General features: G+C 66.6%; 51 protein-coding genes, 1 tRNA gene and 2 pseudogenes (1 of these 54 running past the window's edge). 31 read left to right on the top strand and 23 right to left on the bottom strand.

The features are described 5' to 3' along the window. Positions 1–994: the 5' portion of a cation:proton antiporter gene (locus ACMAUO_RS17565; RefSeq protein ID WP_420358173.1), read on the bottom strand. The gene continues 203 nt to the left of window position 1, outside the view; the window shows 994 of its 1197 coding nt (coding positions 1–994); its start codon is at positions 992–994; its stop codon lies beyond the left edge, outside the window. 227 nt (positions 995–1221) lie between these two features. Between ACMAUO_RS17565 and ACMAUO_RS17560 the strand changes: the two genes are divergently transcribed. Continuing rightward, positions 1222–1614 carry a hypothetical protein gene (locus ACMAUO_RS17560; RefSeq protein ID WP_420358172.1) on the top strand — a complete coding sequence of 131 codons (393 nt, stop codon included), beginning with the start codon at positions 1222–1224 and terminating at the stop codon, positions 1612–1614. Positions 1615–1807: 193 nt separating this feature from the next. Beyond that, on the top strand, positions 1808–3436 hold the full coding sequence (locus ACMAUO_RS17555) for a methyl-accepting chemotaxis protein (protein ID WP_420358171.1): 1629 nt from the start codon (positions 1808–1810) through the stop codon (positions 3434–3436). A 61-nt stretch (positions 3437–3497) separates the two neighbouring features. On the opposite strand, the gene ACMAUO_RS17550 is transcribed toward ACMAUO_RS17555, so the two are convergent. The 3 genes from ACMAUO_RS17550 to ACMAUO_RS17540 all read right to left on the bottom strand — a co-directional run bounded on the left by ACMAUO_RS17550 (position 3498) and on the right by ACMAUO_RS17540 (position 6680). Further along, on the bottom strand, positions 3498–5258 hold the full coding sequence (locus tag ACMAUO_RS17550) for a DEAD/DEAH box helicase (RefSeq protein ID WP_420358170.1): 1761 nt from the start codon (positions 5256–5258) through the stop codon (positions 3498–3500). Between the two features lie 154 nt (positions 5259–5412). Beyond that, a complete protein-coding gene (locus ACMAUO_RS17545) occupies positions 5413–6399 on the bottom strand; it encodes a zinc-dependent alcohol dehydrogenase family protein (RefSeq protein WP_420358169.1) in 987 nt (328 codons plus the stop codon). A 35-nt stretch (positions 6400–6434) separates the two neighbouring features. Beyond that, positions 6435–6680, bottom strand: coding sequence for a hypothetical protein (locus ACMAUO_RS17540; protein ID WP_420358168.1), 246 nt, complete (start codon positions 6678–6680; stop codon positions 6435–6437). A 263-nt stretch (positions 6681–6943) separates the two neighbouring features. On the opposite strand from ACMAUO_RS17540, the gene ACMAUO_RS17535 reads away from it, so the two are divergent. After that, entirely contained in the window at positions 6944–8161 is a 1218-nt protein-coding gene (locus ACMAUO_RS17535) for an NADP-dependent isocitrate dehydrogenase (protein WP_420358167.1), read from the top strand. Between the two features lie 39 nt (positions 8162–8200). Here ACMAUO_RS17535 and ACMAUO_RS17530 read toward each other — a convergent pair whose 3' ends face one another. The 7 genes and pseudogenes from ACMAUO_RS17530 to ACMAUO_RS17500 all read right to left on the bottom strand — a co-directional run bounded on the left by ACMAUO_RS17530 (position 8201) and on the right by ACMAUO_RS17500 (position 15669). Beyond that, complete coding sequence (locus ACMAUO_RS17530) at positions 8201–9469, bottom strand: D-mannose isomerase (protein ID WP_420358166.1); 1269 nt, start codon at positions 9467–9469, stop codon at positions 8201–8203. Continuing rightward, on the bottom strand, positions 9462–10322 hold the full coding sequence (locus ACMAUO_RS17525; protein ID WP_420358165.1) for a glucose 1-dehydrogenase: 861 nt from the start codon (positions 10320–10322) through the stop codon (positions 9462–9464). The genes ACMAUO_RS17530 and ACMAUO_RS17525 overlap by 8 nt, the downstream gene beginning before the upstream one ends. A gap of 976 nt (positions 10323–11298) precedes the next feature. Further along, positions 11299–11460: pseudogene (locus ACMAUO_RS17520) on the bottom strand (transposase); the annotation flags it as partial. A gap of 83 nt (positions 11461–11543) precedes the next feature. After that, positions 11544–12068 (bottom strand): hypothetical protein, encoded by a 525-nt coding sequence (locus tag ACMAUO_RS17515; RefSeq protein WP_420358164.1) that lies wholly within the window; start codon positions 12066–12068, stop codon positions 11544–11546. 358 nt (positions 12069–12426) lie between these two features. Further along, on the bottom strand, positions 12427–13584 hold the full coding sequence (locus ACMAUO_RS17510) for a GNAT family N-acetyltransferase (protein WP_420358163.1): 1158 nt from the start codon (positions 13582–13584) through the stop codon (positions 12427–12429). A 17-nt stretch (positions 13585–13601) separates the two neighbouring features. After that, positions 13602–14066 carry a RidA family protein gene (locus ACMAUO_RS17505; RefSeq protein WP_182973965.1) on the bottom strand — a complete coding sequence of 155 codons (465 nt, stop codon included), beginning with the start codon at positions 14064–14066 and terminating at the stop codon, positions 13602–13604. A 37-nt stretch (positions 14067–14103) separates the two neighbouring features. After that, positions 14104–15669: a TSCPD domain-containing protein gene (locus ACMAUO_RS17500; protein WP_420358162.1), complete on the bottom strand. Its 1566-nt coding sequence runs from the start codon at positions 15667–15669 to the stop codon at positions 14104–14106. Between the two features lie 187 nt (positions 15670–15856). On the opposite strand from ACMAUO_RS17500, the gene ACMAUO_RS17495 reads away from it, so the two are divergent. From ACMAUO_RS17495 to ACMAUO_RS17465, 7 genes are all read left to right on the top strand, one after another. Further along, complete coding sequence (locus ACMAUO_RS17495; protein ID WP_420358161.1) at positions 15857–16225, top strand: NADH-ubiquinone oxidoreductase subunit NDUFA12 family protein; 369 nt, start codon at positions 15857–15859, stop codon at positions 16223–16225. Positions 16226–16442: 217 nt separating this feature from the next. Then, positions 16443–17009: an outer membrane lipid asymmetry maintenance protein MlaD gene (mlaD, locus tag ACMAUO_RS17490; RefSeq protein ID WP_420358160.1), complete on the top strand. Its 567-nt coding sequence runs from the start codon at positions 16443–16445 to the stop codon at positions 17007–17009. After that, positions 17006–17230, top strand: coding sequence for a hypothetical protein (locus tag ACMAUO_RS17485; RefSeq protein ID WP_420358159.1), 225 nt, complete (start codon positions 17006–17008; stop codon positions 17228–17230). The genes mlaD and ACMAUO_RS17485 overlap by 4 nt, the downstream gene beginning before the upstream one ends. Before the next feature lie 50 nt (positions 17231–17280). After that, the gene (locus ACMAUO_RS17480) at positions 17281–18132 is read left to right on the top strand and encodes a DUF2155 domain-containing protein (RefSeq protein WP_420358158.1); all 852 of its coding nucleotides are present in this window, start codon (positions 17281–17283) and stop codon (positions 18130–18132) included. A gap of 82 nt (positions 18133–18214) precedes the next feature. Continuing rightward, on the top strand, positions 18215–18973 hold the full coding sequence (otsB, locus tag ACMAUO_RS17475; RefSeq protein ID WP_420358157.1) for a trehalose-phosphatase: 759 nt from the start codon (positions 18215–18217) through the stop codon (positions 18971–18973). After that, positions 18961–20325: an alpha,alpha-trehalose-phosphate synthase (UDP-forming) gene (locus ACMAUO_RS17470; RefSeq protein ID WP_420358156.1), complete on the top strand. Its 1365-nt coding sequence runs from the start codon at positions 18961–18963 to the stop codon at positions 20323–20325. Before otsB ends, ACMAUO_RS17470 begins: the two co-directional genes overlap by 13 nt. Next, positions 20322–20834 (top strand): disulfide bond formation protein B, encoded by a 513-nt coding sequence (locus ACMAUO_RS17465; RefSeq protein WP_420358155.1) that lies wholly within the window; start codon positions 20322–20324, stop codon positions 20832–20834. The genes ACMAUO_RS17470 and ACMAUO_RS17465 overlap by 4 nt, the downstream gene beginning before the upstream one ends. On the opposite strand, the gene ACMAUO_RS17460 is transcribed toward ACMAUO_RS17465, so the two are convergent. Then, a complete protein-coding gene (locus tag ACMAUO_RS17460) occupies positions 20788–20964 on the bottom strand; it encodes a DUF1328 domain-containing protein (protein ID WP_182950302.1) in 177 nt (58 codons plus the stop codon). The genes ACMAUO_RS17465 and ACMAUO_RS17460 overlap by 47 nt on opposite strands. 209 nt (positions 20965–21173) lie before the next feature. Between ACMAUO_RS17460 and ACMAUO_RS17455 the strand changes: the two genes are divergently transcribed. Together ACMAUO_RS17455 and ACMAUO_RS17450 are read left to right on the top strand one after the other, a co-directional pair. Continuing rightward, entirely contained in the window at positions 21174–23216 is a 2043-nt protein-coding gene (locus ACMAUO_RS17455; protein ID WP_420358154.1) for an NAD(+) synthase, read from the top strand. Between the two features lie 237 nt (positions 23217–23453). Then, entirely contained in the window at positions 23454–25343 is a 1890-nt protein-coding gene (locus tag ACMAUO_RS17450) for an N-acyl-D-amino-acid deacylase family protein (protein WP_420358153.1), read from the top strand. Positions 25344–25349: 6 nt separating this feature from the next. On the opposite strand, the gene ACMAUO_RS17445 is transcribed toward ACMAUO_RS17450, so the two are convergent. Together ACMAUO_RS17445 and ACMAUO_RS17440 are read right to left on the bottom strand one after the other, a co-directional pair. After that, positions 25350–26366 (bottom strand): sensor histidine kinase, encoded by a 1017-nt coding sequence (locus ACMAUO_RS17445; protein WP_420358152.1) that lies wholly within the window; start codon positions 26364–26366, stop codon positions 25350–25352. A gap of 189 nt (positions 26367–26555) precedes the next feature. Then, on the bottom strand, positions 26556–29387 hold the full coding sequence (locus ACMAUO_RS17440) for a glycosyltransferase (protein WP_420358151.1): 2832 nt from the start codon (positions 29385–29387) through the stop codon (positions 26556–26558). 199 nt (positions 29388–29586) lie between these two features. Between ACMAUO_RS17440 and ACMAUO_RS17435 the strand changes: the two genes are divergently transcribed. From ACMAUO_RS17435 to ACMAUO_RS17425, 3 genes are all read left to right on the top strand, one after another. Next, positions 29587–30936, top strand: coding sequence for a calcium-binding protein (locus ACMAUO_RS17435; protein ID WP_420358150.1), 1350 nt, complete (start codon positions 29587–29589; stop codon positions 30934–30936). 9 nt (positions 30937–30945) lie between these two features. Continuing rightward, complete coding sequence (locus tag ACMAUO_RS17430; RefSeq protein ID WP_420358149.1) at positions 30946–33666, top strand: glycosyltransferase; 2721 nt, start codon at positions 30946–30948, stop codon at positions 33664–33666. A gap of 456 nt (positions 33667–34122) precedes the next feature. Next, positions 34123–34392 carry an HU family DNA-binding protein gene (locus tag ACMAUO_RS17425; RefSeq protein ID WP_114729562.1) on the top strand — a complete coding sequence of 90 codons (270 nt, stop codon included), beginning with the start codon at positions 34123–34125 and terminating at the stop codon, positions 34390–34392. Between the two features lie 448 nt (positions 34393–34840). Here the strand turns inward: ACMAUO_RS17425 and ACMAUO_RS17420 are convergent. From ACMAUO_RS17420 to ACMAUO_RS17400, 5 genes are all read right to left on the bottom strand, one after another. Beyond that, positions 34841–34915: transfer RNA gene (locus ACMAUO_RS17420), tRNA-Gln, on the bottom strand. 76 nt (positions 34916–34991) lie between these two features. Next, on the bottom strand, positions 34992–35648 hold the full coding sequence (locus ACMAUO_RS17415) for a TetR family transcriptional regulator (protein ID WP_420358315.1): 657 nt from the start codon (positions 35646–35648) through the stop codon (positions 34992–34994). Positions 35649–35752: 104 nt separating this feature from the next. After that, positions 35753–36583, bottom strand: coding sequence for a pyrroline-5-carboxylate reductase (gene proC, locus ACMAUO_RS17410; protein ID WP_420358148.1), 831 nt, complete (start codon positions 36581–36583; stop codon positions 35753–35755). After that, on the bottom strand, positions 36580–37083 hold the full coding sequence (locus ACMAUO_RS17405; RefSeq protein ID WP_420358147.1) for a type III secretion system chaperone family protein: 504 nt from the start codon (positions 37081–37083) through the stop codon (positions 36580–36582). Before ACMAUO_RS17405 ends, proC begins: the two co-directional genes overlap by 4 nt. A 191-nt stretch (positions 37084–37274) precedes the next feature. Next, the gene (locus ACMAUO_RS17400; RefSeq protein ID WP_420358146.1) at positions 37275–37598 is read right to left on the bottom strand and encodes an accessory factor UbiK family protein; all 324 of its coding nucleotides are present in this window, start codon (positions 37596–37598) and stop codon (positions 37275–37277) included. A gap of 258 nt (positions 37599–37856) precedes the next feature. Between ACMAUO_RS17400 and rfaD the strand changes: the two genes are divergently transcribed. The 14 genes and pseudogenes from rfaD (at position 37857) to ACMAUO_RS17330 (ending at position 49987) form a co-directional block, all read left to right on the top strand. Continuing rightward, positions 37857–38837, top strand: coding sequence for an ADP-glyceromanno-heptose 6-epimerase (gene rfaD, locus ACMAUO_RS17395; RefSeq protein ID WP_420358145.1), 981 nt, complete (start codon positions 37857–37859; stop codon positions 38835–38837). Positions 38838–38883: 46 nt separating this feature from the next. Continuing rightward, the gene (lgt, locus tag ACMAUO_RS17390) at positions 38884–39732 is read left to right on the top strand and encodes a prolipoprotein diacylglyceryl transferase (protein WP_420358144.1); all 849 of its coding nucleotides are present in this window, start codon (positions 38884–38886) and stop codon (positions 39730–39732) included. Positions 39733–39764: 32 nt separating this feature from the next. After that, complete coding sequence (locus ACMAUO_RS17385; protein WP_420358314.1) at positions 39765–40787, top strand: class I SAM-dependent methyltransferase; 1023 nt, start codon at positions 39765–39767, stop codon at positions 40785–40787. Further along, on the top strand, positions 40777–41601 hold the full coding sequence (pgeF, locus tag ACMAUO_RS17380) for a peptidoglycan editing factor PgeF (protein WP_420358143.1): 825 nt from the start codon (positions 40777–40779) through the stop codon (positions 41599–41601). Before ACMAUO_RS17385 ends, pgeF begins: the two co-directional genes overlap by 11 nt. Further along, positions 41598–42572 carry a hypothetical protein gene (locus tag ACMAUO_RS17375; RefSeq protein ID WP_420358142.1) on the top strand — a complete coding sequence of 325 codons (975 nt, stop codon included), beginning with the start codon at positions 41598–41600 and terminating at the stop codon, positions 42570–42572. The genes pgeF and ACMAUO_RS17375 overlap by 4 nt, the downstream gene beginning before the upstream one ends. 119 nt (positions 42573–42691) lie before the next feature. Further along, entirely contained in the window at positions 42692–43672 is a 981-nt protein-coding gene (locus ACMAUO_RS17370) for a ribose-phosphate pyrophosphokinase (RefSeq protein WP_420358141.1), read from the top strand. A 76-nt stretch (positions 43673–43748) separates the two neighbouring features. After that, positions 43749–44345, top strand: a complete 597-nt coding sequence (locus ACMAUO_RS17365) for a histidine phosphatase family protein (protein WP_420358140.1) — start codon at positions 43749–43751, stop codon at positions 44343–44345. A gap of 111 nt (positions 44346–44456) precedes the next feature. Next, entirely contained in the window at positions 44457–45101 is a 645-nt protein-coding gene (locus ACMAUO_RS17360) for a 50S ribosomal protein L25/general stress protein Ctc (protein WP_420358139.1), read from the top strand. Positions 45102–45137: 36 nt separating this feature from the next. Further along, the gene (gene pth / locus ACMAUO_RS17355; RefSeq protein WP_420358138.1) at positions 45138–45716 is read left to right on the top strand and encodes an aminoacyl-tRNA hydrolase; all 579 of its coding nucleotides are present in this window, start codon (positions 45138–45140) and stop codon (positions 45714–45716) included. After that, positions 45716–46810 (top strand): redox-regulated ATPase YchF, encoded by a 1095-nt coding sequence (gene ychF / locus ACMAUO_RS17350; protein WP_420358137.1) that lies wholly within the window; start codon positions 45716–45718, stop codon positions 46808–46810. Before pth ends, ychF begins: the two co-directional genes overlap by 1 nt. A gap of 236 nt (positions 46811–47046) precedes the next feature. Further along, on the top strand, positions 47047–48306 hold the full coding sequence (locus ACMAUO_RS17345) for a glutamate-5-semialdehyde dehydrogenase (protein WP_420358313.1): 1260 nt from the start codon (positions 47047–47049) through the stop codon (positions 48304–48306). A gap of 2 nt (positions 48307–48308) precedes the next feature. After that, positions 48309–48911: pseudogene (locus ACMAUO_RS17340) on the top strand (nicotinate-nucleotide adenylyltransferase); the annotation flags it as partial. A gap of 144 nt (positions 48912–49055) precedes the next feature. Continuing rightward, positions 49056–49517, top strand: coding sequence for a ribosome silencing factor (gene rsfS, locus ACMAUO_RS17335; protein ID WP_420358312.1), 462 nt, complete (start codon positions 49056–49058; stop codon positions 49515–49517). Between the two features lie 14 nt (positions 49518–49531). Beyond that, a complete protein-coding gene (locus ACMAUO_RS17330) occupies positions 49532–49987 on the top strand; it encodes a 23S rRNA (pseudouridine(1915)-N(3))-methyltransferase RlmH (RefSeq protein WP_420358311.1) in 456 nt (151 codons plus the stop codon). Between the two features lie 343 nt (positions 49988–50330). Here the strand turns inward: ACMAUO_RS17330 and ACMAUO_RS17325 are convergent, their stop codons facing one another. The 4 genes from ACMAUO_RS17325 to ACMAUO_RS17310 form a co-directional block, all read right to left on the bottom strand. Further along, entirely contained in the window at positions 50331–51080 is a 750-nt protein-coding gene (locus ACMAUO_RS17325; protein WP_420358136.1) for a CHAP domain-containing protein, read from the bottom strand. 315 nt (positions 51081–51395) lie between these two features. After that, complete coding sequence (locus ACMAUO_RS17320) at positions 51396–51746, bottom strand: RidA family protein (protein ID WP_114729578.1); 351 nt, start codon at positions 51744–51746, stop codon at positions 51396–51398. A gap of 71 nt (positions 51747–51817) precedes the next feature. Next, a complete protein-coding gene (locus ACMAUO_RS17315; protein WP_420358135.1) occupies positions 51818–52456 on the bottom strand; it encodes a nucleotidyltransferase family protein in 639 nt (212 codons plus the stop codon). Further along, the gene (locus tag ACMAUO_RS17310; protein ID WP_420358310.1) at positions 52453–53526 is read right to left on the bottom strand and encodes an XdhC family protein; all 1074 of its coding nucleotides are present in this window, start codon (positions 53524–53526) and stop codon (positions 52453–52455) included. Before ACMAUO_RS17310 ends, ACMAUO_RS17315 begins: the two co-directional genes overlap by 4 nt. 179 nt (positions 53527–53705) lie before the next feature. Between ACMAUO_RS17310 and ACMAUO_RS17305 the strand changes: the two genes are divergently transcribed. Together ACMAUO_RS17305 and ACMAUO_RS17300 are read left to right on the top strand one after the other, a co-directional pair. Beyond that, positions 53706–54386, top strand: a complete 681-nt coding sequence (locus ACMAUO_RS17305) for an MBL fold metallo-hydrolase (RefSeq protein WP_420358134.1) — start codon at positions 53706–53708, stop codon at positions 54384–54386. A gap of 32 nt (positions 54387–54418) precedes the next feature. Then, positions 54419–54934 (top strand): DUF192 domain-containing protein, encoded by a 516-nt coding sequence (locus ACMAUO_RS17300; RefSeq protein WP_420358309.1) that lies wholly within the window; start codon positions 54419–54421, stop codon positions 54932–54934. Positions 54935–55448: the final 514 nt, after the last annotated feature.

Genomic DNA, 55448 nt, shown 5'->3' with positions numbered 1-55448 from the left:
GTGCCGGCGGATACAGCCATACCGCGCCCAGCTTGCTGGCGATCGACACCCCCACCAGCAGCAGCGATGCCAGGACGGATGGGAAGGTGAGTGCCCGGCCATCGATATGCATGCCGCTATGGCCGAAGAAGAGAGGGGCCAGCCAGATCAGCGCCAGGCTGCCCGCTCGCTCGACCGGCAGGCGACGGACCCAGCGCGGTGGCATCAGCGCGCCAGCGGCATAGGCGCCGATCAGTTCGTGCAGGCCCAGTTGCATGCTGGCCCATGATCCGGCCGCCAGCCAGACCGGCAGCACGGCCCAGATCAGCCACAGGGGCGGCGAAGGAAAGCGGCGGGCCGCCCAGCCGCCGACCGCCATCATCGCGCCCATCAGCAGCATCGCCAGGATCTGGACATGGCTCCATCCATGCAGGGCCGAGGCGCCCTTGGCCGCGAATTGCAGCGCGGCCAGCCCGGTCCACAGGGCCATGTCGTCCACCACCGCCAGCCGCAGCGCCAGTTGCCCGATTCCCCGTTGGGCGGGGGCCAGTTCGCGGACGATACCGATCAGCACCGGCAGGGCGCTGACGGCGATGCACAGGCCGATTGCCATCGCACCGATCCAGTTCTGGCCGTCCGGCGTCTGCCAGTCGGGCCGCGGCATCAGCACCGCGTGGACCAGCAGCGTGCCGATGCCGAATGGAACGGCCAGAGCGACGAAGGCGCTGCCAAGCAGGCGGGGCAGCGAGGTTTCGGGCATGGCTGCCGCGGGGTCTTCGCCGGGGTGCTGCCACATTTCCAACCCGGCGGTGAAGGCCAGGATCAGCACGGCTATCCAGCCGATCATGTCTCCGATGGCCGAGGGCACGCCCAGCCGGCCGATGGGCCAGCCTGTCACGGCGATCAGGATACCCACGACGATCGGCAGGACCACGATCGGAATCGTCCGTCGCAACAGGCGCCAGATCAGCCAGGGAATCACCACGAACACCCCGAAATCCGCGATGACATTCATGCTGTCTCTGCCTTCCAGCCCACTGATGACCGTTATTTATGCGTACCATGAATATATGAGGGGAGGGCCCGGGATCAAATCGGGGTGCTCGATGGTCTGGAAAACTGGGGAATGCTGCAGGTGGCGCCGACCCATGCGGCAGACCCGGTTCTGCCATACGATGGACCTATTCCCGCCATCGCGGCATGGTTCCGTGCGCTGTTGTCACAGAATATGAGAATCGACCGATGACGATCCGGAAATACCTGCTTGCTCTCTCCATGCCCATGACCGTTCTGGCTGGGCTCTCCATCGCGATGCCGGTTGCCCGTGCGGCGGATGATGCCGCCTGCGCCCAGTCAGGCACCCAGTCCAAGTCGCCGGGATGGGATGTCGCCGGTCGGCTGGCCCAGCGCGAAGACTGCCTCGCGGGCCGTGGCAAAGCCTATCGCGACGGGGTGACCAAGGGAGTGCAGCAGCGCGTGCAGAGCGGCCGCGATACGGTCAATGCGGCACGCAACCTGCCGCAGACCCAGATGGATCGTGTGCGCGCTGCCGGCACGACTGAACAGAACAGCCTGAACGCCCTGGGCCAGAAGACCAGTGCAAATGCTGCCGGCGTGCTGACGGGCGGGCTGTAAAAGCCGGAGTGGAAATGCGCGCCGGGGTGAACCGGCGCGCATTTCATGTTCCGATGACGTCGGCGCTCCCGACGCCATGCCCGCTGTCATGTGCCATGATCAGTCGGTCTGCGACCTGCGCATCGGTGTTTCCAGTCCGATCGTCCATGCCACCGGGAAGACGCCATTTTCAGTGATGGAAGGTGGTCATGACATGTCGTTTGAAATCATAACGAAAAGGGCTCTCTTTTTTCTTCTGGCCCTGAATGCCGTTCTTGCCCTGATCGTGGGAGGAATGTGTTTTTATGGTTTCGGCGGATATGCCTGGTTTCTGGCCAGCATCGGCTTGAATGCACTGGCACTCGCCCTCATGCTCGGTGGTGCCGCGTCTTCCTGGATCTCGTCGGCGGCCAGTCTCGGGATCGTTTCGAACATTTCGGCCATCATCGCGTTGCTGGCGGGCAACAAGCTCCAGGTCGATGTGCATATGGGCTACTTTGCCGCGCTGGCGTTTGTCGCGGCGACCTGTGATTGTTCCGCCATCGTGATAGCCGCCCTGATGGTGGCGGTGCAGCATATCGGCCTCAATTTCTATCGCCCCGACCTGCTTTATCCCGGCGGCTGCGACAGTTTCCGCCTCGTTCTGCATGCGGTGATCCTGATCGTGGAGACGGTGGCGCTGGTCTGGCTGGCAGCCTCGCTGCGTCAGGCGTTCAAGGTATCCGATGCCCTTTCGCGGGATGCCGACCATCGCCGCGCTGAAGCGGAGCGGCGCAAGCAGCAGGCGGACGATGCCCATGCGGAGCAGATCAAGCTGAGCGCCAATCTGGAAGCCAGCATGGAGCGGATCCGCCGGAAGGAAGTCGAGACGACGGCATTCATTGCCGAACTCGACAGGGCTCTGTCGGAGGTTGCCGGCGGCAATCTGCTGGTGCGGATCGAAGGCGAGATCGCGCCGGATTATGCGTGCCTGACGCAGGCCTTCAACGCATCCATCGCGCAATTGGCCACGGCATTCAATGAAGTGAAGCAGAGCATCCAGGCCGTTGCCGCGGCGTCGGCGGAGATTTCGTCAGCGGTTGGCGATCTTGCCGGCCGTACCGAGGGGCAGGCCCGGGATGTCGGCAGCATGTCGGCCGGCATCGCCACATTCTCCGACGGCACGCGCGATGCCTCGCAGGCGGCGTCCGAGGCCGGGAAACTGGTGGAGACGGTGGGGCCGTCGATGCGTGTGACGATCCAGGCGATGGACAAGGTCACGGAAACGATGACGGTCATCAAGAATTCGTCCCGCGATATCGAGACGATCATCGGGGTGATCGACGATATCGCGTTGCAGACCAATCTGTTGTCGCTGAATGCGGGCGTCGAGGCGGCGCGGGCGGGTGAGGCCGGGCGTGGTTTCGCCGTGGTGGCAACGGAAATCCGCAATCTGGCGACCCGCTCGACCGAGCAGGCCCGGGACATCCGGCAGAAGATTCGCGAAGCGGTCCTGTCCATCGACCAGGGTGTCGGCCTGGTCGGCGAGGCCGATGGATCGCTGGGACGGGTATCGGCTGTTATGGACGGTATCACGCGGCATCTCGGGGTGATCGTCGCGTCCGTGCGGACGCAGGCGACCGAAGTCCGGCATATCGCGGATAATGTGCGGGAAATCGACGCCTCGACCCAGAAGAATGCCGCGATGGGCGAGGAGGTCACCGCCGCTTCGTTGAGCCTGGTGCGCGAGACGCGGCGCATGCAGGGAACGGTCGCCCGCTTTACTCTGGGCGAAATGTTCGATCGTATTCTGCCAGCGACGAAGCCGGCAGCGGCAGCGGAGGTCGTGGACTCGGTGGCGTAAGTCCCTCAATCGGGTTCTGCCCGGATATTGTGATCCGGGCAGATGACGATTTCTGGCGGTTTTATGCGCCGCGCTTGCGCGATGACGGGCTTGCCGCCGGACGACGCCGGGGAGCGCCTGACGGGACACCACGGGGACCTCCACGTCCGCGCGGGGCGCCGCCGGGGCCGCCCCGGCCACCGCCGCCGCCGCCGGCCGGAGCTTGTGCCGCGCTGATCTGGACTTCGTCGGAATCCGTGGCGGCGACGCAGGCGCTGAAGCGCTCGGCCGAGGCCGTGGCGATTTCGAACAGCGTATGGTCGCCGGCGATGCGGATCGAGCCGATCTCGTTCTTGCGCACGCCGCCCAGGCGGCAGATCAGCGGCACCAGCCATTTCGGATCGGCCTTGTCCTGCCGTCCGACACTCATGGAGAACCACACGCCGTCGCCGCGCGGGCCCTGTTCGTCGCGGGCCGGGCGCTCGCGGCGGGCGGCGGGTTCGCCGTCACGCGCCGGGCGGGGGGCATCGACGCGCAGGGGGCGGATGTCCTCCGGGTCCGGCAGGCGGGCGCGGTACATTTGCAGCAGGGCGGTCGCCAGCTGTTCGGGCGTGCGGTCGGCGGCCAGGCGGGCGACCTGTTCCTCGTCGCCGGGGGCGGCGGCCTCGGTCAGGCCCGGGTCGGTCAGCAGCCGTTCGAAATCCTGGGCGCGGATGGCGTCGGCGGTGGGAACGGCGGTCCATTCCGCCGTGACCTTGGCCATGGCCAGCAGCCGCTCGGCGCGGCGGCGCATCGAGACCGGCACCACCAGGGCGCAGACGCCCTTGCGGCCGGCGCGGCCGGTACGGCCCGAACGGTGCAGCAGGGTGGCGCTGTCGGTCGGCAGGCTGGCATGCACCACCAGGGCGAGTGCCGGGATGTCGATGCCGCGCGCCGCCACGTCGGTCGCGACGCAGACGCTGGCCTGGCCGGTGCGCAGGCTGTCGATGGCGCGGGTGCGCTCATTCTGGCCCAGTTCGCCCGACAGCGCGACCGAGGCGAAGCCGCGCTCCAGCAGCGCGCCCTGCATGTGGCGCACCAGTTCGCGGGTGGCGCAGAACACCATGGAGGTGGGGCTGTCGGTATAGCGCAGGATGTTGACGACCGCCGGGATGATTTCGCGCGGGTCGGTCAGCACGGCGCGATAGGTGATGTCGGCATGCTGGCGGGCGCCCGACAGCGTGTCGATGCGCAGCGCGTCGCGCTGGTAGCGCCGTGCCAGCGAGGCGATTTCCTTGGCGATGGTGGCCGAGAACAGCAGCGTGCGGCGCGTGGCGGGCATCGCGTCCAGCAACTGTTCCAGTTCCTCGCGGAAGCCGAGGTCGAGCATCTCGTCGGCTTCGTCCAGCACCACGACGCGCAGGTCGGACAGGACCAGACGGCCGCGGCGCTGGTGATCGCAGAGCCGCCCGGGGGTGCCGACGACGATATGGGCGCCGAGTTCCAGTGCCCTTGCCTCGCGCCGCGCGTCCATGCCGCCGATGCACGAGACGATGCGCCCGCCCGCCGGCGCGTACAGCCATGTCAGTTCACGCTGCACCTGCATGGCCAGCTCGCGCGTGGGGGCGACGATGACGGCCAGGGGCGCGCCGGCCGGCCCGAAGCGTTCCGCCCCGCCCAGCAGCGTGTCGGCCATGGCCAGCCCGAAGGCGACCGTCTTGCCCGATCCGGTCTGGGCCGACACCAGCAGATCCTTGCCGTCCGCCGCGACATCCAGCACGGCCTGCTGGACCGGCGTGGGCTCGTCATAGCCGCGCGCGTCGAGGGCGCGCCGAAGGGCGGGATGGGTTTCGGGAAAAGGCATGGGGCGGATCATCCGGACAGAAGAGGCCACGTCGCGACGTGGCGCGAGACAGGCGAGGGCACGGTGGCGGGATCGCGCTCCATAAAGAATTGCCGCCGAAAACACCAGAGAGAAAGCACTCTCGCCGCGCAGGGCAGGGCTTCTGCCGCCGGGATCAGGGAACCAGGACGGCCGCGCCCTCGAACCGTCCGGCGCGCAGATCGTCCAGCGCGCGGTTGGCGTCGCGCAGGGGATAGCGCGTCGTGCTGGTGCGGATGCCGATCTTGGGCGCCAGGGACAGGAAGTCGATCCCGTCCTGTCGCGTCAGGTTGGCGACCGAGACCAGTTGCCGCTCCTCCCACAGCAGATCGTAGGAAAAGGCCGGGATCTCGCTCATATGGATGCCGGCGCAGACCACACGGCCGCCCTTGCGCACCGCGCGCAGGGCGGCGGGGACCAGCGCGCCCACCGGCGCGAAGATGATGGCGGCATCCAGCGGTTCGGGCGGCGGTTCGTCCGATCCGCCGGCCCAGACCGCGCCGAGGCCGCGCGCGAAATCCTGCGTCTTGCTGTCGCCCGGACGGGTGAAGCCGTAGACCTTGCGGCCCTGCCAGATGGCGACCTGCGCAATGATATGGGCGGCGGCGCCGAAGCCGTAGAGGCCCACCGTCCGGGCGTCCTCGCCGGCCATGACCAGCGATCGCCAGCCGATCAGGCCCGCGCATAGCAGCGGGGCCAGGTCGACATCGTCGCCTTCCTCGCCCAGGGGGAAGGCGTATTGCGCATCGGCGATGGCGGCCGTGGCGTAGCCGCCGTCGCGGGTGTAGCCGGTGAAAAGCGGGTGGTCGCAGAGATTTTCGTGGCCGCTGTGGCAGTAGCGGCAGACGCCGCAGGTATGGCCCAGCCAGGGAATGCCGACCCGCTGCCCCAGATGCAGGCCCTGCACCCCTTCGCCCAGCGCGTCGATCCGGCCCACGATCTCGTGCCCCGGGATGACCGGGTGGCCGGGAAAGGGCAGGTCGCCATCGACCACATGCAGGTCGGTGCGGCAGACGCCGCAGGCGCAGACCCGCACCCGGATCTCGCCGGGGCCGGGCTGGCGGTCGGGCAGTTCCACCCATTGCAGTTGGGTGTGCGGGGCGTCCAGTCTCATCGCATGCATGGTCGGGCCTCCGGCGCGTGGTCGGGATTGCCCGCTTACTCCATCATGTCGGCATGGCCCTGCGCTATGATCTGGATCAGCGCGCCCAGGGGATGACCCGATCGTGATCCCAGGGGGGTGCGCGAAGGGTGCGGCCAGGGCGAGGGGGAGGGATGGCGGTCGGGGGTGGTGTGGTCGGGCGGGTTGCCCGCGCGGTCGCGGCGGGGGCATGAGCGGCCGGTCCGATCATGGGCCAGCAGGGCGGCGATCAGGCTGGAACCGGTCGAGAGATGGCGCTGCATCCGGGACTCCATCGGGCAAGGTGTGCTGTCCATTATATTAAAATGATAATCATTCGCAAGTAGAATACCGCGATCGTCATAACAGAGTTGCGAGGACTGCTAGGCAGTCTCCTTGCGGGCCGGTATGACATTGGGCCCGGATTTCGCGGCTGGCGCATCGCGCGGCCAGGATAGGGCGGGGGCAGGCCGGGGACCGTCAGGTTCCTCCGGCCCCCACGAAGTGTTCGCCCCCGTAGGCAAGCAGAACCAAGAGGAAAAGCCGTATGGCCAAGATCAAGGTGAAGGAACCGGTCGTCGAACTCGACGGCGATGAGATGACGCGGATCATCTGGAGCTTCATCAAGGAGAAGCTGATTCTCCCGTACCTCGATATCGACCTGAAATATTACGATCTGGGAATCGAGCACCGCGACGCCACCGACGACCGGGTGACCGTCGAGGCCGCCGAGGCGATCAAGAAATACCGGGTCGGCGTGAAGTGCGCGACGATCACCCCCGACGAAGCCCGCGTGACCGAGTTCGGGCTGAAGAAGATGTGGCGCTCGCCCAACGGCACGATCCGCAACATCCTCGACGGGACGATCTTCCGCGAGCCGATCATCTGCTCCAACGTGCCGCGCCTGGTGCCGCACTGGACGCAGCCGATCGTCATCGGCCGCCATGCCTATGGCGACATCTATCGCGCCACCGAGACCAAGATCCCCGGCCCCGGCAAGGTGACCCTGACCTACACGCCGGCCGATGGCAGCGCGCCCGTCACGCTCGACGTGCATGATTTCAAGGGCCCCGGCGTCGCGCTTGGCATGCACAATACCAAGGCTTCGATCGAGGGTTTTGCCCGCGCGTCGCTGACTTATGGCCGCGACCGCAAGCTGCCGGTCTATCTCTCGACCAAGAACACCATCCTGAAGGCCTATGACGGCATGTTCAAGGATGTGTTCCAGGAGATCTACGACGCCGAGTTCAAGGCCGATTTCGAGAAGCTGGGCCTGACCTACGAGCATCGCCTGATCGACGACATGGTGGCCTCCGCCCTGAAATGGAGCGGCGGCTATGTGTGGGCGTGCAAGAACTATGACGGCGACGTGGAGAGCGACATCGTGGCGCAGGGCTTCGGCAGCCTGGGGCTGATGACGTCGGTCCTGCTGAACCCGACCGGCGACGTGGTGGAATCCGAGGCCGCGCACGGCACGGTGACCCGCCATTATCGCGAGCACCAGAAGGGCCGGCCGACCAGCACGAACCCGATCGCCTCGATCTTCGCCTGGACGCGCGGCCTGGCCTATCGCGGCCGGTTCGACAACACGCCCGACGTGACCCATTTCGCCGAGACGCTGGAACGTGTCTGCGTCGAGACGGTCGAGGCGGGCCAGATGACCAAGGACCTGGCCCTGCTGATCGGGCCGGATGCGAAGTGGCTGACGACCCAGGAATTCCTGGCAGTGCTGGACACCAACCTGCGCAAGGCGATCGCCGCCTGACGCACAGGGCGGCCGGGCTTGATGGCCTGGCCGCTTTTTTTATTGGTCGAGGATTGCGATTGCTGTCGCGAAACTCGGCGCCAGGGGCAGGAGCGGCGTCAGCGTCGCCTGCCAGGCGTGGTAGAGATCGGCCTTGCCTTTGTAGACCACGGCCGAAGGGCGGTTGTTCCGGTCCAGTTCCTGGAGCCAGCCGCCCTGCCTGCGGTCGATCATGTGCAGGTCGATATAGTCCCAGATCGTCTGGTACCATCGTTCATATTCGGCGTGACCCGTGCGCTTCAGCAGCGCGGCGGCGGCGGTCAGCGCCTCGGCCTGGCACCAGTGGGGGCGGTTGTGCACGACCGGCTCCCCGGACCAGTCGATGGTATAGAGCAGGCCCGGTGCGCCGTCGCGCGCCCAGCCGGCCTTGATGCCGCGATGGAACAGGCCGATGGCGTCTTCCAGCAGCCATGACGGCGCGGTGCCGTCCGCGCGCAGCAGGGCGGCTTCCAGCTTGAGCATCAGGTGCGACCATTCGACGAAATGCCCCGGTGTCATGCCATAGGGACGCAGGTCGTCGGTTGGTTTGTCCTTGTGGAAATCCTTCAGGATCGTCCAGTCGAGATCGAAATGCTCCGGGACGGCATAGGCGGCGTTGCGGGCGAAAGTATGGATGAAGCGTTCGGCGACCCTGAGGGCGCGGTGGCGCCAGAGCGGCTTGCCGGTGACGTCGGCGACCGCCATGCAGGCTTCCACCGAATGCATGTTGGCATTGGCGCCGCGATAGGCTTCCTCATCCGTCCAGTCCGCCGCGAAGCTTTCGCGGAAGACGCCTTCTTCCTCGCTCCAGAAATGCCGGTCCCATATGGAGAGCGCGTCGTCGAGCAGGCCGTCGGCGCCTGGGATACGCTGCACCACCGCCGAAGAGGCGGCGAGCGCCACGAAGGCGTGCAGGTAGGCCTGCTTGCGGCCGTTCCCCGGCCTTTTTCCGTCCTGTTCCGCGCCTTCGAACCAGCCGCCATGCGTCTGGTCGCGCAACGGGCCCAGCAGGCTGGCGACGCCGTGGGCCGCCAGCGGGGCGCATCCGGGCAGGCCGCGCCCGGCGGCGACCGCGTAGACATGCGTCATCCGCGCGGTCAGGATCGTGTCGGCCGGTTTGCCCGGCGTCAGCCGGCCGTCATTGTCCAGGGGGGCGAAGCCTGCATCGACCCGCGAGGGTTTGGAGAAATCCAGCAGGCGCTGGCCCTGAAGGTCGAGCCAGCGGCGATGCGTGGACGCGCGCAGCCAGCTTGAGGCCGGCAGCATCAGCGAGGGGAGCGGCTCAGCCATTGATGATCATGCCGCCATTGACGTGGACGGTCTGGCCCGTGACGTAGGACGCATCCTGCGACGCCAGGTAGACATATGCCGGGCCGAGTTCGCTCGGCTGGCCGATCCGGCCCAGCGGTGTGTCCTTGCCCAGGTCGGCCACTTCCTGTGGGTCGATCGGCCCCCAGCTTGCCGGTTGCAGCGGTGTCCAGACCGGGCCGGGTGCGACGGCGTTGACCCGGATGCCCTTGTCGGCGAGTTGCAGGGCCAGCGCGCGGGTGAAGCCCATTTCGGCTGCCTTGGTGGTGGTGTAGGCGACCAGGGATTTGTTGCCGGCGAAGGCGTTGATCGACGATGTGTTGATGATGGCGCTGCCTTTGCCGAGATGGGGCAGGGCAGCGCGCGTGATGTAGAAATAACCGTTGATGTTGACGTTCATGTGGCGCTGCCACGTCTCGTCGGTAATATCGGTCAGGTCTTCGCTGACATATTGGACGCCGGCATTGTTCACCACGATGTCCAGGCCGCCGAATGCCTCGACCGTGCGGGATACTGCGTCGTTGCAGACGGTGCTGTCTGACACGTCGCCTTCGATCGCCAGGCCTTTTGCGCCTTCGGCCTCGACGAGGCGGATCGTTTCCTGCGCGTCTTCGGTTTCTTCCAGATAGAGGATTGCGACATTCGCACCCTCGCGTGCGAAATGCAGGGCTGCCGCGCGGCCGATGCCGCTGTCGCCGCCCGTGATCAGTGCGCGCCGCCCCTGCAATTTGCCGCTGCCGCGATAATCGGCGCGGATATGCTCCGCCTGGGGTTTCATCAGGCGTTCGACGCCCGGCTGATGGTCCTGGCTCTGGGGTGGAATGGTCTGGGTCATGAGGGTGTCTCCTGCGGGAAAATCGTGGACTGGCAGGTAACGGTCTCCCCTCTGGCAACCGCTGCCTCACCGTGCAAACACGCTGGGGGCGGGAAGCGTTGCCTAAACTCTTGTTCAGGTTCCTTGATTGTTTCTTAATTTGGGGACGTTCGAAGATGTTCTTTCCTGAAAAAAGAGAAGCAAAAAGATTTCCCGCTTATCATCCAGGCAGCACCGGATTTTCGTTGTATGCGCGTTGGATCGCCGACAGGATGACTTTGCAAACAGCTTCTTATACAGACTCGCACTGATCCACGTAGTGAGGCATCATGATCGCAGTTGTTTCGAAGTCGCTTGCTTCGGTCAGACGGAGGTGAACGTGCTATCAACAGAACGGGAAGCGATCATGCTCTCAAACGTTCGGAGGGATTGGGCTAACGTCGGCTTATGGCCCGAAGATCTTGATTCTCGAGATGTACATCTTTCTTTGTCAGTCAAAAGTTATATTAAAACTCATAAATTAGACGATTCATTTATCGATAATGAGTATAATAACTACGTTACGTTAAAATCTGAAGAACTCAAGAGGGTGATAGATAGCTATGCCGAGATGTATTGGAACAATATCTTCAATGGCAGCTATCAAGCGCGTGATCCGTCGACCGGGCTCTACCAAGAAGTACGGAGACCTATCGTGAATGACGAATATAAGAAACGAATATTCTGCAGGATCGTACGCGCGATGTTTTGTCATAACTTACAGATCGTCCGACCCGAAAACATGGACGAACTCGATCGGCAGCAGTGATGTGAGGCGTGAGGAGCTGCCCCCACGAGGTCTGCTCCGTCTCGGTTTCGTAGCGCACCAGCGCATCCCGGAGTGCCTCGACGCTGAACTCCGCATCCATCGTGCGCGGCTTCTGGTAGATCGCCCGCAACCTTACGGGAACATTCCATCGGCGATGCTGACGGAACCTTGGTTCCTTCCGCCCATTCTCGCCATGCTCTCGATCGCCTGGCGCTTCCATTGGGCGATCATCGTCTGACGCACGCCGTGCTTCGACGCCAGTTCCGCCAGCGTCTGCTCACCCCGGATCGCCTCCAGCGCGACCCGCGACTTGAACTCACCCGAATACCGTTCCCGCGTAACCTTGCCCATAAACCCGCCCTCACTCAGGTCGGATTACAGCTTAGCGCCCTGTTCGAAAAACGGGAGGCACCGCTGGTCTGTCATCTGAAAGCTTAACTCTTCATATCGCAACGAGCATCATGCGAGCGAGCAAATATCTGAACATCGGATTCCGTCGCGATGACAAAACTGAAACTTGTATCAGAAAACCCATAAGCGCGAATATCGCATACGTTGTGTGTGCTTACGCACACCGCTCTGCCATCAGGATAAATCAGATCGACGTCTGGTGCGGGCCAAAGCGCATCCCTTTTGCACAACGAAAATCCGTCAGATGTCGTGATAGGAAGATATCCGCCCCAAATGCCAGCTGTGGGAATTATCTCTCCGGCCATGCAACCAAAACCCGACATCTTCAAACGACGGTAATGCTCAACACTTACGAACTCGTCTTGTCCAACAGCAAGCCTTTCTCCAGTAATTGTATCGGTCAAAGTCACCTTGCTCGCGGAATGAATCAGGATAACGTCGCGGCCTTTGGCGTAGCCTACCTGGTAGAGTCCTCCCACCAGGACGGTACCTACCTTGAACCAGGGCTCAGGAGGATCCTGTACCAGATTGTTTTCAATCATCACCATGTCAATTTTACCTTTGGTTCTCTACAGGTCAAAGCTCTACCGACTATACGCGAACGTATAGATGATATATCTGGTGCCGAACTTTCAATCTGAAAATAATAAAGAAATATACAAGATATTTTCGGGAATAGGATTGATGGAAATAAAGATCGGGGCGCGGAAGATACAATTCGGCCGGCACCTCGATATAGGGCAGAGGTAGGAGCCTGTTTGGAGATACGCGTCGGATCGCCGCCAGCGTACATTTCAAAACAGGCTCTAACGTTATTTCGGTCGTTCCGGAAGGTTTCCGGACCACTGACCAAAAAAACGAATAAAAGTCTTTTTGCTTCTTTTTCTTCAGAAAAAGAAGAGGCTTTCAGTCCTCGCCCGCAGCACGATAAGGCGACTGCGCGTCCAGTTCCGCCATTTCGTGCAGCATGGCTTCGCGTTCATGGACCACGAATTCGGCGACCGCGCGGCGCAGGCCGGGATGGGCGATCCAGTGGGCGGAATAGGTGGGGGTGGGGCGGTAGCCGCGCTGGATCTTGTGGTGGCCCTGGGCACCGGCTTCGACCCGGCGCAGACCGTGGGCGATGGCGAAATCGATCGCGCGGTAATAGCAGAGTTCGAAATGCAGGAACGGATAGTCGCCGTCGCAGCCCCAGTTGCGGCCATAGAGCGTGTCGGTGCCCATCAGGTTGAGCGCGCCGGCGACGGGGGTGCCGTCGCGTTCGGCCAGCATCAGCACCACGCGGTCGCCCAGCCGTTCCGACAGCAGGGGGAAGAATTCGGGCGTGAGGTAGGCGCTGCCCCATTTGCGATCGACGGTGGCGGTGTAGAAGCGGTAGAAATGCGCCCAGAGATCGGGCGTGATTGCGCGGCCCTGCACGGTGCGGAAGGTGAGGCCGCATTGATTGGCGTCTCGCCGCTCGCGCTTCAGGACCTTGCGCTTGCGCGAGGCGAGGGTGGCGAGGAAATCGTCGAAGCTGGCGTAGCCGGCATTGTCCCAGTGGAATTGGACGCCCAGCCGTTGCAGCCAGCCGGCTTCGCCCAGCAGCGTGTAGTCGTCCTCGGTGCAGAAGGTGACGTGGACCGAGGAGACGCCCAGTTCGGTGGCGGCCTGACGCAGGGCGCCGGCGAGGGCCTGGCGCAGGCCGGGCTGGTCCGCCGCGTCGTGGCGTACCAGCAGACGGGGACCCGGTACCGGCGAGAAGGGGACCGCAACCTGCAATTTGGGGTAGTAGTCGCCGCCGGCCTGCTCGAACGCGCGGGCCCAGGTGTGGTCGAAGACATATTCGCCGTAGGAATGCGATTTGGCGTACATCGGCGCCGCCGCCAGCAGGCGGCCGGCGGGATCGCGGATGGCGGCGTGCTGGGGTAGCCAGCCGGTGCGGCGGCCGGTCGATCCGCTGTCTTCCAGCGCCGAGAGAAAGGCGTGGCTGACGAAGGGATTGTCGGGGCCGGCGCAGGCATCCCACTCCATCGCCGGGATGTCGGCGATGGCGGGATGCAGGCTCAGGGTCAGGGCGGTCATGATCGGGCCGCCCCTGGTCAGGCGATCTCGAACAGGCCTTCGACCTCGACGGCGGCATCGAGCGGCAGGGACGGGACGCCGATGGTGGAGCGGGCGTGGCGCCCGGCCTCGCCGAAGATCGCGACCGCGAGATCGGACGCGCCGTTCATGACCGTGGCATGCTGGGTGAAGCTGGGGACGCAGGAGATGAAACCGCCGAGGCGGACCACGCGGCGGACCCGCGAGAGGTCGCCCACGGCGGCGCGGACCTGGGCGATGACGTTGATCATGGCGTAGCGGGCGGCCTCGACCCCGACCTCGACCGCGACATCGGCGCCGAGTTTGCCGGTGGCGAACAGCTTGCCGTCGAGCAGCGGCAACTGGCCGGAGACGACCAGCAGCGAGCCGCTGAGGACGCTGGCGACATAGGTGGCGACGGGGGCGGGGGGCACGGGCAGGATGATGCCGTGCCGGTCCAGGCGGGTTTCGGGGGTGTCGGTCATGAACGGGGCTCCTTGTCCGAAACGGGCGGCGTGGCGCTTAGCCGACCAGGCGAAGTTTGCCGCGCCGGGTGGTATTGTCCCCTTTCGTCTCGGGGAAATCCAGCGGCAGCATCGGAGACGGGATGTCGGTCAGGTCGTCCTGATGCGGTGCGTCGGGCAGCTTGTGGCCCAGATAGGCATCCGACAAGGCCCTGAACGCATAATCCAGCATGGAGGTCGCATAGGAGGCGACCGGATCGCCCTCCACCGTGCCGGCGGGGCCGAAGCGGGTATAGGCGAAGGCATCGACATAATCGTTCAGCGGCGCGCCATATTGCAGGCCGATGCTGACGGCCTGGCCCAGTGCGTCCAGCAGGCCGCGCGTCATCGGCCCCTCGCGGGCCGGGGTGATGGTGACCTCGCCCAGCGAGCCGTCTTCATATTCCGCCGTGCGGAGGAACAGGCGGTGGCCGCCGACGCTGGCCTTCTGCGTGAAGCCGCCATGGCGGGCCGGCAGGTGCCGGCGGACGCCGCGATCGAGCGCCAGGCGGGCGCGCAGGGTCGGCATGGCCGTCGGGTCCGGCCGGGCGGGCATGCGGTCGACGAAGCCGGCCAGCGCGCGGTGCATCGCCTTGTGGGCCTCGATATCCGGCAGGGGCAGCACGCTCTCGCCCGCCAGGGCGGCGGCGAAGGCGGCCTCGGGCGTCAGGCCCCGGGCCGTCAGGCGGGAAAGGGTGCTGGCGGCCAGCCGGCCGTCGGGCCGGAGCGGCGAGAAGATGGGGGCGAGGCCGCAGGCTTCCACCCCCAGCAGGGCGTCGATCGGGCCCGGCGCGGAAAAGCCGGTTTCGATGCGGGGCAGGGGGGTGTCGGTTTCGACCGCCGCGTCGCGCCAGACGGCGCGCGCGGTTTCGGCGAGGCCGGGCACCGTGCTGCGCGCGGGGGGAAGCAGCAGGGTTTCCGCCCCGCATCCCGCATGGGCGACCGAGGTGGCCAGCGATGCCAGGCTGCACGCGACGTCGCGGCCGGCGTCGCTGTCGTAATCCAGCCCCAGCGCCGCGAGGCAGGCGTCGAGATTGGTCATCAGCAGGTCGCCGGCGATCGGCGGCGGCTCGGCCGGCTGGGCCTCGGGCCGGGCCTTGCGCCCGCGTGACGGCGGGGGCGGCGCGAGGTCGGGGAAGGGGAGTTCGCCATTGCGCAGCGCCGCCTTGCGCTCGGCCACGTCGCGCAGCACCTGGCAGAGCAGGCGCAGCGCAGCCACGAAATCCTCGGCCAGGAAGCCGCTGCCGGGCTGCACGAAGCCCGCCAGATTGACGACGAAGCCCGGCCGCCGGTCGTGCTGGCCGGTCCACAGGGACTCGGTCGGGGCCGCCTGGCGCAGCATGAGCAGGCAGGAGAGCGAGCGGGCCTGCGGGGCCAGCGGGCCCACGGCCACGTCGTCCACCCAGCGGGCCGCCTCGGTTGCCAGGCGCGCGGCCCCCCGGCCGGGCGCGAGGCGCGCCAGGGCTGCCGCCGCCTCGTCATCCCAGTCGGCGGGGAGGGTGACGGCGCGGAGAGCGTCGTCCGGGTCCGCGGCGGCCTGCGTGGTACGCATGCGCACGCCGTTCCAGTGGCTTCGGGCTGTCATGGCATTCACTCTAGGCCCGCTTCGGGACGGGGCGGAAGCCGTATATGGTGGGTCCCAGACTATACAGACCACTGTATATTGTGGATATGGGGGATAAGTCGGTGGTTTCCCGATCCCGGAGTTGTGAACGGGCGAGTCCCGCCGCACCGGGTGGACCGGCCGCCGGAAAGGGGGTTATCCTCGGCGCATGGCAAATCTCGGCACCCGCATCTATACCAAGTTCAAGGGTCGGCTGGTCGGCAAGGATGCCGATGGCCGGTGCTATTACGAGGCGCGCACCGCGAATCGTACCGGCGGCGGCCTGAAGCGGCATGAACGCTGGGTCATCTACCACAAGGGCGAGGATGCCTCGGTCGTGCCGCCCGAATGGTGGGGGTGGCTGCACCATGTCGATGATGCACCCCTGCCCGAGAGCGCGCGCCAGCCGTGGCAGATCCCGTATCCGGGCAACCGGACCGGGACGGTGGATGCTTACCATCCGCCCGGAAGCGACTATCGCGGTGGCCGCCGTGCGGTTTCGACCAGCGATTACGAGGCCTGGATTCCCGAAGGGTGAAACGGTGGGCGGAACCTGTTAAGGTCCGCCCTGATACTGCCTGAATGCTGTTGATGCTGGGTCGCGCGCGGCCTGAATCGGCGGTGGCCTGCGTGTGTCTTTGGGTGTCGGAGCGGCCTTTCGGGCCGTGTGCCGGGGCCGCGAGACAGGCGTCGGGTTGTTGGCGGCGGCCGTTTTCAAGCAGTCTCCGTGCTGTGAATTGGGGAACAGAGTCAGAATGGTCAGTGCGGTTGCAGGCCGGGTGAGCCGGAGTTCGGCCGAACTCGCCGCCGGGTGCGGGGTTCTTGTACTGCTGGGCGGGCTTCTGGCCCTGGCGGTGGTCGACAAGGGGCGCCGGCATGAAACCGGCTATCGGCTGCATGCGTCCTTTGCCCATATCGACGGGCTTTCGGTTGGGTCCGATGTGCGGCTGGCCGGGGTGACGGTGGGGCAGGTGGTTGACGAGCACGTCGATCCATCCAGTTTCAAGGCGCAGGTGACCTTTACCGTCCGCCCCGATGTGCAGTTGCCGACCGACAGCGCGGCCATCATCACCAGCGACAGCCTGCTGGGCGGCAAATATGTCGCCCTGTCGCCGGGGGCCGACAATGCGATGCTGAAGCCCGGCGGCGCGATCACCGAGACTCAGGGGGCGATCAGCCTGGAGCAGTTGCTCAGCCGCTTCATCTTCTCGGTGACCGATACGATGACCAAGGCCAACCAGCAGCGCGCGAACCAGGGGGCGGCGACTCCGGATAGCGGCCAGCCTTCGGCAGGGCATACCGGAGACAGCGACCAGCCATGAGCGGGGCCGCGCTTCCGCCGCCGCCCGCGATCTGGCACCAATCGGATGGCGCGCCGGTTTCCTGCCAGGACAAGATCCGGGTGCTGAACGAGAATTATGCCGAGCTTTGCGAGGTCATGCGGGACACGTTCGAGGACGCGGTGCTGATCGGTGTGGACGAGGAAGGCATGCGCCAGGTGATCATGGAGGTCGCGGCCGCGTTGCGAAGCCCGAGATCGTGAGGCGGGACAGGTTGCGCCTGTTGCGCCCGGTATCAGGCCGGACGGGGCCCTTGCGTGCGACGCTGGCCGCCTTGCTGGTGCTGGCGGCATGGCGTGGCGGGCCCGGCGGCATGGCGGCCCGCGCGCAGGAGATCGTGGCGCCGCCTGCGATCTATCCCGCCGATACCTGGCAGGGACGCTCCGTCGCCACCGTGCGGGTGCTGGATACGCTGGATTCCAGCGTGCAGGTGCTGACCATTCCGGTGGGGCAGGATGCGACTTTCAGGGCGCTGACGATCCATGTCGGCGCCTGCCGCGACCGGCCGGCGACGCTGACGCCCGATGCGGCGGGATGGCTGGCGGTACGCGATACCAGGCAGGACGGCCCCGGCTTCAACGGATGGATGCTGGCGGGCGAACCGTTCCTGGGCGTCTTTCAGGACCCGATCTATGCCGTGCGCCTCATCGGCTGCGCGGGCGACCCGGTGGCGCCCATTCCGCCTCCGCTGGCGGGGCTGGCGGCCGCCGCGACGCAGCCGGGCGATCAGCCGGTGGCGGGTGCGCCGGGCCAGAATACGCCGCCCGTGCCGGGCGCGCCGGGGCCGCAGGTGCCGACGGTTCCGGCGGCACCGCCGACGGGCCAGCCCGCCGCGGCCTCCGCCCCGCCTGCAGCGGCGCCCGCCGCGCGTTTCGGCGGGGCGCCGCTCTCCCTGTCGCCGCCTGACGAGGACGCGCCGGTGCCGGGTGCCGCTCGCCAGCCTTCCGGTGCCGCCATGCAGCGGGCGGGGCGGCCCATGGCCTTGCCGCCGCCGGTGCCTTTTGCAACGGGTAATGTCGCGCCGTCCCGCTCGCCGCCCGCGTCGACCGCCCCACCGGCATCGCAGGCCCAGCCCGGGCAGCCGCAATCCCTCCTGCCCCCCTGACGGGGGCAGAAAGCAACCTGTCCCGCCGGTGTCGGTTCGGGATGAATGACAAGCCTTCGGTCCCAAGGAGTCCAGAATGCCCATGAGCCCGACGGATTATGCCGGTCCGGCCGGCCGGTTCATGCCTCCGCCCGGCGAAGCGGCGCTGCTGCTGGATTTTGACGGCACGCTGGTCGATATCGCGCCGACGCCTGAATCGGTGGTCGTGTCTCCCGGCCTGCTGGACGTGCTGCGGCGGCTGCGGGCGAAATGCGGCGATGCGCTGGCGGTGATTTCGGGCCGCGCGGTGGATCAGATCGACCATTTTCTCGGCGACGTGCCGTTTGCCGTGGCCGGCGAGCATGGGCTGGCGGTGCGGCATCGTCCGGACGGCCCGATCGTGCGGGCCGAACTGCCGGCCATGCCGCCGACCTGGCTGCCGGCCGCCGAGGCCCTGGCCGCGCAGCATCCGGGCGTGCGGATCGAGCGCAAGCCCGCCGGCTTCGTGCTGCATTACCGCGCCGCGCCCGAGATGGCGGATGTGCTGCGCGAGGCCGCGGAATCCTGGGTGGCGTCGACCCACGGGCGCTTCCATGTGCAGACGGCCAAGATGGCCTGGGAAATCCGGCCCCATGGCGTGGACAAGGGCCATGCGGTGGCGGCGCTGATGCAGTCGCCGCCCTTCGCCGGGCGGCACCCGATCTTTGTCGGCGACGACGTGACGGACGAGGACGGCATTCGCGCGGCCGAGGCGCTGGGCGGGGCGGGGTTCCGCATCCCTCGGGATTTCCCCGATCCCGCCGCCTTTCGCGCCTGGCTGGCGACTCTCGCGGGCGGAGGGGATGATTCATGGGGCGTCTGATCATCGTATCCAACCGGGTGCCTTCGCCGCGCGAGCGTCTGCAGCCGGCCGGCGGCCTGACGGTGGGATTGAAGGACGCGCTGCGCGGCGGGGAGTCGCTGTGGTTCGGCTGGTCGGGCAACCAGTCCGAATTCGAGGGCGACCCCGCCGTGGGCATGGATGAGGTCGATGGCGTGACCTATGCCACGATCGACCTGACGGCGCGCCAGCACGAGGGATTCTACCAGAATTTCTCGAACGGCATCCTGTGGCCGCTGTTTCACTACCGTGTCGGGCTGATGAACTATTCGCGTCGCGACTGGCAGACCTATCTGGAGGTCAATGCCATGTTCGCGCGCTGCCTGCGCGCGCTGTTGCAGCCGGACGATGTGATCTGGGTCCATGACTATCATCTGTTTCCGCTGGGCCAGGCGCTGCGCGACCTGGGCGTGACGGGGCGGATCGGTTTCTTCCTGCATATTCCCGTGCCGCCCTGGAGCCTCGTGCGCTCGATGCCGGGGGCGAAGCTGCTGCTGGAAGACATGCAGGCCTACGACCTGATCGGGGTGCAGACCGAAGAGGATGCGGACAACCTGAACCACGCCTTCCGCCTGAACGGGCTGGCCGAACGGGCGGGGGCCTTTCCGATCGGGATCGATCCGCATGAATTCCGCGAGCAGGCCGAGGAGAGCGTGCGGCGCGAGGAGGCGGACCGCCTGCGCGCCAGCCTGCGCGGGACGGCGCTGATCCTGGGCGTGGACCGGCTGGATTATTCCAAGGGCCTGCCGGAGCGCTTCAGGGGCTACGAGGCGTTCATGGCCCGTTATCCCGAACATCGGGGCAAGGTGTCGTTCCTGCAGGTTGCCCCCGTCTCGCGCGGCGATGTGGAGGAATATCGGCAACTCCGGTGCCAGCTTGATGAACTGACGGGGCGGATCAACGGCGCCTATGCCGAGTTCGACTGGACGCCGATCCGCTACCTGACGCGGCCGGTGGCCCGGGATATCCTGGCCGGGTTCTATCGCATGGCCGACGTGGCATTGATCACGCCGCTGCGCGACGGGATGAACCTGGTGGCGAAGGAATATGTCGCGGCGCAGGACGCGGCCGACCCCGGCGTGCTGGTGCTGTCGCATTTCGCGGGTGCGGCGCCGGAAATGGACGAGGCGGTGCTGGTCAATCCCTATGACGCCGACGAGATCGCCGATGCGCTGCATCAGGCGCTGACCATGGGGCTGGAGGAACGCCAGCGGCGCTGGAGCCGTCTGGACGAGGACGTGCGCCGGACCACGGCGGGATTCTGGGCGCGGGACTTCCTGAAGGCGCTGGACGAGGCGCCCCCGGTCGCGATGCCTTCGCCCGGAACATCATGAAGCGGCGGAACGCGGGCCCGGGATGGGTGCTGGGTGGCGTGCTGGTGGTCGCTGGGGGCGTGGCGCTGGGGATCGCGGCCTGGGTCGAATACGGGCTGGGGGAAGTGCCGTGCGGGCTGTGCCTGTGGGAGCGCTGGCCCTGGCGCGTGCTGGTGGGGCTTGGCCTGCTGGCCGCCCTGGCGCGCGGGCAGGGGGCGCGGGCCATGCTGTGGCTGGCTGTTCCGGTGATGCTGGCGGCCTGTGGCCTTTCGGCGGTTCATGTCGGGGTGGAGCAGGGATGGTGGCCCAGCCCGCTGCCGGAATGTCGCGCGCCGGTCTTTCATCCCGGCACGTTCGCCGAGCGCCTGGCCGCCATGCCCGTGCGCCCGTCGAAGCCGTGCGACGCGCCGACCTATCTGGTCGGCGCGCTGCCGCTGTCCATGGCCGCGATGGACGGGCTGTACGCGGCCGGTGTGCTGGCGGTTATAGCGTACTGCCTCTCCCGCGGCCGAAAACGAGGCCGACGATGAACAGCACCAGGAAGATGAAGAACAGGATCTTGCCGATATAGGCGAAATCGGCCGCGAAGCCGCCGAAGCCGAGGGCGGCTGACAGCAGGGCCAGGACGAGGAAGATCAGCGTCCAGCGTAAGAGATCCATCGGGATATCCTCCGATTCATGTGTCTGGACCGGATGGTCCGTCATGGCTTCAATAGCTGGCTGTCCATCGGGTTGCGTTTTCGTTCGCGGATTCGTGGGTTACGATCTGTTATGGCGGTGTTGTGATGGCTTCGGCCCGTGCCCCGATGGGGCGGTTCAATCGTCCTTTCCGTGTTCGGGTGGGGCTTCCAGCAGGCGGGTGACTTATCGTGCCGGATTTCCGCTCTCTCTATCGTCAGGGTTTCGCGCGGGTGGCGGGATGCACGCTGCCGGTGGCGCTGGCCGACCCGGCGGCCAATGTCGCGCGGATGGCCGACATGGTGCGGGCCTGCGATGCCGAAGGCGTGGCGCTGGCGGTGTTTCCCGAACTGGGCGTGTCGGGCTATGCGATCGACGACCTGCGCCAGCAGGACGTGCTGCTCGATGCGGTGGGGAGCGCGCTGGCGAGCCTGGCGGAGGCGACCGCCGGGCTGATGCCGGTGGTGGTGGCGGGGGCGCCGCTGCGGCATGGCGACGCGCTGTATAATTGCGCGGTGGTGCTGCATCGCGGGACCGTCCTGGGCGTGGTGCCCAAGAGCTATCTGCCGAACTACCGCGAATTCTACGAGGCCCGGCATTTCGTCGCCGGGGCCGGGTTGTGCTGCCAGACGATCCATGTGGCGGGGCAGACGGCGCCGTTCGGCACCGACCTGCTGTTCGAGGCCGAGGATCTGCCCGGATTCGTGGTCGGCGTCGAGATCTGCGAGGATGTGTGGGTACCGGCCCCTCCCAGCACGGATGCGGCTTTGGCGGGGGCGACGGTGATCGCCAACCTGTCGGCCAGCGATATCACGGTGGGCAAGGCCGACCAGCGCGACCTGCTGTGCCGCTCGCAATCGATGCGCGCGCTGTGCGCCTATGTCTACGCGGCGGCGGGTGAGGGGGAATCGACCACCGACCTCGCCTGGGACGGGCAGGTTTCGATTTACGAAAACGGCGCGCTGCTGGCGGAGACGGAGCGTTTTCCGCAGGGGCCGCACCGGGCGGTGGCGGATGTCGACCTTGATCTGCTGCGGCAGGAACGCGCCCGGATGGGGACGTTTGCCGATTGCCGCGCCGTGCGGCAGGGGGGAGCGTGGCGCCGGATCGGCTTCGCGCTGGCGCCGCCGCCGGGCGATCTGGGCCTGTTCCGCCGGATCGAGCGTTTTCCCTTCGTGCCCAGCGACCCGGCGCGGCTGGAGCAGGATTGCTTCGAGGCCTGGACGATCCAGGTTTCGGCCCTGAAGCAGCGCCTTGTGGCGACCGGGGCACGGAAGATGGTGATCGGCGTATCCGGCGGGCTGGATTCCACCCAGGCGCTGCTGGTGGCGATCCGGGTCGCCGACGAGTTGTGCCTGGGGCGCGATGCGGTGCTGGCCTATACCATGCCCGGCTTCGGGACCAGCGCCGGCACGCAGTCCAACGCCATGGCGCTGATGCAGGCGCTGGGCGTGGCGGCGGCGGAACTGGATATCCGCCCGACCGCGCGGATGATGCTGGAACAGATGGGCCACCCCTTTGCCCACGGCGTGCCGCAATATGATGTGACCTTCGAGAACGTGCAGGCGGGGCTGCGCACCGATTTCCTGTTCCGGCTGGCCAACCAGCATGGGGGCATCGTGATCGGGACCGGCGATCTGTCGGAACTGGCGCTGGGCTGGTGTACCTATGGCGTCGGCGACCAGATGTCGCATTACAACGTCAATGCCGGGCTGCCGAAGACGCTGATCCAGCATCTGATCCGCTGGGTCGTCGCCTCCCGCCGGGTGGAGGATGACGCGGCGCGGGTGCTGGAGGCGATCCTGGCCACCGAGATTTCGCCCGAACTGATCCCGGCCGGGTCCGACCAGGCCCTGCAGAGCACCGAGGAGAAGATCGGGCCGTACGCCTTGCAGGATTTCACGCTGTACCATGTGTTGCGCCATGGGTTCCGGCCCTCGCGCATTGCGTACATGGCGGAGATCGCGTGGCGCGATGCGGCGGCGGGGACGTGGCCTCCGGGCTTTCCGGCCGATCGGCGCGTGGCCTATGACCTGCCGGCGATCCGGCACTGGCTGTCGGTCTTTCTGAGCCGCTTCTTCGGGTTCAGCCAGTTCAAGCGTTCGGCGGTGCCCAACGGGCCGAAAGTGGTGGCCGGTGGCGCCCTGTCGCCGCGTGGCGACTGGCGGGCGCCTTCGGATGGCAATGCGCGCCTGTGGCTTGAAGAACTGGAACGCAACGTTCCCCACGCCTGATCGGCAAGATATGCCGGGTTTCGGTTGCGATTTATTCTAAATATAGATTATCGGAAAAAAGATCTGTTTTGATTTTTACCGGCCGTCTGGCGGCCCATCGTTAAATTTCCGGTATTTTTTTCTGGAACTTCATCTGGTGCATGGTGTTATAATCAGGCAGGCGGAATGTAGTGCAAGCATTCCCGCCCCGGCGATACGGGTCCATCATGTGTCCCAGCTACGCTTCTGGAGACCCGGATGGCAGATCTTCTTTATCGCAGCGGTATTTTTTTCGACGGATCTGGAAAAGCGCCGGTTGTTGCGGATGTGTCCGTAAAGGACGGCAGGATTGCCGCCATCGGGCGTGATCTTGCGGTGGATGACGGGGCCACCGAGATCGATTGCCGTGGATTGTGGGTGATGCCGGGGCTGCTCGACATCCATACGCATCTTGACCTGGAAGTGGAACTCGCCCCCGAACTGCCGGAAGTGGTGCGGCATGGCACCACCACGGTCGTCATGAGCAATTGCTCGATCGGCGTGACCTATGGCCATCAGCGGCGCGAGGGCGAGGACCCGATCGTGGATTGCTTCGCGCGGGTCGAGAACATGCCCAAACCGGTTCTGAAGCGCGTTGCGGATGCCTGTACGTGGACGGATTCGCAAGGCTATCTCGACCATCTGGAGCGCCTGCCGCTCGGCCCCAATGTCGTGCCGATGATTCCGCATTCCATGCTGCGGATCGAGGTCATGGGCCTGAACGGGTCGGTGAGCGGGCCGCCCAGCGCGCGGGAACTGGCCCGCATGGAGCAGTTGCTGGAGGCCGGCATGGCGCAGGGCTATGCGGGGTTCTCGACCGATGCGCTGCCGTTTCACTTTCTGGCGAATGCGCCGAACAAGAAGAAAAGGATTCCGACGCAATATGCCGGGTTCCGGGAACTGGCGCGGCTGACGGGGATCGTGCGGCGTCATGGGCGGCTGTGGCAGGCGACGCCGGCCAAGGACGACGTCCTTGCCGCCGTGCGCAGTTTCATGCTGACCAGCGGGCGGCTGTATCGCCGGCCACTCAGGACGACGGTGCTGGCGGCGCTCGATCTGCAGACCAACCGGTTGGCGATGTATCTCTGCCTGCTGCTGTCCTCGTTTCTGAATTCGTGGCTGCTGAAAGGCGAATTGCGCTTTCAGGCCATGTCGTCGCCCTTCCGGATCTGGAGTGATGGCGCCATCAACCCGCTGGCGGACGAAATCGCGGAGTTCCGGGCGCTCAACGAACTGGAACTCGATGATCGGCCCGGGCGGGTGCGGATTCTGAACGATCCTGAATGGGTCGAATCCTTCCGGAAGATGTGGCTCAGGGGGAAGGGGGGCTGGTCGGTGGCGCGGCTGCTGCGGCGGCTGCGCTGTGAGGAGGTGGTGCTGAGCCGGCGGCTGGATGACATGGTCGTTGCGGAATGTCCGCTGGCGCATTGGGTGGGGGAGAGCCTGGAGGCGCCCTATCGCAGGCTTCTGGCCTTTCAGGCGGCCAATGGCCGCTTTCCGCGCGCGCGCGATGCCGAGGCCGCATTCTTCGCGGGCTTTCCCGACCCGATCGGCGATGACGCGGCTTTTCTGCTGCACCTGCTGCGGACGTGGGATACCGACCTGCGCTGGGAGACGACCATCGCCAACCGGAATCCCGCGATGCTCAGGAAATTGCTGTTCCATGACCAGACATTGCCGGGATTCAACGATAGCGGCGCGCATCTGGCCAATATCGGTTTCTATGATGGCAACCTGCGGACGCTGAAGATCGCGCAGTGGGAAGGATTGGCGCAGGTTTCCCGCGCCGTCCATCGGCTGACGGCGCTGCCGGCCGCGTTTTTCGGCATCAATGCGGGGGTGGCGCGGGTGGACGCGCAGGCGGATCTGTGCGTGATCGACCCGGCGGCGCTTGAACGGTGGAACCCGGAGAAGACCTATCATTTCCTGCATCGGAGCCAGCTCGGGTGCCGGCAGGTCGTCAACCGTCCGGTGGGCGTCGTGCGGAATGTGATGATCGGCGGGCGGATCGTGTGGGAGGGGGACCGCTATGCCGATGGGTTCGGAGAGCGGGCGTATGGGCGCGTCATGCGGGCGAAGGATCATCCGCTGGAGCGGCACCTGTCCTGACGGGCGTCAGGGGGCCGGGTGGGTGATGATGATCTTCGTGCCGGGGGCGGTATCGACGGTCTCGATCGTGGCGTCGAGATGCCTGACCAGGGCTTTGATGATGTTCGTGCCCAGGCCGACCGTCATTTTTTCCGAAGGTGAGGGCATGCCGATTCCGTTATCCGCCACCGACAGCGTCCAGCCGGACGGGCGGGACTGGTAGGTGACCCGGATCGCGCCCTTTCGCTGGTCGGGGAAGGCATGTTTCAGCGCGTTGATCACGAGTTCGGTGACGATCAGGCCGAGGCTGACCGAGATGTCGGCGCTGGTGGTGTCGGAATCCGCTTCGACGACCAGTGAAATCTCTTCCGGGTCCTGGATCATCGAGGCGCCGATGCTCCGGCACAGATCCGTGAAATAGGTCTGCAATTCCACATCGGTGTCGCCCGATACGGCCAACTGCTTTTGCAGGGCGGCGATGGACATCACCCGGTGGTGCGCGTCACGCAGATGGGCCCGGCTTTCCTCCGACTGGACGCGGCGGGCGCTCTGCATGAGGACGCTTGCGATGATCTGGAGGCTGTTGGCGACGCGGTGCTGCAATTCCTGGAGCAGGATTTCCTTTTCGCGCAGGATGGCCTGCTTGTGCTGCTCTGCCGCGCGCGCGTCGGTGATGTCCGATATCGCGACCATCAGACGGATATTCTCCGGGTCGCCATAATCGAGATTGCGGATATGGAACACCAGGCGGCGTGTCTCCCGCCCCTTGCGATCGAGATCCATTTCATAGGCATCGACCGCCGCGCGGCCGGAGGCCGTTGCCTGGAGCAGGGACGCAAGCTGCGGGACGTTCCACTCGCCCTCTCCCAGCGCCACCAGGGGGTGGCCGACCACCTGCGCGGGATCGAGGCCGAAGGCATTGCAGAAGGACCCGCTGGCGGAAATCACCGCCAGATGGCCGTCGAGCAGCAGGACGGGGGTATTGGAGGCGGCGACGAGAGCGAGGGTCAGTTTGTCCGAGGTGCTGGTGGCAGGTTCCGACATAAGACATGCCTCCCCACTGTCAGAGGCTCGCGGTGCGAAAGCCTCCCTGACGCGGTATAGGCGACATTCCCGGCGGCTCGACCGTGAGTGAGCGCAGGACAATCGTCGGACGGGTTCTAGCACGGCGGGGTCGGGAGATGCAGATAATTCTGGGGAGCGCACGGTCCTGTTCGCAGGCGTGGCCTGTGTTCATTCCCGGCTTCTTGCGTCTGGCGCGGTCAGGCGGATCCAGGGATGACGGGTACGCAGGAGGGCGACCACGCGCTGCTTGTGCGCTGCCCGTTCGGTGACGTTGTCGGTCATGGCGGCGTCGTGGACCCGGTATTCGGCCAGGATTTCGGGCACATGCGTGCCGGCGATGCCCAGTTCGGCCAGGCTGCACCAGAGGTCGTAATCCTCCCATCCCATGGCGTTGCGGCGCACGTAATAGCCGCCGGCCGCCGCCCAGGCCCATTTCGCCACCATCGCCATGGCATCGACGATATTGCCGCCCACCAGACGCGCCGGATGCCAGGCGAGATCGCTCATCACGCCGTCGGCCCGGCCGAAGCGGCGGATGATCGGGTAGGCGAAGCCGGCATCTTCCCGCTGGATGGCATCCAGCAGGCGGGCGCAGGCATCGGGCAGCAGGCGGTTGTCGGCATCGAGTTGCATGACGTAGGGGGTTTCGGCGGCGGCCATGCCGATATTGCGGGCCCCGCCCAGCCCGGCATTCTGGCGCGCGCGCAGCAGCAGCAGGCGGTTGAAGCGCTGGCCGTGGCGCGCCATCCAGCCGCTGACCAGGGCGACGGTGTCGTCGGTCGAGGCGTCGTCGACCACGATCAGGTCCAGCGGTGCGAGCGTCTGGTGGCGGACCGAGTCCAGGGCCTCGATGACGTGATCGGCATATTGGTACGCCGTGATGACGACGGTGACCGCCGCGTTGTGCAACTGGTCGTGATGCAGCAGGGTCTCGCTGTCGAGGATGGCCGGTATCGCGCGGGCTCGGGCGGGGCCGCGTGCCAGTGTCTGGGCGCCGGCCCGCGCGGTGGTCTGGCCGCCCGCCAGGCAGGCGATCGTCAGCGCCATCAGGGCGGCCTGTCGTTGGGGGCCGTATTCCCACAGGACCGTATGCAGGGCGTCGCGCGCCATGCGGGCGCGCAGGGCGGGATCGTCCACCAGGCGGATCAGCGCGTCTTCCCATTCCGCGTCGCTGTCGGCCAGCAGGCCGGTGACGCCGTTGCGGATCGCGGCGCGGAAGGGCGCGGTGGGGGAGGCGACGGTGCAGGTGCCGGCCAATGCGGCTTCAAAGAATTTCAGTTCGCTCTTGGCCTCGCAGAACGGGTTGCCGGTTTCCAGCGGGGCGATCGAGATATCGAGCCTTGCCAGTTCGTCGGGCAGGGCGTCCAGCCTGACCATGTCGCGCCATTCGATCTGCGCCGCGCGGGCGTGCAGGGTGGGGAATTCCTCGGTCAGCAGTAATGGGCGGCCGCCGCCGGGCTCGCGGAACAGGACCAGCCGCACGTCGGGCCGCCGGGCCATGACGGCCAGCAGGCCCGGCAGGGCGCGGGCGAAATCGCGCTGGTGCGTGCGCGATCCGGTGGCGTAGCCGATCCGCACCAGCCCGTCGGGCGGGGTGGCCGCGCGGCGTCGGGCGGCATGGCGGGAGCGGTCCAGCATTGGCTGGTCGCAGGTGTTCGGCACGGTTACCGTCAGGGGGGTGAAGGGACGCATCCGGTCGGCCAGCGTGTCGGTGGTGGCGAGGCCGAGATCGCAGCGTCGCAGCGTGCGCTGCATATCGTCATACATGCGTTCGATCCGCGCCACCGGGGCGGGGCTGATGCGGATGCCGTCGATCAGGTCGCCGCGCGCCAGCGCGGGTTCGAACACGAGGTCGTCGGCGTCGAAGGCCAGCAGGGTGCCGCGTGCGCGGGCCATCTCGATCAGCGTATCGACATGGCCGCTATATTCCACGCGCCACAGGACGACCAGGTCGGCCCACAGCATGTCGTCCGGGCCGATGGCGGCGCAGGCGCGGCTGCGGGTGTCGTATCCGGCCTTGCGGCAGGCGGCTGCGTTGCGATCGACGCGATAGATCGTGCCCGGCGTCGCCGGTTCGCCGGAGATGAACAGCACCGTGCGGACGGGCAGGCGGGCCCGTGCGGGCGCGGCGGGTGGCATGGTGACGGGGTGGGATGGGCCCGCCAGTCGCCGGGACAGGCGGGTCCACAGGGGCGGTGGGGGCGGCGGTGCGGGAGGCGGGGGGGTCTTGTGTTCGGATGGGGTGGTGGCCGTTGGCGTGTCGGCCGTGGAGGCGCGGTTCCGTTCCAGCCGCAATTCCATGGCGTCCAGCCGGGCGCGGCTGAGGGCCGCGCGGACTTCCGCCAGTTCCGCCCTGGTATCGGCCAGGGTGCGCCGGGTGGCCCAGTGCGCGCCGATGGCGGCGAAGCGGCTGGCCAGATTGGCGGCCACGCGATCGCCCTGCGTGCCGTTCAGCGCTCCGCACAGCCCGGCGAGCGGGTGGGGGTGCCCGGTGCCGGGGGTGGGCTCCGGCAGGGCGACGGTCAGTCCGCCGCCCAGATTCAGGGTTGCGGTCGGGCGGCCGGCCAGCCAGCGGGACCATGCGTGGTGGCCGGTTGCGGTATTCAGCCCGTACAGCAGCAGGGCGCCGCGCGGTGACAGAAGCGGGGCCAGCTGGTCCGGTGCGGGGGGCTCCGTGCCAGTGGGGGGCAGGGCGACCCAGAGCAGGTCGCATGTGCCGGGACGCATGTGCGCCGCAGTGCTGTGGCATGTCATGGGCAGGCGCAGGTGGCGGGCCCGTTCGTCCAGGAACAGGCGCGGGGCGGGACGGTCAGGGAGCAGGGCGACAATGTGCGGCCGGGCGAGGGTGAGGACCCAGCCCAGGAACGGCAGCACCGCATTGATGGCGGGATCGGGGTCCAGGGCCGGGGGAGGAAGGAAATAGGGGTCGAGCGCGTCGCAGCCCAGCAGCGCGGGGCCGTCCTGCGTGTGGCCAAGGGGGTGCCAGTTGTCTGCGTCCATCGGAATGTCGCGCGTCCCTCTTGCGGTGGCGTATGATTTTTCGATCCTGCACGACAGGATGTTAATATTTTGGGAAGGTCTCCGCGCTTACATGGTCCCGTCATTCCGGGCGCACATCGTCATGCGATGTGGCCGCGGATCGGTTCGTAATGGCTGATGACGTGTTGTCGTCCGGCCAGGCAATGTCGGGGAGCGGGCTGTGGCGATTGTAACCGTGATGGGTGCCTCGGGCACCAATGTGAACGTGACGGTCGATGGCGGCGATACGCTTGCCCTGGCCAATGCCTATGCGAAGACTTTGCGCGAAAGCGCCCCGGGCAAGACTTTTTCCACATTACAGAATGGCTTTAATTCCGCCGGCGTCGGCAGTTCGGTCGGGGTGATCACGGTCGGCGGCGCCTATGCGCTGGATGGGGCTTACGTCGACATCGTGGCCGGTGCGCTGTCGGGTGGCGCGTCGCCTGCCGTGCTGATGGCGCCGGTGGAGATCGACGCGCATGAGGTCACGACGCCGGTGGATGTCATTTCCGGTACGCTGGGGGGGACGACCTTCCTGGGCGGGGCGGCTGGCGGCAGCTTCCTGGCGACGGCCGGCAACAACGTCTTTATTGGTCAAAGCGGCAGTTTTGCCATCAATATGGACATGGGCAATGACCTGGTCGTGACCGGCGGCGGCAATGATACCGTCGATGCCGGAAGCGGCGAGAATCGGATCTTCCTTGGAGATGGGTCGAACTCTGTCGATTCGATGGGAACGGATACCATTGTCGGGACGCTCGGCACCCAGTCGGTGACGATCCATGCCGGCAGTTCGCTGGTTCTGCTGGGCGACAATGCGACCGTCGTCGACAAGGCGGCCGGCAGCATCGTTTCGGTGGGTGGCGGCAGCACCGTGTCCGGCGGGGCGCAGGACCGGGTCGTGTTCACCGGCTCTTCGGGCACGATCGCGGGGGGGATCTCCGATACGATTTCCGCTGCTGGAAACCTTCAGGTTTCGGAAGGGAACGGCAATACGATAAGCGTTGCCGGCAGCCTGACCTTCCTGAACGGCACCGGCATGACCAGCGTGGTGGCGGGGCAATCCACCATCTTCGGCGCGGCGGGCCTGACCATGACGCTGGGGGCATCCGGGCCGACCCTGTTCGTGGCCAATGCAGGGAACGAGACCCTGGATGGCGCGCAGGCGAGCAGTCCGCTGCATGCCTTCGCCGATGACGGCAACGTGACGTTTGTCGGCGGGTCGGGCAACGATACGCTGGTGGGCGGCACCGCCAGCGCGACCATGACGGGCGGTGCTGGCGACAATCTGTTTGCCTTCACCAACGGGGCCAGCAGCGGGGGGGATAACGTCATCACCGATTTCGGCAGTGCGGCGGGGAACATGGTCGCGCTGTATCAATATGGTTATCAGAACAGCAGTGCGTTGCAGACCATTCTTTCCGCCGCCACCATCGCGGGTGGCAACAGCACCATCCAGTTGACCGACAGCACGCGGATTACGTTCGTCGGGATTGCCGACCTGAAAACCAGCGACTTCACCCTGAGCTGATCCCGGCGCGTGGACGGCTCCGCTTCCAGCCTGCCTCTTTCCGGCGACGGTGGCCTTGGGCAGGCTGGCGCGCGGCTCCAGGCAGCGCGTGCGGCGGATCTGCGGGCGGAACTCGACCAGTTGCGCCATCTGATGGCGATGCAGGATCGGGCGCTCTCCGGCCGCCTTCTGCGGGTGGCGCGGATGATCCGGGCGGTTACGCGCGGGCGTGATCCGTTCGGCCGCCCGCTGACGGAAGCGATCGTGCGCCTGTGGGCTAGGATTGGGCGTGACGGGGTCGGGCCGGCTTTCGGATATGTCTTGCGTGCCCTTTTTCCGCGCGGGGGGAGCGTGCGGCTGGAGGGGGCGCAGGGTGACGGTGTGGCGTTGCCGGTGGCGCCGGTCGCGTGGACGCCCATGATCCTGATCATCGCGGAACTCAGCCTGAGCCAGTGTGCGAAATATCGTGTCTGGCAGCGGGTGGAACAGATGCGTCTGCTGGGTTGGGATTGCCGGGTGGTGGATTGGCGGCATACGGCCGATGCGCTGGGTGCGCTGCAATTCTGTTCCGGCGTGGTGTTCTATCGCGTGCCGGCTTTCGGTTCGGTTCAGGCCATGCTGGAGGAGGCGCGGCGGCTGGCCGTTCCATCCTGGTGGGAGGTCGATGATCTGATCTTCGACCGTGACCTTTATGCCCGCAACGGCAATCTTGCGATGCTGGCGAAGCAGGAGCGCGCGCGGCTGCTGTTCGGGGCGGGATTGTTCCGTGCCTGCATGCTGGGGTGCAGCCGGGGCATTGCCTCCACACCCGTCCTGGCGCAGGCGATGCGGGATGCCGGGGTGGCGGAGGTCGGCGTTATTGATAACGCGCTTGATGCGGAAACGATGGATGCGGCCCGTTCCGCATGCCTGGATCTGCCGCGCCGTGGGAATGATGATGGTCGGGCGGTCGTCGTGATCTACGGATCGGGCACCCGCACGCATGATGCCGATTTTCTTGCGGCGGCGCCGGGGCTGATGGCGGCGATGGCGGAAAATACGCGGCTGGTTCTGTGGATTGTCGGGGAATTGGCGCTGCCACCCTTCATGCGGGCGATGGGGGCGCGGGTCGTGGTTCTGGCCGGGCGGTCCTATGCGGATTACCTGGCGCTGATGGCGCGCGCGGATATTGCGATCGCGCCTCTGGAAGACAGCATCTTCAATGATGCCAAGAGTAATATCAAATATCTGGAGGCTGCCGCGGTGGGCGTGCCGCTGGTCTGTTCGCCCCGGCGGGCGTTTGCCGATGTGATCGTTGACGGACAGACCGGCTGGCTGGCCTGGACGGATGCGGAGTGGACGCGCGCGGTGCTGGCGCTGGCGGCGGATGGGGCGTTGCGGCGCGATATGGGCGCGCGGGCGCGCGCCGACGTGGGTGCGCGCTATGCCCCCGCGCGGGTGGCGGAGACCCAGTTGCGGGCCGTGTTCGGTGCCCCGCCACCGGTTGAGCGGGACGGGCGGCTGCGTGTGCTGTGCGTGAATGTCTATTACCCGCCACGGGCTTTCGGCGGTGCCACGCATGTCGCCGTGGAGATGGTCGAGCGGCTGCGGGCCAGTGGCCGGGCCGAACTATCGGTTTTTACCACGCGGCCGGGGGGCGGGCATGATCCGGACCGTCCGGCGGCGGCGATGCGCTATACCCATGACGGCGTGCCCGTGGTGGCGGTGGATCTGCCCCCGACGGCGGACCCGATCATGATGTTTCATCATCCGGCGGCCGCCGCGCTGTTCGACCAGCATGTCGCGGCATTCCGGCCCGATGTGGTCCATCTTCATGCCACCCAGGGGCTGGGCGTGGGGCTGGTCGATGTGTGCCGGGCACGGGGTATTCCTTATGTGATCACGCTGCATGATTCCTGGTGGCTGTGCGACAGGCAGTTCATGGTGCGCGAGGACGGGCGTTTCTGCGGGCAGAGACGGATCGACCTGCGTGCCTGCCAGCGATGCCGGCCGGAGGCGCGGCATTTGCAGGATCGCGCGGCGCTGGCGGGGGCCGCCCTGCGCGATGCGGCCCTTCTGCTCAGTCCGAGTGCCACGCATCGGGACCTGTATCTGGCCAACGGTGTCGATCCCGCGCGGATCGTGGTGCATCGCAATGGTTTCCGCTGGCCTGTCACGCCGAGGGCGCGGCGGCCGGCCGGTGCGCCGCTGCGCTTCGGGTATGTCGGAGGTGTCGAGGCGGTGAAAGGGTATCCGCTGGTCCGTGCCGCGTTCGAGGCGCTGGAGCGTGGAGACTGGGTGCTGCGCCTGGTGGATGCCAAGACGGTGCTGGGCATGAATGCCGTCGATGTGGCCGACTGGCGGGTACGGGGCACGGTCGAGGTGATGCCGGCTTATGACGGTGCGACGATCGACGCTTTTTTCGAATCCATCGATGTGCTGCTGTTTCCGTCATGCTGGCCTGAAAGTTATGGCCTGACGGTGCGCGAGGCGTTGGCCCGCGATGTCTGGGTGATCGCATCGGCGCCGGGCGGGCAGGCGGAGGACGTTGTTGCCGGCGTGAATGGCACATTGATCGGACTGACGGCCGATACGGACGAGCTTGTGGCGGCGGTGACGGAGCTTCTGGACCGGGCGGATCGGCTGGCGGGGCATGTCAATCCCTGCAAGAGCCAACTGGTGACCTGGCAACAGCAGGCAATGACGTTGCTGGAACTGCTGGGAGCCGCCGCCGGCGCATGGCAAGCAGGATTGCCGGCCGGCCCTGGCTGATCAGGTGAAACAGCAGCCGGATTTTCCATTCGACCCTGGCAGTGCGCCGAGCCCTCTTGCATCGTTAGCCCAGGTCGAAATGGCGCGCAGAGCTGCCGCGCGGATTGCAGATGCCAGGGCGGATGGCGGGGATTCGACCAGACCCCGAAATCCATGCCGCGATCCGCGCTAATGACGGGTATGGGCGCGCAGCAGGCCCGCCGGGTCATCGCGGGAAAAGCGGTGCGAATCCGTTATCATTCCCCGGCTCTTGTCCAGTTTTCCGCGAAATCGGGCAGTTTCGGGAAGGGGTGGCTATTTCGCTGTTCGCGTCAGCAAGAATCTCCATGCATTGAAGAATTTTGTGGCATAAGGTTTAACAGCGCGCTAAAAGCCGCGACCGCTGTTTTGGAGCGTCGCAACGGTTCGGCCCATCGCGAATGTATTTGCAGGACCCGGCAGGAGAAGAGAGAACACATGAGCAAAGCCTTTATTGCAGCCGTTATTCAGGATTCGATCGACTGCACGGGGGTCGCCGCCAACCAGGCTGCGTCCGATCTGATGGCTGCCATCGTCAAGGAATTGAAGAAGGAAGGCGGGTTCACCCTGCCGTCTTTCGGGACGTTCACGGTCAAGAAGACCAAGGCGCGCAAGGCGCTGAACCCCCGCACCGGCGAGCCGGTGAAGGTCAAGGCCGGCAAGACCGTTCGTTTCAAGGCCAGTCCGAACCTCAAGAAGGCGGTCTGATCCGCCTGGGCCACGGTTGCCTGGCAGCCGTGGCCCGTGCCCGTGACGCGGGTGCGCGAAAATCGGCTTTCTCCGCGCGATCGGAGAGGGTGTGCCGGTTCTGTTCTTCAGAGGTCCGGTATCGGCGCGGCTGTCGCGTCGCCCGTGCCGGGAATGGCTGCGATTGCGGTCCGTCAGGATCGACGCCGGAAATCCGATGCGTATGTCTTCCTGATTGTGAAATTCTGGTATCAGGTGACCAATGGTTGCCTGCCGCACAAGGCATAGTCTGCGTCGGTCTTGCTGGTCATGACCGCATGATGATGCGATCAGGCAGCCATTGTCCTGAATATCATTTTTCTTTTCGAAATCAATATGAAGATATTCCGTTCGGACTCACGGCCGGTCGTTCCTGGCCGTGTTTTCGCATGGGCGTCGGCGGGGAACGCAGTTCATCATATTGTCAGCTTGGCTGGGGCGGGAGGACTCGAACCTCCGAATGGCGGAATCAAAATCCGCTGCCTTACCACTTGGCTACGCCCCACTGGACCGGATCGTGTCGGCCTCGTCCTTCTAGAGGGAAGGATGGGGCCGCGTAAAGAGGGTTCCTGCGCCGGGGATTACAGTTGGTCGGGCAGGGGGTCGAGCGGCAGGTCGATCGAGGGGTCGATCGGGTCCAGGCTCTGCCCGGTCTCTGGCGTGGCGGTGCCGGCGCCGCGCCGTGTGAGCATGGTGCCCAGGCGGGCGGCGCGGTCCAGCGCCTGGTCGAGGGCGGCCATGGTGCGGGACATGTCTTCGGTGTCGTCGCGCTCCCACGCCCGCATCGTGTAGGCCCAGACGCCGATCAGGCCCTGGATGCGCAAGGCGCCCGCCGGGCCGGAGATGTCGACGCCCGCGGCGCCGGCCATCCAGCGCATGCTCTCCGCCGTCGTGGCGCCCAGGAACAGCGCCAGCGCGGGATCGAACGGCAGGGCGCGCATCACCGCGCGGACGCCCTCGCGATATTGTTGCAGGACGTCGAAACGGCGCATCAGCACGTCGAACAATTGTTCGCGCACGGTGCCGGTGCTGCCGTCATCGACCAGGGCCGATTCGTCGGCCAGGCGGCCCAGTTTCAGCAGGATGGCGGTCTTGACCGGAAAGCGGCGCCGCGCCTCGTCCAGCGGCACGCCGGCGTCGCGCGCGGCGTCGACGACGGTGAGCCGCCCCCAACCGTAAAGGGCGGCACGCTCCATGGCGGCGCGAAGCAGGGCATCGTCGAACTGATCGTTATCCATAAGCTTTCTGACGGTCATCTGGTCTGTGGCCCGATCCGGCCGATCCGGAAGGCTTGGTCCGTATTGCGGTTAAATTACGGCGTAACCGCGTGCAAGTTCATCGCTCAGGATGCCAGTTCGTGCGCGCGGTGCGCGGCGGCGGCGATCGCGGCCTCCATTTCCGCCGGCCAGGCTGACGGCGCCATCAGGACGTCGAGTGCCTTCTGGGTCGTGCCGCCGGGGCTGGTGACGCGGCGGCGCAGTTCCGCCGCGTCGATACCGGACCGTTCCATCAGCGCGCCGGCGCCCGAGACGGTGCGCCGGGCGATCCGCCTTGCCAGGTCGGCGGGCAGGCCCTGGGCGATGCCGGCCTGCTCCATCAGTTCGGCCAGCAGGAAGACGTAGGCGGGACCGCTGCCCGAGACGGCGGTGACGGCGTCCATCTGTCCCTCTTCCGCCACCCAGGCCACGTCGCCCACCGCCGAGAGCAGGCGGGTGCAGAGGGCGCGGTCGGCATCGGTCGCGGCGGGTGGGGCGAAGCAGACGGTCATGCCCTGGCCGACGGCGCTGGGTGTGTTGGGCATGGCGCGGATGACGGTCGCGCCGGGGGTGCCGGCGGCGGCGAGGGCGGCGGTGAGGCCGCCGACCGTCTTGCCGGCCATGACCGACAGGACCGGGGCGTGGCGGGCGAAATGCGCGATGGACGGCAGGATGTCGGCCGCCTTCTGTGGCTTCGTCGCCAGGATGATCAGGGCCGGGGCGAAATCGTCCGGCAGGTCGGAGGCCTGGCGGACGACCTTGTGCGGGGCCGGAATGTCGTCGCGGTGCCGGTCGAGAATGACGGACGGGGCGAGCCCGTCCGCCAGCCAGCCGGCCAGCATCGCCCCGCCCATCTGCCCGCATCCGACGAGCAGCAGCGGGGGAAGCGGGGCGGCCGGAGTCTTTCCCTCGGTCATGCTTCGCCCGCGCAGTCGAGCATGGCGGCTTCGAGCGCCTCGGTGGGGGTCTTGCCGCCCCACAGCACGAACTGGAAGGCGGGGTAGAAGCGCTCGCACTCGGTGATGGCGATGTCGATCATGTCTTCCAGGCTTTCCATCGACGCGCCGGGCGCGCCGCGCAGCAGGACGGCGTGACGAAACAGCGGCATGCCGCTTTCCAGATCCATGCCGAAATGACCGATCCACAACCGCTCGTTGGCCAGTGCCACCAGTTCGAACAGGGCCCGGCGCTGCTGGTGCGGCACCTTGAGATCGAACGTGCAGGTGAAATGCATCGCGCTGACTTCGCGCGACCAGGAGAAGTACAGACCGTAGTCGCACCATTTCCCGGGGGCCTCGGCGGCCATTTCCGAATCGTTGCGGCGTTCGAACGCCCATTCATATCCGCCGACGATCTGTTCCATCAGATCGAGCGGGTTGGCGTCATGCTTGGGAGTGGAGATGGAGAGGGCAGGCATGTGGGACTCCCCTAGGCCGTGGAGGGAGGGGGCCGGCGTCGTGCGTCGGACCCCGAACGTCTGCAAACCGGACCATGTGTCATTCCCGCCACGGGTGGGAATGTGGTCACACCCCAACCCTATGGGCGGTCCGGCCATGCTGGCAAGCGCAGGCGCATGCGTGCGGGCAATCGAAACGAAAAATTTAGTGTTCAGGCGTAATTGCTGAATGACCCGCCCGGCGGTTCGGGTGCCGGAAACGGCTCGTTCGGGGCGATGACGGCTTCCAGCGTGGCGACTCGCGCTTCCAGCGCGGCCAGGCGGGCGTCGGAGTCTTCCTGGGCGGCGCGGGCGCGGGCGGCGAGTTCGCGCACGACCTCGAATTCCTCGCGCCGGACCAGGTTCAGCGACGACAGGGCTTCGTCGACCCGCACGCGGACGATGGCGCCGATCTCTTCGCGCACGCCGGCCAGGGCTGAGAGCGCGCCGCCGGCGACACCGGCGAGATCATCAAAAAAGCGTGGCCTGTCGGACATGGCGGGTCCTCCTGTGTTCACTGCCGGGTCTGCGCCCGCACCCGCCGGGGCGGCACGGACCAAGGGATCGCATGGGCAGCATATAGACAGTCCCGTGCCGCAAGGCCATCCGGCAATGCGGAAGGCGGGTTTGCGGCGCGGGAAGAGAGGCGGTCGGAGAATGTATCGGAGCGCAGGAAATGCGCGGAGGACACGCCGCCAGACCGCATTTCCGGACAGGCACTTCGAACGTGGCGCGATCTGGATTATAGAGACCGCATGATCATCATCACCGGTGGGGCCGGTTTCATCGGCTCGTGTCTACAGGCGGCGCTTCGGGCGCGGGGCGAGGAGACGGTGGTCGTCGACTGGCTGGGAACGGGCGATAAATGGCGCAATGTGGCGCGCCATGCGCCTGACCGGCTGGTGGCCCCCGAGGCGCTGGACGCCTTTCTGGACAGCCGGCCCGATGTGTCCGCCGTGCTGCATATGGGCGCGATCAGCGAGACCACCGCCCGCGACGGCGATCTGGTCTGGCGCACCAATGTCGAGTTGTCGACGCGCCTGTGGCAGTGGTGCGCGCGGGAAGGGGCGCGGTTCATCTATGCGTCCTCGGCCGCCACCTATGGCGCGGCCGACCGGGCCGAGCAGTTCTCCGACGATCCGGCGGGACTGGAGGCGCTGCGGCCGCTGAACCTGTATGGCTGGTCGAAGCATGTGTTCGACCGCCATGTGCAGGGGTGGGCGGCCGGAAACGAGCCCGCGCCCGCGCAGTGGGCGGGGCTGAAATTCTTCAACGTCTACGGGCCGAACGAGTACCACAAGGGTGGCATGGTCTCGGTCGTGAAGGTGAAATACGACGAGCTGATGCGCGGCGGGGCGGCCACGCTGTTCCGCTCGAACGTGCCCGGCCTGGCGGACGGGGCGCAGGCGCGCGACTTCATCTGGGTGGGGGATGTGGTCAATGTCATGCTGTGGCTGCTGGACAATCCGCGTGTCAGCGGGCTGTTCAATTGCGGTACCGGGGTGGCGCGGACCTATCTGGACCTGGCGCATGCGGTCTGCGATGCGGCCGGGCTGCCCCGGAAGGTCGCGTTCGTGGACATGCCCGAGGCGCTGCGCGGGCATTATCAATCCTATACCTGTGCCGACATGACGCGGCTGCGCGCGGCGGGATACACCAAGCCGTTTACGTCGCTGGAGGACGGGGTCCGCCGCTACGTGCATGATTACCTCGCCACCGCCGACGCCTATCTGTGACGTTCGCCCGGTCCCTGCCCCCCTCGACGTCGAAGGACGCCGCCGCATGCTGCCTGTACTGATCTTTCCGCAATTCGATCCGGTCATGGTGCATGTGGGGCCGCTGGCCATCCGCTGGTACGCCATGGCCTATATCACCGCGCTGCTGGTCGGCTGGCGGCTGGTGCGCCATCTGGTCACCCTGACGCCGCGTGCCGCCACGCCCGAGCAGGTGGATGATTTTCTGACCTGGGCCACGTTGGGCGTCGTGCTGGGGGGGCGGGTGGGCTACATCCTGTTCTATCAGCCGCAGATCTATCTGGCGCATCCGCTGGCCGCGTTGGAAGTGTGGCATGGTGGGATGGCGTTCCATGGCGGGGCGCTGGGGGTGGTGGCGGCGCTGGCGCTGTTTGCCCGGCGCAACGGGCTGAGTTTTCTGGCGTTTTCCGACCGGGTGACCATCGTGGTGCCGATGGGGCTGGGGTTGGGCCGGGTCGCGAACTTCATCAACGGGGAATTGTGGGGCCGGGCCGCGCCGGCCGATCTGCCGTGGGCGATGATCTTTCCGCAGGCGGGGCCGGAGCCGCGTCATCCTTCGGAACTCTATGAGGCGCTGCTGGAAGGCGCGGTGCTGTTCACCGTCATGTGGCTGGTGGCGCGCAGCGAGCGGATTCGCGAGCGGCCGGGCTTTCTGGCCGGGCTGTTCCTGTTCGGCTATGCGGTGGCGCGCAGCTTCTGCGAGTTTTTCCGCGAGCCTGATGCGTTTATCGGGTTCCTGCCGTTCGGGACGACCATGGGGCAGCTTCTGTGCATTCCGATGGCGGTGGCCGGTGCCGGGCTGATGGCGCAGGCGATGCTGAAGCCGCCCTGCCCGGTGCTGATGCCGGTCGAGGCCGTGGAAGGCGAGCATCCGTGAACGGTGCCGCGCCGGAACGGCTGGACCGGTTCATGGCGCGGGCCAATGCGGCCTATTATGCCGGGCGCGATCCGTTTGCGGATTTCATTACCGCGCCGGAGATTTCGCAGATGTTCGGCGAGATCCTCGGCGCCTGGGTGGCCGTGACCTGGCAGGGGATGGGGCGGCCCGATCCGTTCCTCCTGGCCGAGGCCGGACCGGGGCGCGGGACGCTGATGGCCGACATGATGCGGTTGCTGGGACGGGTGGCGCCCGATTGCCATGGGGCCGCCCGGGTGCATCTGGTCGAGACCTCGTCCCGGCTGCGCGATGTGCAGCGTGCGGCGCTGGCGGGGCGGACGGCGCATCCGGTCGCGTGGCATGAGACGATCGCGGCGCTGCCCGATGGGCCGATGATCCTGCTGGCCAATGAATTTCTCGATGCCTTGCCGATCCGGCAGTTCGTGCGGACCGGGGCGGGATGGGACGAGCGGTTCGTGGACGGGGTGGGGTTTGTGACGCTGCCGGCCGTGGACCTGCCGGAGGGGCCGTTCGACCGGGCGGTGCCCGAGGGAGAGATTCTGGAGTGCTGCCCCGAGGCACTGGACGTGGCGCGGGGGGTGGCGGCACAGTTTGCCCGGTCGCCCGGTACGGCTTTGTTCATTGATTACGGGTATGACGGCGCGCTGTGGGGCGACACGTTGCAGGCGCTGCGCGATGGCGAGCCGGCCTGGCCGCTGGCCGATCCGGGGCTGGCCGACCTGACGGCGCATGTCGATTTCGCGGCCTTTGCCCGCGCGGCGGTGGGGGCCGTCTGTCATGGCAGCGTGACGCAGGGCGCGCTGCTGGCGGGGCTGGGCCTTTTTGCGCGGGCCGGGCAACTGGCGCGCAACCGGTCGCCGGTCGAAGCCCATGCCATTCATGATGCCGCCCAGCGGCTGGCGGCGCCCGACCGGATGGGGCGGCTGTTCAAGGCGCTGGCGATCACGTCGCCGGGGTTGCCCGTGCCGCCCGGTTTTGCCGTTGAACCGGTGGCCGGGACGCGCGGTGAGAAGGGAGAACGCCATGAGCCGTGAGGATATCGTACTGGCGAGCGGGACGATTCCGTCTGATGCGATCCTGCGTCATGGGCTGTTGGGCGGTGTGCCGCATGGGTTCTTTACCCGGCGGGGCGGGGTGTCGCAGGGGCCTTATGCCAGCCTGAACTGCTCGACCCGTTCGGGTGACGACCCGGCGGCGCTGGCGGAAAACCGGCGTCGGGTGGCGCGGGCCATCGGCGTGGCACCGGCGCATCTGCTGGGCGTGACGCAGGTTCATGGCGATGGGGTGGTGACGGTGACGGCGCCCTGGCCCGTCGGGCAGGGGGCGGCGGCGGACGCGATGGTGACCGATCGGCCGGGCCTGGCGCTGGGGGTGATTACCGCCGATTGCGGGCCGGTGCTGTTCGCTTCGGCGGACGGTTCGGTGGTGGGGGCGGCGCATGCCGGCTGGCGCGGGGCCGTGGGCGGCGTGCTGGAGGCGACGCTGGCGGCCATGGCGGCGCTGGGGGCGGGGGCTTCGACCGTGCGGGCGGTGGTGGGCCCCTGCATCGCGCGGGACAGTTACGAGGTGGGGGCGGACATGCGTGCGCAGGCGCTGGCGGCCGATCCGGCGGCGGACTCGTTCTTTCATGCCGGTCGGCGGGCGGAGCACTTTCAGTTCGACCTGGCGGGGTATTGCGTGGCGCGCCTGCGTGGGGCGGGCATCGGCGAGGCGGTGGCCCTGGGGGTGGATACGCTGGCCGACGAGGCGCGGTTCTTCAGCCATCGGCGCCGGACGCTGGCGGGGGGCGGGCCGATCGGGCATCAGATTTCGGTCATCGCGCCGGGTGGTGCTACAGGTCTGGCATGATTCGCGCGCTTTTTGTCCGTCGTCTTGCCGGGCTGGCCGGTGCGGCCAGTCTGCTGCTCCTGTCCGGGTGTCTGGACGTGCCCCATCCGTTTCGCGATCCGGGGCAGGTCGGGCGGTCGCTGGCCCGGAATGCGCCGCCCGCTCGGCTGGCGATCCCGCTGCCGACGACGGCGCTGCTGACGGACGCGGCCGCGCGGGAATGGAGCCGCGACATGGCCGCCGCCCTGCTGGAGCAGACGGTGCCGGCCATGGCCCAGCCCGTGCGCCCCGGCGACTGGTGGCTGCGGCTGGGGGCGGAGGCGCGGGGCGGGATGGTGGTCCCGACCTACAGCATCATGACGCCGGCTGGGGTGGTGCGGGGTTCCGGTGAGGGGGTGGGGGTTCCCGCTGCCGCCTGGGCTGCGGGCGATGTGGATGCGCTGCGCGAGTCCGCGCATCAGCTCGCGCTGGCGATCACGGGGGCCCTGACAGGTATTCAGGCCGACCAGATGGCGCAGGACCCGCATAGCCTGAAGCACCGTGCGGCGCGGATCTATTTTGCCGGGGTGAAGGGCGCGCCGGGCGACGGGAATGTGGCGCTGGCCCAGGCGTTCGTGGGCTCGCTGCGGGATGCCGAGGATGCGGTGCAGGATAATCCGCGCGATGCCGATTTTACCGTCTCCTGCGCGGTGACGGTCAGTGAGGTCATCCCCGGCGGTTCCGGTCATCCGCAGCAGCATCTGCAACTGGTCTGGCGGGTGGTGGATGCGCAGGGCAAGGAATCGGGGGCGGCCACGCAGCTTCACGATATCGACGCCCATTCGCTTGACGGGCATTGGGGCGAAGTCGCCCTCGCCGCCGCGCAAGAGGCGGCGGGTGGGGTGCGGCAGGTGATCTCGCGCTATTCGGGGCGGGATAATGCGCCGCTGCCGCCGCCTGCCGGGACGCCTGCTGGCGCGCCTTCTGTGGCGAAGACGCAACGGTCGGGCTGATCCCGCGCCTGCGGCATGGCCGGCATGCGCGATCGATACGCGAGACGGATGACAGGACGGGGCGTGGTTGCTAGAACCCGCGCGCCAGCCATGAGTGCGCCTTCCGGGAGCGTTGCCAGATGAAGATCGTCGCCTGTAACAGCAATTTGCCCCTGGCCGAGAAGGTGGCGGCGGAATTGCGGATGCCGCTGTGCAATGTCTCGGTCCGGCGCTTCGCGGACATGGAAGTCTTCGTCGAGATCCATGAGAACGTGCGTGGCGAGGATGTCTTCGTCATCCAGAGCACCTGCTCGCCCACCAATGACAATCTGATGGAACTGCTGATCATGCTCGACGCGCTGCGTCGCGGATCGGCGCGTCGGGTGACGGCGGTGATGCCGTATTTCGGCTATGCGCGGCAGGATCGCAAATCCGGCCCCCGCACGCCGATCAGCGCCAAGCTGGTGGCCAACCTGCTGGTCGAGGCCGGGGCGAACCGCATCCTGACGATGGATTTGCATGCGATGCAGATCCAGGGCTTCTTCGATATTCCGGTGGACAATCTCTATGCCGCGCCGCTGTTTACGCGCGATATCAAGGGGCGGATCGAGCCTGGTTCGCTGCCTTACGCGGCGCCCGCGCTGGATATCCCCGGCGGATTCGAGAACCTGATGATCGTCTCGCCCGATGTCGGCGGCGTGGTGCGTGCCCGGCAACTGGCGCAGCGGCTGAATGTGGACTTGGCCATCATCGACAAGCGGCGCGAGCGGGCCGGCGTGTCCGAGGTGATGAACGTGATCGGCGATGTGCGCGGCCGCTACTGCATCCTGGTCGACGATATCGTCGATAGCGGCGGATCGCTGTGCAATGCCGCCGTGGCGCTGATGAACGAGGGCGCGGTGGCGGTCGAGGCCTATGTGACCCATGGCGTGCTGACCGGCAGCGCGGTGTCGCGCATCGCGCAGTCGCCGATTCGCATGCTGACGCTGACCGACAGCATCGCCGCGACCGAGGCCGTGGCGAAGGCGGAGAATATCCGCCAGATCAGCACCGCCAACCTGCTGTCGCGCGCCATGCGCGCGGTGTCGGACGAGAGTTCGGTTTCCTCGCTGTTCGATTGAGGTCGCGCCCTCCGGATTGACCGGCGGGACGTGGACGACCTATCGGGGATGGATGAACCGACAGGAGCCTCCGGATATGACCACGCTGATCGCCCGGCCTTACTGGTATCTGCGTCATGGCGAGACGGACTGGAATGCCGAGGGGCGGTCGCAGGGGCGATCGGACATTCCCCTGAATGCGCGGGGCATCGCCCAGGCCGAGGCGGCCGGTGCGCTGCTGGCCCGGGACGAGGCCGCCTGTGCGCCGATCGCGCGGATCGTGGCCTCGCCGCTGATCCGGGCCCTGCGTACGGCGCAGATCGTGGCGCGGGCGATGGCCGCGCCGGGTGGGGAGCCGCTGCCGGTTGCCGTGGATGACGGGCTGCAGGAGGTCTGTTTCGGCGACCAGGAAGGCCAGCCGATGGGCCATTGGTACGATAGCTGGATTGCCGGAGAGTACACGCCGAACGGGGCCGAGCCGTTCGCTGAACTGCGGGCCCGGGCGGTGGCGGCCGTCAACCGGGCGCTGGATGGCGAGGGAACGGTGCTGATCGTCTGCCATGGGGCGATGTTCCGGGCCCTGCGGTCGGCGATGGGGCTGCCGGCCAATGTGCGCCTGCCCAATGCCACGCCGCTCTGGGTTCAGCCGCCGGTGTCGGGTGCGGCGGCGTGGAGCCTGGATGTGATGGGCTGAATTGCGGCCGGCTGGTGCCGAAATATTTGCCTCGGCCGGGCTTTTCCGTTAAACGCCCCCACGCGCGGGCACCCCTGGAGGCCTGCGTAAACAGGTTTTCAGGAGCATAACGTGACCCAATTTACGAAACTTGAGGCTTCTTCGCGCGCGAAGGCTGGTAAGGGGGCAGCGCGCGCGACGAGGCGTGCCGGTCAGGTGCCGGCCGTGATCTATGGTGCGAAGCAGGAACCGACGCTGATCGCGCTCGACCCCCGTCTGGTGCTGCGCGAGATGTACCAGGGTGGCTGGCGTTCGCGCGTGTACGACATCACCGTCGAAGGTGTGTCGTCGACCGCGCTGATGCGCGAAGTACAGCTGCACCCGGTGACCGACCAGCCGGTGCATGTCGACTTCCAGCGTCTGGCCGCCGGCGAGCGCGTGCATGTCGAAGTGCGCATCATCTTCACCGGTGAAGACAAGTCCCCCGGCATCAAGCGCGGTGGCGTGCTGAACATCGTTCGCCACAGCGTGGAAATCAGCGCCGATCCGGCGAACATTCCGTCCTCGTTCACGGTCGACCTGTCGCAGCTCGACATCCACGACAACGTGCGTTGGGACGATCTTCAGGGCACCGCGGATGTGACGCCGCTGCTGCAGATCCCGAACTTCGTCATCGCCACAGTCGCCGCGCCGAGCGTCGACGACACGCCGGCTCCGGCGGAAGCAGCCGCGGCTCCGGCCAAGGCGGCTCCGGCGAAGGGTGCGGCGAAGAAGTAAGGCGGCCCCAGGCGGCCAGACGACAGGGAACACGGAATGCTGCTCTGGACCGGGCTCGGTAATCCTGAGCCGGGAATGAGCCGGCATCGGCACAATGTCGGTTTCATGGCCGTCGACCGCATCGCGTCCCGCCATGGCTTCACGCCATGGCGGAAGCGCTTTCGCGGCGAGGTGGCCGAAGGGCGGGTGGGCACGCACAAGGTGCTGCTGCTCAAGCCCATGACCTACATGAATCTTTCAGGCGAAAGCGTTCAGCAGGCGGCGGCCTTCTACAAGATACCAGTCGAGTCCATCACCGCCTTCCATGACGAGCTGGACCTGGCGCCCGGTCGGGTGCGGGTGAAGCGCGGGGGCGGCGCGGCGGGGCATAATGGCCTGCGGTCGATGGACAGGATGCTGGGGAGCCAGGACTATTGGCGTGTACGTCTCGGCATCGGGCATCCTGGTGTGCGCGAGCGTGTGACGGGCCACGTTCTGGGTGATTTCTCGAAAAGCGATCAGGACTGGCTGGAGCCGATGCTCGACGGCCTGTCCGACACGGCGCCGGTCCTTGCGGACAGGAAGCCCGAACTATTCATGACCAGGATGGCCTTGCTGGCCGGGGAGAAGGGCTGATGGGGTTCAATTGCGGTATCGTGGGCCTGCCGAATGTCGGCAAGTCGACCCTGTTCAACGCCCTGACCGAGACGGCTTCGGCCCAGGCCGCGAATTATCCGTTCTGCACCATCGAGCCCAATGTGGGCCGGGTGGCGGTGCCGGACCCGCGTCTGGAAAAGCTGGCGGCGATCGGCAAGTCGCAGAAGATCCTGCCGACCAGCCTGGAATTCGTCGATATCGCCGGACTCGTGCGCGGGGCCTCGCGCGGGGAGGGGCTGGGCAACCAGTTCCTGGCCAATATCCGTGAGGTGGATGCGATCATCCACGTTCTGCGCTGTTTCGAGGATGACGACATCACGCATGTCGAAGGCGGGGTCGATCCGATCCGTGATGCCGAGATCATCGAGACCGAACTGATGCTGGCCGACCTGGACTCGCTGGAAAAGCGGATCGTGGCCCTTCAGAAGAAGGCGAAGGGCAATGACCGCGAGGCCGCCGCCCAGGTCGCGCTGATGGAACCGCTGATCGCGGCCCTGCGCGAGGGACAGCCGGCGCGGAAGGCGATTCCGGCGGGGCAGGAAGAGGCGGTGCGCCGCCTGCAACTGATGACCAGCAAGCCGGTCCTGTATGTCTGCAATGTCGAGGAAGCGTCTGCCGCCACCGGCAATGATTTCTCGAAGAAGGTGCAGGCCCGCGCGGAAGCTGAAGGGGCGGCCAGCGTGGTCGTTTCGGCGGCGATCGAGGCGGAGGTCAGCCAGTTGGGTGCCGAGGACCGCAAGGAATTCCTTGAAGGGCTGGGTCTGGCCGATAGTGGTCTGGATCGGGTGATTGCCGCCGGATATGGGCTGCTGGGGCTGCGGACCTATTTTACGGTTGGCCCCAAGGAAACTCGCGCCTGGACGATTACGGCCGGCACGCGCGCGCCGCAGGCGGCTGCCGTGATCCATAATGATTTCGAGCGTGGGTTCATCGCCTGCGAAACCGTCGCCTATGAGGATTACGTCCGTTATCAGGGCGAGGCTGGGGCCAAGGAAGCTGGCAAGCTGCGGATCGAAGGGCGGGATTATGTGGTGCAGGACGGAGACGTGCTGCTGTTCCGCTTCAACGTGTAAGCGTTTCTTCTTTTTCTGAAGAAAAAGAAGCAAAAAGACTTTTGATCTGTTCAGAGACATCGTTTGGCGCAAGCACAAGGCGCCTGAACGAATCAGAGTTTTTTGGTTCTTTTTTTCAAAAAAGAACGAGAAATGATCGCCCGGCTTTTTCTCCCCTTGCCCTCGCCGGGCGGACGGTTCGAAAATGACCCGTTATCGAGGCAGGGAGGCCGGTCATGAACGCAGTTACGTCCGTCATGGAAGCACAGGGCCAGTGGGTCCCGGCCATGCCGGAACTGGCTGCGCGGGCCCGGGCTGCTGCGCGGATTCTGGCGCGGAGTGCGTCCGAGACGCGCAATGCCGCTTTGCGCCATGCCGCTGCCGCGCTGCGTGAGCGGCAGGCGGAGATCCTGGCGGCGAATGCGCTTGATCTTGAAGCCTCGACTGCGAGTGCGGCGTTTCGCGATCGGCTGACCTTGACCCCGGCGCGGGTCGAGGCGATGGCGGCGGGGCTGGAGGATGTGGCGGAGCTGCCCGATCCCGTCGGGCGGGTGCTGGCGGAGTGGACGCGGCCCAACGGGTTGCGGATCAGCCGGGTGGCGACGCCGGTCGGCGTGATCGGCATGATCTATGAAAGCCGCCCCAATGTGGGGGCCGATGCGGCGGGCCTGTGCATCAAGTCGGGCAATGCGGTGATCCTGCGCGGTGGGTCGGAAAGCCTGCATAGCGCGCGGGCCATTCATGGGGCGATGGTGGCGGGCCTGCGGGCTGCCGGGTTGCCGGAGGCGGCGGTGCAGATCGCGCCGGATGCCGATCGGCGCCATGTGGCGGATATGCTGGGGGCGGCCGGGCTGATCGACCTGATCATTCCCCGTGGCGGCAAGTCGCTGGTCGAGCGCGTGCAGCGCGAGGCGCGGGTGCCTGTGCTCGCGCATGCCGAGGGGCTCTGCCACACCTATGTCCATGAAGCCGCCGATCCGGAGATGGCGCGGGGGCTGGTGGTCAATGCCAAGATGCGCCGGACGGGGATCTGCGGAGCGACCGAGACGCTGCTGATCGACGCCTCGGTGGCGTCGGCGCTGTTGCCGGGGATTGTGGCCGATCTGGCGGCGAAGGGGTGCGCCTTCAAGGCGGATGCGCGGGCGCGGGCGATCCTGCCGGATCTGCCGGCGGCCAGCGAGGCGGATTTCGCCACTGAATGGCTGGATGCGATCCTGTCGATCGCGGTGGTGGATGGCGTGGATGACGCGCTGGCGCATATCGCGCGCTTCGGCAGCGCGCATACCGAGGCGATCGTGACCGAGGATGCCGAGGTCGCGGCGCGTTTCCTGAACGGTACCGACAGTGCGGTGGTGATGTGGAACGCCTCGACCCAGTTCTGTGATGGGGGGGAATTCGGCTTCGGGGCGGAAATCGGCATTGCCACCGGGCGCTTCCATGCGCGGGGGCCGGTCGGGCTGGAGCAGTTGACGACCTTCCGGTACGAAGTGGTGGGAACGGGCCAGCAGCGTCCCTGATTGTGACATCGCTTCCGGTTTGGGGAGACGGGCGGCGGATTCGGGTCGGTCTTCTCGGGGGATCGTTCAATCCGGTTCATGTCGGGCATCTGCAACTGGCGCAGCGGGCGTTGCGGCTGTTGCGGCTGGATCAGGTCTGGCTGATGGTCTCGCCGGGGAATCCGTTGAAACCGGCCAGGGGGATGGCGCCGCTTGCGGTGCGGTTGGCCGGGGTGGCGGCGAAGGTCGATGGGCGGCGTATCATCGCCACCGATATCGAGCGGCATCTCGGCACGCGCTATACGGTCGATACGCTGGCGTTGCTGCGGCTGCGTTTTCCCAATGTGGAATTCGTCTGGCTGATGGGGGCGGACGGGCTGGCGGAACTGCCGCGCTGGCGGCGCTGGCGGCGCATCGTCGCGATGGTGCCGTTCGCGGTGCTGCCCCGGCCGTCCTACAATCCGGCGGCGCTTCGGGGGCAGGCGGCGCTGGCGCTCGGCCGGTGGCGGCGGCCGGCGCGGGAGGCGCCGATCCTGGCGGATTGCGCGCCGTGCGCCTGGGCCTTTCTTCCTGCCCCGCAGATCGGTATATCAGCAACGGAATTGCGTGCCACTGCGTTGGAGCGTGCGTTGGCGCGGCAAGGTGATCCCGCACGGAATGCAGCAGGAGTAAGAGTCATCGCCAGGAAGCCTCCGGCCGATACGGGTACCACTCGTCGCACGGCACCCAAGAAGACAGCCGGCACGACCGGCAGGAAGACAACGGCCGGACTGGCCGCGGTGCCGGGTGCGGCACGGGCGCCGGGTACGCCGCGCAAGAAGGCGGCCGTTGCCGGCCCCGGCAAGGCGGTGAACCGCGAGCCGGCGGAAATCAGCAAGCTGGAAAAATATCTCTCCGTCATCACCGAGAGCCTGGCCGACGACAAGGGCGAGGATATCGTGGTGCTGGACCTGACGGGGCGTGCGTCGTTCGCCGACCGGATGGTGATCGCCACCGGTATCGCCGACCGGCAGATCTCGGCCATGGCCACGCATCTGGAGCGCAAGCTGGGTGAGGCGGGGCTGAAGCGGGTGCTGATCGAGGGCGCGAATGGCTCCGACTGGGTGCTGATCGATGCCGGCGATATCGTCGTGCATCTGTTCAAGACCGAGGCCCGGGCCCAGTACGGCCTGGAGCGCATGTGGGGGGCCGATCTCGACGTGCCGCCCGGCGGGACGCCGGAGGCCGAGTAGGACGCGACCCGATGATGCGGCTGATCGCTGTCGGGCGCATGAAGGACCGTGTCGACCGCGACCTGTTCCAGCGTTATGCCGAACGGCTGACGCCGAAGCTGGAGATGGTCGAGGTCGCGGAAGGCAGGGGTGCCGCTGCGGAAATCAAGCGGCGCGAAGGGCAGGCGCTGCTCTCCGCCCTGCCTGACCGGGCGTTTGTCATTGCGCTGGACGAGGGTGGACGGGCGCATGCCAGCCTGGAGTTCGCCCGGCATGTCGAGCGCTGGCTGGGCCTGTCACGGCCGGTCTGTTTCCTGATCGGGGGGGCGGAAGGGCTGGATGGGCCAGTGCTGGCGCGTGCCGATGATACGCTCTCGCTCGGGCCCATGACGTGGCCGCACATGCTGGTGCGGGGGTTGCTGGCCGAGCAGCTTTATCGGGCGCGGGCGATTGCGTCAGGGCATCCCTACCACCGCGCCGGACGCCCCTGAAAATCCTGCTTGGAAATGCGCGCTGGTGGCGATCCGACGCGCGTTTCCTGCGCTCCGGTGCTCACGGCCATTTAGGCCGCTCCGCGTCGGTAATCGGAAACGCACGACGGGCGCGCCGCTTCGCGGCGCTCTCGCTCACCAGCCCACATTTCCAAGCAGGATTTTGGTGTGTGCGTTGGTTATGAGGGTGTTTGAAAAAGGGCTGCTCGCGCCGAGGCTCTGCAACACATGACGGGCGTGCGCTTGGCGATAAGCTCGCTCGCAGCCCGCATTTCCAAACAGACCTTGAGAGTCTGAATGTTATGCGCGGCGGCGGGGATCCGTCTGCGTTTCGATCAGGTTCTTAGCGAATGGAACGGTTCGGGGCGTCTTCGCGGAAGGCGTGGCCGTAGGTGACGCGGGGCAGGGTATCGGGAGCCTCGGCGACTTCGGTCGTCCGCATCGGATGGCGCAGGTCGCTCGGGGCATTGTTGATGGTCTGCGGCACCGAACGCTCGCTGCTGGCGGTCATGATGCGGCCGCTGGTGTCCGGACGCGAATAGATGAAGCCGTAGGTGGGATAGATGCTGCCATAGGCCCCGTTCTGGCCCAGTGCGACGCGAACCGCCGTCCAGTCATTGTTGGGCGAAACGTCGATCACCGACACGTTGCGGCTGATGCCCCGCTGGGCCCAGTGCGACTGGTCGATCACGATGGTGCGGCTGTCGACAATCTGGCGGACGACCGCGACATGGCCCAGCGGCATGCGGCGGTTGGCGCGGAAATTCAGGATGCTGCCGGATTCGGGGGCCGCACCACGGGCATAGACACCAGAGGCATTGTACCACCAGTTGGCCGCATTTCCATGCAGCATGACATCGGACGCCGACTTGGCGAAGGCCACGCACTGGATGACATGGCCGGTTTCATGGTGCCTGCCGCGACGGAACGCCACATGGTGCCCGTGCTGCACGGCGTGTACCGCGTGAACGGCATGCGTGGCATGATGAACCGGCCGGTGCGTATTCGCATCAGCCTTGGTGGAGAAGACGAGGCCCAGGGACGCCGCTGCTACAGAAAAGAGGAACGCACGTCCCAAACCACCTGCCCGCATCCTACAAGACCTCACACGCACTGTCGTTGCCCAACAGGGGTAGCAATGACGCTGCAACCCTGACAAGACGGCGCCGCATTTCTCATGCGGCATTGATGACATTTTCAGAAAACGGCGTGCCTGAATCCAGAAAATAGGAATATATTCCTCATTGAAAAACGCAGGCCACGGTTATTCAATGAAAAATGGAGATTGTGGGGAGGCGAGGGAACGGACGGTCCAGGGCATTGGAAGGGGAATCGGAATCGGGACCCGTTGCATAAAAGCGACATCCGGTGTGGCCGGTGGGCCCCGTTTCCGGGTGAATCGAGAGGCTTACTTGGTGCAGATCAGCATGATCTCGACCAGGACGTCCGGGCTGGCCATCGTGGCCTGGACGCAGGCGCGGGCCGGAGCGCCATCCTTCGGCAGCCAGGCGGACCACAGGACGTTCAGCGCGTCGCGGTCGGCGATGTCCTTCAGCCAGATCTGGGCCTGGAGTAGGCGGGTCTTGTCGGTGCCGTGCAGTTCCAGCGCTTCGTCGATCTGCTCCAGAATATCGCGCGTCTGGGCGGAGACGTCGCCCTTCAGGTCGCGCGCGACGAAACCCTGGGTGAACAGGAAGCCGTGATATTCCACGACCTTGGACAGGATCGCGTTCGGTTCCGTGCGGATGATCTTGCTCATTGGGGCCAGTCCTTCATGTTGGCGGCCACCGGGGCCGCGCATGCCCTTCTCCGACACCGGGTCGGGGCCAGTCAACCGCCCTGCGACAGTGCCGACGCGGCGAACCGTTCGAGCCGGGCGGGGGTGTCGAAATCCTCATGGATCGTCTCGTCGGCCGGCACGATGGCGGCTTGCGGGCCGAGTGCGCGGATCAGCACGCCGGCGCCACGGTCGCCCTCCAGGGTCATCAGTCGCGGGATCATCGTCCGGTCCCACAGGACGGGGTGGCCCTGCCGTCCGTCGTGAAAGGGGATCGTTACGGGCGGGCTATCATGCCGATGGCGGGCGATCAGCCGGTCGATCAGGTCGGGGCGGAGGGTCGGCATGTCACCCAGGCAGATCAGCACGGCTTCGGGTGGGGGCTCCGCGATCGCTTGCAGTCCGGCGCGCAGGCTGGCGGACAGGCCCATTGCGTGGTCGGCCGCGATGATCATGCTCAGCGGCCGGGCGTAGGGCGCGTGGTCGGTGATCGCGTTCCGCAGGTCCGCCGCGCGGTGGCCCAGCACGACGACGACACGGTCGATCGTGCTGGCGCATATGGCGTGGAGGGTGCGGGCGATCATCGGCATGCCGGTGGCGTCGGCGGTCAGCAGCTTGTGGTGCGGGGCCGACCGTGACGACCGGCCGGCGGCCAGCACCAGCGCGATGACGGGGGCTGCGGTCGGGGTCATGTCCAGCCGGAATGGTGGCCCAGGGCTGCGTCGCGGCGCACCGCCACGATCTCGGCCAGAATCGACAGGGCGATCTCGGGCGCGCCGATCGCGCCGATCGCCAGTCCGACCGGGCCGTGGATACGCGCTGTCCGCTCGGGGCCGATACCGTCTTCTGCCAGCCGATCCAGTCGTGATGCCTGGGTTTTGCGCGACCCCAGCGCACCTATATAGAAGGCCGGGCTCTGCAAGGCCGTGCGCAGGGTCGGATCGTCCAGCTTGGCGTCGTGGGTCAGGGTGACGATTGCGGTGTGGGTGTCGATGGCAAGGGTTTCCAGGGCCTCGTCCGGCCATTCGGTGACCAGTGCGATGCCGGGGAAGCGTTCCGGGGTGGCCAGTTGGGTGCGGGGGTCGATGACGGTCACCGCGAAGCCCATCGTCGTCGCCAGCGGTGCCAGGACCTGTGCGATATGGACCGCGCCGACGATCAGCAGCCGATAGGGCGCCGTCAGCAGATGCAGGAACCAGGATTCGCCCTCCGCGCCGGTAATGCGGCGGCTGCGGCCATCGCGGAAGGCTTGCTCCAGGGCCGGGAGCAGGGAGGGCTCGATCGATCCGCCGGCAATGCGCGTCAACGCGCCCGTGGTCGTGCGGGTGACCAGCGCGTGGTGCATGTCGGAGAGACGTGTCGCCAGTAACGCGGGTTTGCGCTGGTGTCGCAGATCGACCGCCGCGCGCAATGTCGGCATGGGCAGGGTGCCGCCCGGGCCGACTGCTTCCACCAGCACATCCAGTTCACCGCCGCAGGCCAGGCCGACCGACCAGGCCTGTTCCGATGTCACGCCATAGGACAGCAGGTTGGGGCGGCCATCCTGCATCGCGGTCATGGCCGCATCGAGGACGGATGCCTCGACGCAGCCGCCGCTGACCGATCCTTCGATGCGTCCGTCGCCATTGACCGCCATCATGCTGCCGGGCGGTCGGGGGGAACTGCCCCACGCGCCGATGACGGTGGCCAGTGCCGCCGACTGTCCGTTCTCGGCCCAGGCGAGGGCCAGGTCCAGCGGATCATGAAGGAGGGGCTGCGGCATCATGTCCGTCACTCTATCATTGTGGATATAGACAGGCCAGCAGCCGCGCCGCAGGGCGGTCTTGCTCCACCGGCCGTCGGCTCGTACACAACGGAAACCTCCGGCGTCTGGTCCGGGGCAGGGGTTGGAAAGCGGCCCTGGACCCGTCCGCGCGGCGCGTAAGGCTAGGAGTCGCCATTATGTCGTTGTCTTCCACTGCGGATCTGGCCGGGCTGGAACTGGCCGTCGTGCCGGTCACCGCCTTCGGGCAGAATTGTTCGATCCTGTGGGATCCCGCCACGCGCCATGCGGTGGTGGTCGATCCGGGCGGTGATGTTCCTGTCCTGCTGCATGCGCTTGCGGCGCGTGACCTGACGGTGGATTGCATCCTGCTGACGCATGGTCATCTGGACCATGCGGGTGGGGCGGATGCGTTGCGGAATGAACTGGTCCGGCTTCAGGGCGGAACGGTGCCGATCATCGGGCCGGATGCGCGGGATGCGTTCCTGCTGTCCGACATCGCGGCGCAGGCGGCCCGGTACGGGCTGACGGGCATGGGCAATGTGACGGTGGACCGCTATGTGACCGATGGCGAAATCCTGCCGGTGCTGGGCCGGTCGCTCGCGGTGCTGCATGTTCCCGGCCATACGCCGGGCCATGTGGTGTTCCATGACCCCAAGGCTGGTTTTGCCTTTGTGGGGGATACCTTGTTTCGTGGATCGGTCGGACGCACCGATTTTCCTTATGGCAATGGTCCGCAACTGATTCAGGCCATTACGGATCGTCTGCTGCCGCTGGGCGACGCGGTGACGATTCTGCCCGGTCATGGGGATATGACCACGATCGGTGCCGAACGGCGCAGCAACCCGTTCCTGCGGTGATGTCGCCGGCAAACAGAAGAGGGCAATGGATGATGTGGGATATGCGCATGTGTGCCGCGGCGTGCGGCCTGGTTGTGGCGCTGGCCGGAGGGCAACTGATCGGGAGCGCGCATGCCCAGGTCGGGGATGACACGCCGACCAAGGCGCAGGCGGAATTGCCGCGTGAGAACCTGACCATTACGGGCGCGAACGGGACGAAGCACGTCTTCTCCGTCGAACTGGCCACCACCCCGCGCCAGCAGCGGGTGGGCGAGATGTTCCGGACGTCGGTGCCTGCCGATCGCGGCATGCTGTTCGTCTGGCCCTATCCGCAGCAGAGCGACATGTGGATGGAAAATACGCTGGTGTCGCTGGATATCGTCTTTATCGGCGAGGATGGGCGGATTTCGGCGATTGCCGAAAATGCCGTGCCACAGAGTCTGGCACGGATCAGCAGTCATGGACCCGCACGCGCGACGCTGGAATTACAGGGTGGCCTGACTGAAAAGCTCGGCATCGTTGTCGGCGACAAGGTGGAGAGCAAGGCGCTCACGGCTCCGACGGGCTGAAGAACTGTCTGCAAGGCCGTTCCGCTGGTAGTAGCCTTGCGTTTCTTGTGCTTCGGTGGGGCCGGTCATCAAAACCGTTCCGCACCGGGGCCTGAAGACGCGGGGACGTATGCTGCCGTACGACACGGCAGGTTTTCGAGCCGCCCCCCGTGCATGTTCGCCCGGATCCATGATTGGGACGGGGGGAATCTATGAGCCTGCCTCCGGCGTGAGGTGATTGCTGTCCGTGGGCATGGAGTGGGTCGCACTCTCTTATTCCGGCAATGTTGCGGCGGTCTGTTGGGACCGGTTCTGCCATCCCGGTAATAGCCTGACCTGATTCGCGTCGTTGATGGCGCGATGTTTCCTGCGGTCACGACCGGTGTAAACGTTTTGTACGTCACGGGGGTGGGGCGCCCTTATGCCGGCCGAGATACCGGTCTTTCATGATCGATTATCGACGGACTGGCGGTGACGGCGGATCTGGTGCTCCCACGCGCGGCTTTTCTCTGGCATGAGTCGGGCGTTGGTCTAT

The sequence above is a fragment of the Gluconacetobacter brunescens genome (assembly GCF_048695475.1).
Classification (GTDB): Bacteria; Pseudomonadota; Alphaproteobacteria; order Acetobacterales; family Acetobacteraceae; genus Gluconacetobacter.
The sequence above is the reverse complement of the archived record's forward strand: the minus strand, read 5'-3'. Positions and strand labels throughout refer to the sequence as shown.

Excerpts from the sequence above, each read along its gene's own strand:
- ACMAUO_RS17560 (WP_420358172.1), top strand. The coding sequence starts at position 1,222 with ATGACGATCCGGAAATACCTGCTTGCTCTCTCCATGCCCATGACCGTT.
- ACMAUO_RS17385 (WP_420358314.1), top strand. The coding sequence starts at position 39,765 with ATGGCGCGGGCCAATGCGGCCTATTATGCCGGGCGCGATCCGTTTGCG.
- ACMAUO_RS17540 (WP_420358168.1), bottom strand. The coding sequence starts at position 6,680 with ATGCAGCGCCATCTCTCGACCGGTTCCAGCCTGATCGCCGCCCTGCTG.
- ACMAUO_RS17510 (WP_420358163.1), bottom strand. The coding sequence starts at position 13,584 with ATGACCGCCCTGACCCTGAGCCTGCATCCCGCCATCGCCGACATCCCG.
- ACMAUO_RS17485 (WP_420358159.1), top strand. The coding sequence starts at position 17,006 with ATGAGCGGGGCCGCGCTTCCGCCGCCGCCCGCGATCTGGCACCAATCG.
- lgt (WP_420358144.1), top strand. The coding sequence starts at position 38,884 with ATGCTGCCTGTACTGATCTTTCCGCAATTCGATCCGGTCATGGTGCAT.
- ACMAUO_RS17375 (WP_420358142.1), top strand. The coding sequence starts at position 41,598 with ATGATTCGCGCGCTTTTTGTCCGTCGTCTTGCCGGGCTGGCCGGTGCG.
- ACMAUO_RS17445 (WP_420358152.1), bottom strand. The coding sequence starts at position 26,366 with ATGTCGGAACCTGCCACCAGCACCTCGGACAAACTGACCCTCGCTCTC.
- ACMAUO_RS17470 (WP_420358156.1), top strand. The coding sequence starts at position 18,961 with ATGGGGCGTCTGATCATCGTATCCAACCGGGTGCCTTCGCCGCGCGAG.
- ACMAUO_RS17425 (WP_114729562.1), top strand. The coding sequence starts at position 34,123 with ATGAGCAAAGCCTTTATTGCAGCCGTTATTCAGGATTCGATCGACTGC.
- ACMAUO_RS17305 (WP_420358134.1), top strand. The coding sequence starts at position 53,706 with ATGTCGTTGTCTTCCACTGCGGATCTGGCCGGGCTGGAACTGGCCGTC.
- ychF (WP_420358137.1), top strand. The coding sequence starts at position 45,716 with ATGGGGTTCAATTGCGGTATCGTGGGCCTGCCGAATGTCGGCAAGTCG.
- otsB (WP_420358157.1), top strand. The coding sequence starts at position 18,215 with ATGAGCCCGACGGATTATGCCGGTCCGGCCGGCCGGTTCATGCCTCCG.
- pth (WP_420358138.1), top strand. The coding sequence starts at position 45,138 with ATGCTGCTCTGGACCGGGCTCGGTAATCCTGAGCCGGGAATGAGCCGG.
- ACMAUO_RS17505 (WP_182973965.1), bottom strand. The coding sequence starts at position 14,066 with ATGACCGACACCCCCGAAACCCGCCTGGACCGGCACGGCATCATCCTG.
- ACMAUO_RS17525 (WP_420358165.1), bottom strand. The coding sequence starts at position 10,322 with ATGACCCAGACCATTCCACCCCAGAGCCAGGACCATCAGCCGGGCGTC.
- ACMAUO_RS17320 (WP_114729578.1), bottom strand. The coding sequence starts at position 51,746 with ATGAGCAAGATCATCCGCACGGAACCGAACGCGATCCTGTCCAAGGTC.
- pgeF (WP_420358143.1), top strand. The coding sequence starts at position 40,777 with ATGAGCCGTGAGGATATCGTACTGGCGAGCGGGACGATTCCGTCTGAT.
- ACMAUO_RS17365 (WP_420358140.1), top strand. The coding sequence starts at position 43,749 with ATGACCACGCTGATCGCCCGGCCTTACTGGTATCTGCGTCATGGCGAG.
- ACMAUO_RS17465 (WP_420358155.1), top strand. The coding sequence starts at position 20,322 with ATGAAGCGGCGGAACGCGGGCCCGGGATGGGTGCTGGGTGGCGTGCTG.
- ACMAUO_RS17460 (WP_182950302.1), bottom strand. The coding sequence starts at position 20,964 with ATGGATCTCTTACGCTGGACGCTGATCTTCCTCGTCCTGGCCCTGCTG.
- ACMAUO_RS17545 (WP_420358169.1), bottom strand. The coding sequence starts at position 6,399 with ATGCATGCGATGAGACTGGACGCCCCGCACACCCAACTGCAATGGGTG.
- ACMAUO_RS17450 (WP_420358153.1), top strand. The coding sequence starts at position 23,454 with ATGGCAGATCTTCTTTATCGCAGCGGTATTTTTTTCGACGGATCTGGA.
- proC (WP_420358148.1), bottom strand. The coding sequence starts at position 36,583 with ATGACCGAGGGAAAGACTCCGGCCGCCCCGCTTCCCCCGCTGCTGCTC.
- ACMAUO_RS17530 (WP_420358166.1), bottom strand. The coding sequence starts at position 9,469 with ATGGCTGAGCCGCTCCCCTCGCTGATGCTGCCGGCCTCAAGCTGGCTG.
- ACMAUO_RS17370 (WP_420358141.1), top strand. The coding sequence starts at position 42,692 with ATGAAGATCGTCGCCTGTAACAGCAATTTGCCCCTGGCCGAGAAGGTG.
- ACMAUO_RS17415 (WP_420358315.1), bottom strand. The coding sequence starts at position 35,648 with ATGGATAACGATCAGTTCGACGATGCCCTGCTTCGCGCCGCCATGGAG.
- ACMAUO_RS17535 (WP_420358167.1), top strand. The coding sequence starts at position 6,944 with ATGGCCAAGATCAAGGTGAAGGAACCGGTCGTCGAACTCGACGGCGAT.
- ACMAUO_RS17515 (WP_420358164.1), bottom strand. The coding sequence starts at position 12,068 with ATGGTGATGATTGAAAACAATCTGGTACAGGATCCTCCTGAGCCCTGG.
- ACMAUO_RS17300 (WP_420358309.1), top strand. The coding sequence starts at position 54,419 with ATGTGGGATATGCGCATGTGTGCCGCGGCGTGCGGCCTGGTTGTGGCG.
- ACMAUO_RS17555 (WP_420358171.1), top strand. The coding sequence starts at position 1,808 with ATGTCGTTTGAAATCATAACGAAAAGGGCTCTCTTTTTTCTTCTGGCC.
- ACMAUO_RS17495 (WP_420358161.1), top strand. The coding sequence starts at position 15,857 with ATGGCAAATCTCGGCACCCGCATCTATACCAAGTTCAAGGGTCGGCTG.
- ACMAUO_RS17400 (WP_420358146.1), bottom strand. The coding sequence starts at position 37,598 with ATGTCCGACAGGCCACGCTTTTTTGATGATCTCGCCGGTGTCGCCGGC.
- ACMAUO_RS17310 (WP_420358310.1), bottom strand. The coding sequence starts at position 53,526 with ATGCCGCAGCCCCTCCTTCATGATCCGCTGGACCTGGCCCTCGCCTGG.
- mlaD (WP_420358160.1), top strand. The coding sequence starts at position 16,443 with ATGGTCAGTGCGGTTGCAGGCCGGGTGAGCCGGAGTTCGGCCGAACTC.
- ACMAUO_RS17325 (WP_420358136.1), bottom strand. The coding sequence starts at position 51,080 with ATGCGGGCAGGTGGTTTGGGACGTGCGTTCCTCTTTTCTGTAGCAGCG.
- ACMAUO_RS17315 (WP_420358135.1), bottom strand. The coding sequence starts at position 52,456 with ATGACCCCGACCGCAGCCCCCGTCATCGCGCTGGTGCTGGCCGCCGGC.
- ACMAUO_RS17550 (WP_420358170.1), bottom strand. The coding sequence starts at position 5,258 with ATGCCTTTTCCCGAAACCCATCCCGCCCTTCGGCGCGCCCTCGACGCG.
- ACMAUO_RS17345 (WP_420358313.1), top strand. The coding sequence starts at position 47,047 with ATGGAAGCACAGGGCCAGTGGGTCCCGGCCATGCCGGAACTGGCTGCG.
- ACMAUO_RS17405 (WP_420358147.1), bottom strand. The coding sequence starts at position 37,083 with ATGCCTGCCCTCTCCATCTCCACTCCCAAGCATGACGCCAACCCGCTC.
- rfaD (WP_420358145.1), top strand. The coding sequence starts at position 37,857 with ATGATCATCATCACCGGTGGGGCCGGTTTCATCGGCTCGTGTCTACAG.
- ACMAUO_RS17330 (WP_420358311.1), top strand. The coding sequence starts at position 49,532 with ATGCGGCTGATCGCTGTCGGGCGCATGAAGGACCGTGTCGACCGCGAC.
- ACMAUO_RS17500 (WP_420358162.1), bottom strand. The coding sequence starts at position 15,669 with ATGACAGCCCGAAGCCACTGGAACGGCGTGCGCATGCGTACCACGCAG.
- ACMAUO_RS17440 (WP_420358151.1), bottom strand. The coding sequence starts at position 29,387 with ATGGACGCAGACAACTGGCACCCCCTTGGCCACACGCAGGACGGCCCC.